The sequence below is a fragment of the Pseudomonas rhizoryzae genome (genome assembly GCF_005250615.1).
Lineage (GTDB): Bacteria > Pseudomonadota > Gammaproteobacteria > Pseudomonadales > Pseudomonadaceae > Chryseomonas > Chryseomonas rhizoryzae.
Genome location: NZ_SULM01000017.1, coordinates 1 through 55918 on the forward strand (window position 1 = coordinate 1; position 55918 = coordinate 55918).

At 65.0% G+C, this 55918-nt stretch carries 50 protein-coding genes, 2 pseudogenes and 1 riboswitch (1 of these 53 cut by a window edge); of the genes and pseudogenes, 20 read left to right on the forward strand and 32 right to left on the reverse strand.

Annotated elements, in window-relative coordinates; all coding sequences use genetic code 11:
- Positions 1-468: 468 nt before the first annotated feature.
- The 8 genes from FAZ11_RS22085 to FAZ11_RS22120 form a co-directional block, all read right to left on the reverse strand.
- Positions 469-1059: an LON peptidase substrate-binding domain-containing protein gene (locus FAZ11_RS22085; protein WP_058763717.1), complete on the reverse strand. Its 591-nt coding sequence runs from the start codon at positions 1057-1059 to the stop codon at positions 469-471.
- Positions 1060-1143: 84 nt separating this feature from the next.
- Positions 1144-1851 (reverse strand): PqiC family protein, encoded by a 708-nt coding sequence (locus FAZ11_RS22090; RefSeq protein WP_058774439.1) that lies wholly within the window; start codon positions 1849-1851, stop codon positions 1144-1146.
- A gap of 85 nt (positions 1852-1936) precedes the next feature.
- Positions 1937-4189 (reverse strand): DNA topoisomerase IV subunit A, encoded by a 2253-nt coding sequence (gene parC, locus FAZ11_RS22095; RefSeq protein ID WP_058763721.1) that lies wholly within the window; start codon positions 4187-4189, stop codon positions 1937-1939.
- Between the two features lie 129 nt (positions 4190-4318).
- Complete coding sequence (parE, locus tag FAZ11_RS22100; RefSeq protein ID WP_058774438.1) at positions 4319-6217, reverse strand: DNA topoisomerase IV subunit B; 1899 nt, start codon at positions 6215-6217, stop codon at positions 4319-4321.
- Between the two features lie 7 nt (positions 6218-6224).
- Entirely contained in the window at positions 6225-6833 is a 609-nt protein-coding gene (locus tag FAZ11_RS22105) for a YqiA/YcfP family alpha/beta fold hydrolase (RefSeq protein ID WP_058763725.1), read from the reverse strand.
- 85 nt (positions 6834-6918) lie between these two features.
- Positions 6919-7725: a 3',5'-cyclic-AMP phosphodiesterase gene (gene cpdA / locus FAZ11_RS22110; protein ID WP_058763727.1), complete on the reverse strand. Its 807-nt coding sequence runs from the start codon at positions 7723-7725 to the stop codon at positions 6919-6921.
- Positions 7726-7864: 139 nt separating this feature from the next.
- Complete coding sequence (locus FAZ11_RS22115) at positions 7865-8320, reverse strand: DUF1249 domain-containing protein (protein ID WP_058763730.1); 456 nt, start codon at positions 8318-8320, stop codon at positions 7865-7867.
- Positions 8311-8931, reverse strand: a complete 621-nt coding sequence (locus FAZ11_RS22120; RefSeq protein ID WP_058766394.1) for an NUDIX domain-containing protein — start codon at positions 8929-8931, stop codon at positions 8311-8313. The genes FAZ11_RS22115 and FAZ11_RS22120 overlap by 10 nt, the downstream gene beginning before the upstream one ends.
- 213 nt (positions 8932-9144) lie before the next feature.
- On the opposite strand from FAZ11_RS22120, the gene FAZ11_RS22125 reads away from it, so the two are divergent.
- Positions 9145-9894, forward strand: coding sequence for an RsiV family protein (locus FAZ11_RS22125; RefSeq protein ID WP_058774437.1), 750 nt, complete (start codon positions 9145-9147; stop codon positions 9892-9894).
- 152 nt (positions 9895-10046) lie between these two features.
- Here the strand turns inward: FAZ11_RS22125 and cytX are convergent, their stop codons facing one another.
- Both cytX and thiC read right to left on the reverse strand, forming a co-directional pair.
- A complete protein-coding gene (gene cytX, locus FAZ11_RS22130; protein ID WP_058774436.1) occupies positions 10047-11309 on the reverse strand; it encodes a putative hydroxymethylpyrimidine transporter CytX in 1263 nt (420 codons plus the stop codon).
- 383 nt (positions 11310-11692) lie between these two features.
- Positions 11693-13570: a phosphomethylpyrimidine synthase ThiC gene (gene thiC / locus FAZ11_RS22135; protein ID WP_058774435.1), complete on the reverse strand. Its 1878-nt coding sequence runs from the start codon at positions 13568-13570 to the stop codon at positions 11693-11695.
- A gap of 102 nt (positions 13571-13672) precedes the next feature.
- Positions 13673-13799, reverse strand: a riboswitch (TPP riboswitch).
- Between the two features lie 109 nt (positions 13800-13908).
- On the opposite strand from thiC, the gene FAZ11_RS22140 reads away from it, so the two are divergent.
- Positions 13909-15405 carry a TolC family outer membrane protein gene (locus FAZ11_RS22140; protein WP_058774434.1) on the forward strand — a complete coding sequence of 499 codons (1497 nt, stop codon included), beginning with the start codon at positions 13909-13911 and terminating at the stop codon, positions 15403-15405.
- On the opposite strand, the gene waaA is transcribed toward FAZ11_RS22140, so the two are convergent.
- The 4 genes from waaA to FAZ11_RS22160 form a co-directional block, all read right to left on the reverse strand.
- On the reverse strand, positions 15351-16616 hold the full coding sequence (waaA, locus tag FAZ11_RS22145) for a lipid IV(A) 3-deoxy-D-manno-octulosonic acid transferase (RefSeq protein WP_058766399.1): 1266 nt from the start codon (positions 16614-16616) through the stop codon (positions 15351-15353). The genes FAZ11_RS22140 and waaA overlap by 55 nt on opposite strands.
- A gap of 86 nt (positions 16617-16702) precedes the next feature.
- The gene (locus FAZ11_RS22150; RefSeq protein ID WP_137279595.1) at positions 16703-17167 is read right to left on the reverse strand and encodes a hypothetical protein; all 465 of its coding nucleotides are present in this window, start codon (positions 17165-17167) and stop codon (positions 16703-16705) included.
- 264 nt (positions 17168-17431) lie between these two features.
- Positions 17432-19216 carry an IlvD/Edd family dehydratase gene (locus FAZ11_RS22155; protein ID WP_058766401.1) on the reverse strand — a complete coding sequence of 595 codons (1785 nt, stop codon included), beginning with the start codon at positions 19214-19216 and terminating at the stop codon, positions 17432-17434.
- Positions 19217-19248: 32 nt separating this feature from the next.
- Positions 19249-20430 carry a fumarylacetoacetate hydrolase family protein gene (locus FAZ11_RS22160; protein ID WP_058766402.1) on the reverse strand — a complete coding sequence of 394 codons (1182 nt, stop codon included), beginning with the start codon at positions 20428-20430 and terminating at the stop codon, positions 19249-19251.
- 110 nt (positions 20431-20540) lie between these two features.
- Here FAZ11_RS22160 and FAZ11_RS22165 point away from each other — a divergent pair, with 110 nt between their 5' ends.
- The 4 genes from FAZ11_RS22165 (at position 20541) to FAZ11_RS22180 (ending at position 24796) form a co-directional block, all read left to right on the forward strand.
- Positions 20541-21488, forward strand: a complete 948-nt coding sequence (locus FAZ11_RS22165) for a LysR family transcriptional regulator (RefSeq protein ID WP_058766403.1) — start codon at positions 20541-20543, stop codon at positions 21486-21488.
- A gap of 166 nt (positions 21489-21654) precedes the next feature.
- Positions 21655-23025 carry an MFS transporter gene (locus FAZ11_RS22170; protein ID WP_058763749.1) on the forward strand — a complete coding sequence of 457 codons (1371 nt, stop codon included), beginning with the start codon at positions 21655-21657 and terminating at the stop codon, positions 23023-23025.
- A complete protein-coding gene (locus FAZ11_RS22175) occupies positions 23022-23762 on the forward strand; it encodes an SDR family oxidoreductase (protein ID WP_058766404.1) in 741 nt (246 codons plus the stop codon). Before FAZ11_RS22170 ends, FAZ11_RS22175 begins: the two co-directional genes overlap by 4 nt.
- 185 nt (positions 23763-23947) lie before the next feature.
- On the forward strand, positions 23948-24796 hold the full coding sequence (locus tag FAZ11_RS22180; RefSeq protein ID WP_058763753.1) for an ureidoglycolate lyase: 849 nt from the start codon (positions 23948-23950) through the stop codon (positions 24794-24796).
- Here FAZ11_RS22180 and FAZ11_RS22185 read toward each other — a convergent pair.
- The 3 genes from FAZ11_RS22185 to rarD form a co-directional block, all read right to left on the reverse strand.
- Positions 24784-26061 carry an MFS transporter gene (locus FAZ11_RS22185; protein WP_240043645.1) on the reverse strand — a complete coding sequence of 426 codons (1278 nt, stop codon included), beginning with the start codon at positions 26059-26061 and terminating at the stop codon, positions 24784-24786. The genes FAZ11_RS22180 and FAZ11_RS22185 overlap by 13 nt on opposite strands.
- A gap of 212 nt (positions 26062-26273) precedes the next feature.
- Positions 26274-27284 (reverse strand): aspartate-semialdehyde dehydrogenase, encoded by a 1011-nt coding sequence (locus FAZ11_RS22190; RefSeq protein WP_241493591.1) that lies wholly within the window; start codon positions 27282-27284, stop codon positions 26274-26276.
- Positions 27285-27334: 50 nt separating this feature from the next.
- Positions 27335-28264, reverse strand: coding sequence for an EamA family transporter RarD (gene rarD, locus FAZ11_RS22195; RefSeq protein WP_058774431.1), 930 nt, complete (start codon positions 28262-28264; stop codon positions 27335-27337).
- A 323-nt stretch (positions 28265-28587) separates the two neighbouring features.
- Between rarD and ftrA the strand changes: the two genes are divergently transcribed.
- Positions 28588-29586 (forward strand): transcriptional regulator FtrA, encoded by a 999-nt coding sequence (gene ftrA / locus FAZ11_RS22200; protein ID WP_058763760.1) that lies wholly within the window; start codon positions 28588-28590, stop codon positions 29584-29586.
- A 111-nt stretch (positions 29587-29697) separates the two neighbouring features.
- On the opposite strand, the gene FAZ11_RS22205 is transcribed toward ftrA, so the two are convergent.
- Positions 29698-30582 (reverse strand): LysR family transcriptional regulator, encoded by an 885-nt coding sequence (locus FAZ11_RS22205; protein ID WP_058766409.1) that lies wholly within the window; start codon positions 30580-30582, stop codon positions 29698-29700.
- Between the two features lie 84 nt (positions 30583-30666).
- On the opposite strand from FAZ11_RS22205, the gene FAZ11_RS22210 reads away from it, so the two are divergent.
- The 4 genes from FAZ11_RS22210 to FAZ11_RS22225 all read left to right on the forward strand — a co-directional run bounded on the left by FAZ11_RS22210 (position 30667) and on the right by FAZ11_RS22225 (position 34078).
- The gene (locus FAZ11_RS22210; protein ID WP_058774430.1) at positions 30667-30999 is read left to right on the forward strand and encodes a DMT family transporter; all 333 of its coding nucleotides are present in this window, start codon (positions 30667-30669) and stop codon (positions 30997-30999) included.
- Between the two features lie 95 nt (positions 31000-31094).
- Complete coding sequence (locus FAZ11_RS22215) at positions 31095-32270, forward strand: NAD(P)/FAD-dependent oxidoreductase (protein WP_058774429.1); 1176 nt, start codon at positions 31095-31097, stop codon at positions 32268-32270.
- Positions 32267-33082: an aldo/keto reductase gene (locus tag FAZ11_RS22220; protein WP_058774428.1), complete on the forward strand. Its 816-nt coding sequence runs from the start codon at positions 32267-32269 to the stop codon at positions 33080-33082. Before FAZ11_RS22215 ends, FAZ11_RS22220 begins: the two co-directional genes overlap by 4 nt.
- Before the next feature lie 99 nt (positions 33083-33181).
- Positions 33182-34078: a hypothetical protein gene (locus tag FAZ11_RS22225; RefSeq protein ID WP_058774427.1), complete on the forward strand. Its 897-nt coding sequence runs from the start codon at positions 33182-33184 to the stop codon at positions 34076-34078.
- Here the strand turns inward: FAZ11_RS22225 and FAZ11_RS22230 are convergent.
- The 4 genes and pseudogenes from FAZ11_RS22230 to FAZ11_RS22245 all read right to left on the reverse strand — a co-directional run bounded on the left by FAZ11_RS22230 (position 34075) and on the right by FAZ11_RS22245 (position 36155).
- Entirely contained in the window at positions 34075-34818 is a 744-nt protein-coding gene (locus FAZ11_RS22230; RefSeq protein WP_058774426.1) for a TIGR00266 family protein, read from the reverse strand. The genes FAZ11_RS22225 and FAZ11_RS22230 overlap by 4 nt on opposite strands.
- Positions 34819-35022: 204 nt before the next feature.
- Positions 35023-35280: pseudogene (locus tag FAZ11_RS22235) on the reverse strand (HepT-like ribonuclease domain-containing protein); the annotation flags it as partial.
- Between the two features lie 89 nt (positions 35281-35369).
- Positions 35370-35531, reverse strand: a pseudogene (locus FAZ11_RS25740) (nucleotidyltransferase family protein); the annotation flags it as partial.
- A gap of 219 nt (positions 35532-35750) precedes the next feature.
- A complete protein-coding gene (locus FAZ11_RS22245) occupies positions 35751-36155 on the reverse strand; it encodes a response regulator (RefSeq protein ID WP_237141890.1) in 405 nt (134 codons plus the stop codon).
- Between the two features lie 245 nt (positions 36156-36400).
- On the opposite strand from FAZ11_RS22245, the gene betT reads away from it, so the two are divergent.
- Together betT and FAZ11_RS22255 are read left to right on the forward strand one after the other, a co-directional pair.
- Complete coding sequence (gene betT, locus FAZ11_RS22250) at positions 36401-38365, forward strand: choline BCCT transporter BetT (protein ID WP_137279601.1); 1965 nt, start codon at positions 36401-36403, stop codon at positions 38363-38365.
- Between the two features lie 128 nt (positions 38366-38493).
- Positions 38494-39561, forward strand: coding sequence for an AbrB family transcriptional regulator (locus tag FAZ11_RS22255; protein ID WP_058774424.1), 1068 nt, complete (start codon positions 38494-38496; stop codon positions 39559-39561).
- An 18-nt stretch (positions 39562-39579) separates the two neighbouring features.
- On the opposite strand, the gene FAZ11_RS22260 is transcribed toward FAZ11_RS22255, so the two are convergent.
- Positions 39580-39840, reverse strand: coding sequence for a hypothetical protein (locus FAZ11_RS22260; protein ID WP_058774423.1), 261 nt, complete (start codon positions 39838-39840; stop codon positions 39580-39582).
- 200 nt (positions 39841-40040) lie between these two features.
- Between FAZ11_RS22260 and FAZ11_RS22265 the strand changes: the two genes are divergently transcribed.
- Complete coding sequence (locus tag FAZ11_RS22265) at positions 40041-41591, forward strand: sensor domain-containing diguanylate cyclase (protein ID WP_058766417.1); 1551 nt, start codon at positions 40041-40043, stop codon at positions 41589-41591.
- Here the strand turns inward: FAZ11_RS22265 and FAZ11_RS22270 are convergent.
- The gene (locus FAZ11_RS22270; protein WP_058774422.1) at positions 41588-42607 is read right to left on the reverse strand and encodes a diguanylate cyclase domain-containing protein; all 1020 of its coding nucleotides are present in this window, start codon (positions 42605-42607) and stop codon (positions 41588-41590) included. The genes FAZ11_RS22265 and FAZ11_RS22270 overlap by 4 nt on opposite strands.
- 339 nt (positions 42608-42946) lie before the next feature.
- On the opposite strand from FAZ11_RS22270, the gene FAZ11_RS22275 reads away from it, so the two are divergent.
- Together FAZ11_RS22275 and FAZ11_RS22280 are read left to right on the forward strand one after the other, a co-directional pair.
- Positions 42947-43762, forward strand: a complete 816-nt coding sequence (locus tag FAZ11_RS22275; RefSeq protein WP_058766419.1) for an HDOD domain-containing protein — start codon at positions 42947-42949, stop codon at positions 43760-43762.
- A 124-nt stretch (positions 43763-43886) separates the two neighbouring features.
- Entirely contained in the window at positions 43887-44162 is a 276-nt protein-coding gene (locus tag FAZ11_RS22280) for a hypothetical protein (protein ID WP_058765091.1), read from the forward strand.
- A gap of 54 nt (positions 44163-44216) precedes the next feature.
- Here the strand turns inward: FAZ11_RS22280 and FAZ11_RS22285 are convergent, their stop codons facing one another.
- Positions 44217-44486, reverse strand: a complete 270-nt coding sequence (locus FAZ11_RS22285) for a hypothetical protein (RefSeq protein ID WP_058765089.1) — start codon at positions 44484-44486, stop codon at positions 44217-44219.
- Positions 44487-44642: 156 nt separating this feature from the next.
- Here FAZ11_RS22285 and FAZ11_RS22290 point away from each other — a divergent pair, with 156 nt between their 5' ends.
- Positions 44643-45410 carry a hypothetical protein gene (locus FAZ11_RS22290; protein WP_058765087.1) on the forward strand — a complete coding sequence of 256 codons (768 nt, stop codon included), beginning with the start codon at positions 44643-44645 and terminating at the stop codon, positions 45408-45410.
- Between the two features lie 7 nt (positions 45411-45417).
- Here FAZ11_RS22290 and FAZ11_RS22295 read toward each other — a convergent pair whose 3' ends face one another.
- Positions 45418-46191 carry an SIR2 family NAD-dependent protein deacylase gene (locus FAZ11_RS22295; RefSeq protein WP_058765085.1) on the reverse strand — a complete coding sequence of 258 codons (774 nt, stop codon included), beginning with the start codon at positions 46189-46191 and terminating at the stop codon, positions 45418-45420.
- Between the two features lie 197 nt (positions 46192-46388).
- Between FAZ11_RS22295 and FAZ11_RS22300 the strand changes: the two genes are divergently transcribed.
- Entirely contained in the window at positions 46389-48302 is a 1914-nt protein-coding gene (locus tag FAZ11_RS22300) for an AAA family ATPase (protein ID WP_058765082.1), read from the forward strand.
- Positions 48303-48369: 67 nt separating this feature from the next.
- Here the strand turns inward: FAZ11_RS22300 and FAZ11_RS22305 are convergent, their stop codons facing one another.
- Positions 48370-49668, reverse strand: a complete 1299-nt coding sequence (locus FAZ11_RS22305) for a flavohemoglobin expression-modulating QEGLA motif protein (RefSeq protein WP_058765080.1) — start codon at positions 49666-49668, stop codon at positions 48370-48372.
- 88 nt (positions 49669-49756) lie between these two features.
- On the reverse strand, positions 49757-50182 hold the full coding sequence (locus FAZ11_RS22310) for a VOC family protein (RefSeq protein WP_058765078.1): 426 nt from the start codon (positions 50180-50182) through the stop codon (positions 49757-49759).
- 154 nt (positions 50183-50336) lie between these two features.
- Between FAZ11_RS22310 and FAZ11_RS22315 the strand changes: the two genes are divergently transcribed.
- Positions 50337-51221: a LysR family transcriptional regulator gene (locus FAZ11_RS22315; RefSeq protein ID WP_058774421.1), complete on the forward strand. Its 885-nt coding sequence runs from the start codon at positions 50337-50339 to the stop codon at positions 51219-51221.
- Here the strand turns inward: FAZ11_RS22315 and FAZ11_RS22320 are convergent.
- Positions 51189-52799: an inorganic phosphate transporter gene (locus tag FAZ11_RS22320; protein WP_058787324.1), complete on the reverse strand. Its 1611-nt coding sequence runs from the start codon at positions 52797-52799 to the stop codon at positions 51189-51191. The genes FAZ11_RS22315 and FAZ11_RS22320 overlap by 33 nt on opposite strands.
- 151 nt (positions 52800-52950) lie before the next feature.
- Here FAZ11_RS22320 and FAZ11_RS22325 point away from each other — a divergent pair, with 151 nt between their 5' ends.
- On the forward strand, positions 52951-53589 hold the full coding sequence (locus FAZ11_RS22325) for a hypothetical protein (protein ID WP_058787323.1): 639 nt from the start codon (positions 52951-52953) through the stop codon (positions 53587-53589).
- 185 nt (positions 53590-53774) lie between these two features.
- Here FAZ11_RS22325 and zapE read toward each other — a convergent pair whose 3' ends face one another.
- The 3 genes from zapE to FAZ11_RS22340 form a co-directional block, all read right to left on the reverse strand.
- Positions 53775-54824: a cell division protein ZapE gene (gene zapE / locus FAZ11_RS22330; RefSeq protein WP_058773882.1), complete on the reverse strand. Its 1050-nt coding sequence runs from the start codon at positions 54822-54824 to the stop codon at positions 53775-53777.
- A gap of 81 nt (positions 54825-54905) precedes the next feature.
- Entirely contained in the window at positions 54906-55292 is a 387-nt protein-coding gene (locus FAZ11_RS22335) for an MAPEG family protein (RefSeq protein WP_058765499.1), read from the reverse strand.
- 69 nt (positions 55293-55361) lie between these two features.
- Positions 55362-55918, reverse strand: partial view of a multidrug effflux MFS transporter gene (locus tag FAZ11_RS22340; protein WP_058765501.1) — the 3' end only. The gene runs 616 nt beyond the window's last position; only the last 557 of its 1173 coding nucleotides appear in the window; its start codon lies beyond the right edge, outside the window; the stop codon is at positions 55362-55364.

The window sequence follows — 55918 nt, forward strand, 5'->3', positions numbered from 1 at the left end:
TCGATCAGGCATTATCTCGATACCCATAACGCCAATCCTCGCCCTTTTCGCTGGTACAAAAAGGCTGAAGACATCCTGGCAAGCGTAGCCCGGGCAGCTCAGGCCATGACCCGCAACTTATGATCGATATTTCTGAAACACCACACTAGTAGCCGTAGGGCGTCGCCCTGTCATCCGAGCGATTTTCCAATCGTCGCTACGCATCCATCCTGGTTGGCCGCCCTTTCAGGTCCTTGCGCCAGTGGCAGCTCTATTGCCCAAGGGCAGGCAGTTCAGCAGGAAGCTCTTGGCTCGGCCAGGCAGCGACTGGGGCGCTATGAATCGGGCGATGGATAGTTATCTCAGGAAGAATGGCACTTTGATCTCATAAGACTGAACTTGTGGCAAAGTGCCAAGGTCTTATCGAGTGCCCCCAAAGCACTTTTAGCCCGCCCTGCCCGGCGGGCTTTCTTTTGCCCGGTGTTTGGCTCAGGCCTGGAAATCGCCTTGTAGATCGACCAGGTGGCGTTCGATATCGACCAGACGCTGGCCCTGGTCGTCCAGCCCCAGCCAGTCCAGCTTGAGTGCGACCTCGAACGGCAGCAGATAGGCCAATTGATAGCCCAGCGCTTGTCTATCGGCGACCTCGCCACCCATGCCCAGGCTGGCGACCATGGGGTGTTGCGCCAGGGCGATGAGCAAGGCCACCAGATCGGCGTCGGTATCGCGCAACGACTGGGGCGCGGTCTCGGCCAGCCACTCCACCTCACCCACCACCAGATGATCGGGTTGCTCTTCCTGGCTCAGCAGGCGAAAACGACGCCCCCCTTCGATGCGGATCCCCAGCAGGCCATTGCTCTGCTGCTGCCAGTCGCGGATCAGCGCCTCGCAGCCGTAGGCCCCTAGCCGATTGGGCGCCGCGCCGGTCTCCCGGCCTTCGAGGATGGTGACCACGCCAAAGCTACTGCCCTGCTTGAGGCAACGACCGAGCATATCGAGGTAACGGGCTTCGAACAGCTGCAGATCGAGGCGGCAGCCAGGAAACAGGGTGGTGTTCAGCGGAAACAGGGGTAGCGTCATGAGACCTCCGAGACCTTAGGGTCCTGCGATGGATCACCGAGCGCCACGAACATTCCCCGCGCGGCGACGCGCGGGGCCGCCAGGTCAAAAGCGGTAGACCTCGGCACCGGTGCGGATGGGGACCACCGCCGGCAGGGTCGGCCGGGCCTGGGCCTCTTCCACGAGTTGCTTGGGCTCCTTGCGGGCCACGTCGTTGGAACGCCGACTGCGCTGGGCCACCTTGGTCAGATCCGTGGCGAGACGCCCGGCCAACTGTTGCAGCAACTCACTCTGCGCCCTGACCTGAGCAGCACGATCACCGGCATGGCGAGCCTGCAAGTGGATGACCTGATTATCCAGTAGCTTGCCCTGGGCATCGCGCAGCTGCCAGCTGGCATCCAGGGTAGCAGGTGTGCGGTCACCGGCGTCCAGGCGGGTCACGTTGAGTTCGAGGCGATACTGCGGCGCGAAGCCCTCCGGCTGTTCACCGACCACTACCCGGCCGCTGTTCAGGCGGCTGGCGAGCTGGCGTTGCAGCAGCTGGCGGATGTTGGCATTGAGCGGACCCGCCCAATGATCGCCGGTGGTGGCAAGGCTACCGTCCGGCTGCCGCTCAAGCAGCACGTCGCGCTGCAGGTAGTCGGCCAGTTGCAGACTTTCGAGCCAGACCGCGAGACCGCGATCCGCACTGGCCGGTGCCTTGGCATTGCCGCCATCGAGCTGATAGTAGTGGGTGGGGCCGAGGCTGGCACAACCACCCAGGCCGGCCAGCCCAGCCACGAGCGCCAGCCTGGCGAGACACATCCGTTTCATCGAGGCTCTCTCTCGACGGGCACCGAGGCCCGGCGAGTCCTGGTCGAAAAAATCGGGCCTATGCTAGCGGCTGGCCGCAGGCGGCTCAAGTTTCCACCTGCAGCGAGTCCACCCGCTGGAAGCCACGCGGCAACTTGTTGCCCCGCCGGCCGCGCTCGGCGCGGTAGTGCTCCAGGTCACTGCCCTTGAGGGTATAGGGCCGCTTGCCGGCCTGCAGGGTCAAGGAGGCACCTGCCGGGACCACGGCCAAGTCGACCACGTATTCCTCGCGCTTGGCGACCCGCTCGCCGGGAATGGAAATCAGCTTGTTGCCCTTGCCCTTGGCCAACTGCGGCAGCTCGCCGATGGCGAACACCAGCAGGCGACCCTCGTTGGTGACCACCGCGATGGAGGTGTCTTCCAGGGAGGCTACCGGCTTGGGCGGCAGCACCTTGGCGCCGTTGGGCAGGCTGATCAGCGCCTTGCCGGCCTTGTTCTTGGCCTGCAGGTCCTCGCCCTTGACCACGAAGCCATAGCCGGCGTCCGAGGCCAGCACATAGAGGCCGTTGTCGTCCGGCAGGAGCAGGCATTCGAAGCTGGCGCCCGGCGGCGGCGTCAGGCGGCCGGTGAGCGGCTCGCCCTGCCCCCGCGCCGACGGCAGCGAATGGGCGGCCACCGAATAGCTGCGCCCGGTGGAGTCGATGAACACCGCGAACTGGTTGGAACGGCCCAGGGCCGCCGCCTTGAAGCCGTCACCGGCCTTGTAGGACAGCCCCGTCGCATCGACGTCGTGGCCCTTGGCCTGGCGCACCCAGCCCTTCTCGGAGAGCACCACGGTCACCGGTTCGGTGGGCATCAGTTCGGTTTCGGACAGGGCCTTGGCTTCGGCACGCTCGACGATGGGCGAGCGACGCTCGTCGCCATAGGTCTCGGCGTCCTTGATCAGCTCGTCGCGGACCAGGTTGCGCAGCTTCTTGTCGCTGCCCAGCAGGGTCTGCAGGCGCTTCTGCTCCTTGAGCAGCTCGGCCTGTTCGCCGCGGATCTTCATCTCTTCCAGCCGCGCCAGCTGGCGCAGGCGGGTTTCCAGGATGTAGTCGGCCTGTTCCTCGGAGAGTTCGAAGCGGGCCATCAGCGCCTGCTTGGGATGCTCCTCGGTACGGATGATGTGGATCACCTCGTCCAGGTTGAGGAAGGCGATCAGCAGGCCATCCAGCAGGTGCAGGCGGCGCTCGACCTTGTCCAGGCGGAATTGCAGGCGGCGGCGCACGGTGCCGATGCGATAGATCAGCCACTCCTGGAGGATCTGCCGCAGGTCCTTGACCTGGGGCTTGCCGTCCAGGCCGATGACGTTGAGGTTGACCCGGTAACTGGATTCGAGATCGGTGGTGGCGAACAGGTGCTGCATCAGCTCGTCGGCATCGATGCGGTTGGAGCGCGGCACGATGACGATCCGGGTCGGGTTCTCGTGGTCCGACTCGTCGCGCAGGTCGGCCACCATGGGCAGCTTCTTGGCCTGCATCTGGGCGGCGATCTGCTCCAGCACCTTGGAACCGGAGACCTGGTGCGGCAGCGCGGTGATGACCACGTCGCCGTCCTCGCGGCGGTAGACGGCGCGCATGCGCACCGAGCCGCGGCCGGTCTCGTAGATCTTGCGCAGGTCGGCCCGCGGCGTGACGATCTCGGCCTCGGTGGGAAAGTCCGGTCCGGGCACGTGTTCGAGCAGCTCGGGAATGCCGGCGATGGGATCGTCCAGCAGACGCACGCAGGCGGCGGCCACTTCGCGCAGGTTGTGCGGCGGGATATCGGTGGCCATGCCTACGGCGATGCCGGTGGTGCCGTTGAGCAGCAGGTTGGGCAGCCGTGCCGGCAGCACCGCCGGCTCGTTCAGGGTGCCGTCGAAGTTGGGCACCCAATCCACAGTGCCCTGCCCCAGTTCGCTGAGCAGCACCTCGGAATAGCGCGACAGCCGCGCCTCGGTATAACGCATGGCGGCGAAGGACTTGGGATCGTCCGGCGCGCCCCAGTTGCCCTGGCCATCCACCAGCGGATAGCGGTAGGAGAACGGCTGGGCCATGAGCACCATGGCTTCGTAGCAGGCCGAGTCGCCGTGGGGGTGGTACTTACCGAGGACATCACCGACGGTCCGCGCGGACTTCTTGTGCTTGGCGTCGGCGTCCAGGCCCAGTTCGCTCATGGCGTAGACGATACGGCGCTGGACCGGCTTGAGGCCGTCGCCGATATGCGGCAGGGCGCGGTCCATGATCACGTACATGGAGTAGTTCAGGTACGCCTGCTCGGTGAAGTCGGCCAGCGAGCGGCGTTCGACGCCGTCCAGGCTCAGGTCGAGGGGTGCACTCATGGGAATCCTTTGGTGTTACGTCTTTGATCGGGGGCCCTATCCATCGCGGTCATGGACCGCTCCTACAGGGGCGATGGAGACCGTAGGAGCGGCCCATGGCCGCGATAGACACGACCTATAAGTCAGGCGCTAGATCAGTACCTCAGCGCGGTCGCCCTTGGATTCCAGCCAGCTCTTGCGGTCGCCGGATCTCTTCTTGGCCAGCAGCATGTCCATCATCTCGAGGGTGCCGGGCACGTCCTCCAGGGTCAGCTGTACCAGGCGCCGGGTGTTGGGATCCATGGTGGTCTCGCGCAACTGCAGCGGATTCATCTCGCCGAGGCCCTTGAAGCGGGTGACCTGGGGCTTGCCGCGCTTCTTCTCCGCCGCCAGGCGATCGAGGATGCCATCGCGCTCGGCTTCGTCGAGGGCGTAGTGGACCTCCTTGCCGAGGTCGATGCGGTACAGCGGCGGCATGGCCACATAGACGTGGCCGGCATCCACCAGCGGGCGGAAGTGCTGCACGAACAGGGCGCACAGCAGGGTGGCGATGTGTAGGCCGTCGGAGTCGGCGTCGGCGAGGATGCAGATCTTGCCGTATCTCAGGCCGCTGAGGTCGGCGCTGCCCGGATCGATGCCGATGGCCACGGCGATGTCGTGCACCTCCTGGCTGCCCAGCACCTCGCTGCCGTCCACTTCCCAGGTATTCAGGATCTTGCCACGTAGCGGCATGATGGCCTGGAATTCCTTGCTGCGCGCCTGCTTGGCGCTGCCGCCGGCGGAGTCACCCTCCACCAGGAACAGCTCGGATCTCATCGGGTCCTGGCCGGCGCAATCGGCCAGCTTGCCGGGCAGCGCCGGGCCCTGGGTGATCTTCTTGCGCTCGACCTTCTTGCCCGCCTTGAGGCGGCGGCCGGCGTTGTTGATGGCCAGCTCGGCGATCTGCTGACCCAGCTCCGGATGGGCATTGAGCCAGAGGCTGAAGGCGTCCTTGACCACCCCGGCGACGAAGGCGGCCGCCTCGCGGGAGGACAGCCGCTCCTTGGTCTGGCCGGAGAATTGCGGTTCCTGCATCTTCATCGAGAGAACGAAGGCGATGCGCTCCCAGACGTCTTCCGGGGCCAGCTTGAGGCCGCGCGGCAAGAGGTTGCGGAATTCGCAGAATTCGCGGATGGCATCCAGCAGGCCTTGGCGCAGGCCGTTCACATGGGTGCCGCCCTGGGCGGTGGGAATCAGGTTGACGTAGCTTTCCTGCACCGACTCGCCGCCCTCGGGCAGCCAGAACAGCGCCCAGTCCACGGCTTCCCGGGCAGACGCCAGGCTGCCGTGGAAGGGGGCTTCGGGCAGCCGTAGGGCGTCGCCCACGGTGTCCACCAGGTAGGATCTCAGGCCGTCTTCGTAATGCCATTCGATGCGCTCGCCGCTGGCTTCGTCGTGGAAGCTCACGGCGAGGCCCGGGCAGAGTACCGCCTTGGCCTTGAGCACGTGCTTCAGGCGGCTGACGGAAAACTTGGGCGAATCGAAATACTTGGAGTCCGGCCAGAAATGCACGCTGGTGCCGGTGTTTCTCTTGCCGACGCTGCCGACCACGGCCAGCTCGCTGGCCTTGAAGCCGTCGGCGAAAGCCATGGCGTATTCGTTGCCGTCGCGCTTGACGCGCACCTCGACCCGGGTCGACAGGGCATTCACCACCGAGATGCCCACGCCGTGCAGGCCACCGGAGAACTGGTAGTTCTTGCCCGAGAACTTGCCGCCAGCGTGCAGCTTGGTGAGGATCAGCTCGACGCCGGAGACACCCTCTTCCGGGTGGATATCCACCGGCATGCCGCGGCCATCGTCGATCACTTCGAGGGAGTTGTCGGCGTGCAGGATCACCTGCACCGCGCGGGCATGGCCGGCCAGAGCCTCGTCCACGCTGTTGTCGATGACTTCCTGGGCCAGGTGGTTGGGCCGCGAGGTGTCGGTGTACATGCCGGGGCGCTTGCGCACCGGGTCGAGTCCGGAGAGGACTTCGATGGCGTCGGCGTTGTAGGCGTTTTGCGTGGCCATGGGGTCTCTATTCGAAGGTATTGAAATCCAGCTCGCGCCAGAGCGCCGGGTCGAAGCCGGCCAGCTCCAGCAGCAACGGCAGCTGGCGATGGAAGCCCTGGAAGCCATGGTCGCCGCCCTGCTCGATGCGCAGGGTACAGGCACCGTAGTAGCGTTCGGCATCCCGGTAGTCGAGGGTCTCGTCGCCGGTCTGCAGCCAGACGTGGAAGCGCTCGGGGTCCGCTGGCGCGGCGACTTCCAGTGCCCGCAGGGCCTCGACGTGGGCCTCGGTCAGGGTCCAGGTCTCGCCGCTGTAGTGATTGCGCTGGGGGCCCAGGTAGTGCTCCATGAAGCGCCAGGGACGGACCGCCGGGTTGATCAGCACGGCCTTGAGCCCATGGCGCTCGGCGAGGACGGTGGCATAGTAGCCGCCCAGGGAGCTGCCGACCAGCAAGGGCGCGTCCAGCGCGGCCAGCTCACCCTCCAGCAGCGCGCAGGCAGCGCCGGCATCGTTGGGCAGCGCCGGCGCGCGCAGCCGGTCCGCCAGGCCGAGGTGGTTCATGCAGGCCGTGAGCTGGCGCGCCTTGAAGGAAGCGGGAGAACTGTTGAAGCCATGGATGTAGAGGATCGACGGCATCGGGCCGCTCCTACTGGATAAAAAAACAGGTACAGGGTAACCCGTTTCGACCCTCGTCACCAAGGTCGCCGACCGGCGTGCAGCTTCAGTAGCCTGCCGCCTCGTGGTCCACGGTGAACTCATGCTGTTGCAGTCGCGAGACACCGGTTTCCAGTTCACCGTCGGGCAGCAGCCGCAGCCAGCGATAGCCAGGCGCCTGGTCGCCGGCCTTGAAGTCCTGGCTGCCCGGCTCGAATTGCAAGCCCGTGGAAGGCGACGCCAGCAGGCGCACGCCGTTGCGCACCTGATCGAATTCCTGGTGGATATGCCCCCAGAGCACCACCTTGACCTGGGGATGGCGATCCAGCACGGCGAACAGCTCGTCCGGACGATGCAGACCCAGGGGCTCCATCCAGCCACAGCCCACCGGCACCGGATGATGGTGCAGGCAGATCAGCGCTGGCCGTTCGGGCGCGGCGCTCAGGGCCTGGTCGAGGGCCTCGAGCTGGGTCTGCTCCAATTCGCCGAACACGCAGCCGCGCACGGTGCTGTCGAGCAGGATCAGGCGCCAGGCCCCCAGGTCGGTGACCATCTCGAGGAAATCGCGATTGCCGCAGGCCTTGGCCATGGGCGCGTTCTCGTCATGGTTGCCCGCCAGCCAGCGCATGGGGGCCGCGAGGGGGCCGGTCAGTTCGCAGAATCTTTGGTAGGAGGCGACCGAGCCATCCTGGGAGAGGTCACCGCTGGCCAGCAACAGATCGACGCGAGGTTGCTCCGCCACCACCTGAGCCACGACCTGCCGCAGACTGGCGGCGGTATCGATACCCAACAACTTGCCATCGGCACGGGCGAACAGATGACTGTCGGTCAACTGGACGACGAGGGGAGCGTTGACACTATCCGGCAGACTCACCGAAGCCTCCTAGGCATAAGGGAACAACGAGCGCAGGCAGGGTGCAGAAAAGTTCCCGGGAACTTGCGTGCACAGCTCACATTTTCGCAGCTTGGTTATTGCGATGGAAGATGCGCCTGTCAGCGTTGCGCTGTGGTGCTCACCGTTGCAGGATCGGCTCGGCCTCGTGGCCGCAGGCGAGGCAATGGCTCAGCCACTCGCCAAGGAACAAATTGAGCTGACTTTTTTCGTCCGGCTGATGCATCGCCTGGTTCGGATAGGGATAGCGTCCGAGCAGTTGCCGGGAGTTGCCCGCCGAGACCACTTCCGCCATGCGCGCGTCGTGGTACACCCGGACTTCGAGCTCCGGTACCGGCAGCCAGGGCAGCCCCAGTTCTTGGCGGACCCGCAGCGCCGTCGTGTAGGGACAGGCTTCGGTGACTTCGAGCGCGAGCACCCCCAGCGGGCGCTCGCCTTGTGACAGCATGACGCGACGCGAAACCTTGGCTTCGCGCATCTTGGGCAGAAGCCGCATCAGCCGCACGTAGTTGGCCTCGCACGCGGCCTGCAGGCCCGGCAGGTCAACTCGATAGCGATCTCGCAGTTTCAGCCCCATAACCCTCTTACCTCGGCGCGATTGAGCGCCAGCCATTGCAGGGCGATGATCGCCGCTGCGTTGTTGATTCGACCGTCGCGGAGCCCGGCCAGTGCCTCATCCAGCGACCAGACATGCACACGAATGTCTTCGCCCTCCTCTTCCAGGCCATGGACGCCGCCGGCGTCCGCCGTGCTGCAGCGACCCAGGTAAAGATAGACCTGTTCGTTGCTGCCGCCGGGCGAGGGGAAGTAGGTGGAGATAGGCCAGAGCGATTGCAAGGTCAGCCCGGCTTCTTCTTCGGCTTCCCGATGAGCGACCGTCTCGACCGCCTCGCCCTGCTTGTCCACCAAGCCCGCCACCGGCTCAAGCAGCCAGGGATGAGCGGTCTTTTCCATGACGCCGACGCGAAACTGCTCGATCAGCACCACCTCGTCGCGCACGGCGTCATAGGGCAGCACGCAGACGGCGTCGGGACGCACGAAGACTTCACGTTCCAGCTCGGGGCCGAGGTCGCCGGAGAATTGCCGATGGCGCAGCCGGAAACGGGCCATCCGGTAGAAGCCCTGGAAGCAGATCTCGCGACTCAGGATCTCGACGGCGGGCGCCTGGGACTCGTTGGCTTGGTTCATGGGCGCTCCAGCGCTGGTAAAGGTAATCAGATCATCCTAGCGCGCCGCTTGCACTCGTGCAGCCCCCGGCGGGACAAGTCGCGAAACGGGCAACAAGCCAGGAATCCTTTGCCCAGCCCTGGCAAACTTATGGGGCCAGACGGGTTCGAAAGCCGTCGCCCCCTGTTTCGACCTCAAGGTTTCAACGACCAGGTTTCAACGACAAGGAATCTCATGCGTATCCGCCCGCTCCTCTTACTGGCCGCCCTGATGCTCGGTGGCTGCCAAAGCGTCTTCGGCCCCAATCTCGACAAACCCCTCACGCCTCGCCACCTGGCCTGGGAGCACAAGCCCGCCGGCTGCCAGGGCGAGGACTGCCCCCTGGTCAACATCGATTACATAGAATTCGGCGAACCGACGCTGGACGCCCTGGTGCAACGCCACCTGCTGGGCCTCGCACGAGCCGAGCCGGGGGCGCCCATTCCCGCCTCCCTGACCAGCTACGAGCATGATTTCCTGGCCAAGGCCCAGCCACGCTGGAGCAGCTATCTGCAGGCCAAGGTGCGCGAGCAGCATGACGGCCTGGTGATCATCGAGTTTTCCAGCTACCTGGCCAACGGCGGCGCCCACGGCCTGGCCGGCCGCGACTTCGTCACCTGGGATCGCCACCTCAATCGCGAGATCACCCTGGCCGACGTGCTGGTTCCTGGCCAGGAAGGCGCCTTCTGGCAGCTGGCCCAGCTATCGCGGGAGGCCTGGATGATCAGCAACGGGGTGGACAACGCCGAATTCCGCCAGCAATGGCCATTCCTCAAGACCGACAACGTCTCCCTGGACTTCGGCGCCCTGACGCTCAAGTACGGCACCGGCAGTATCGCGCCCTACGCCATGGGTCATCCGGAGCTGAAGATTCCCTATCCTAAGCTCAATGGCATTCTCAAGCCCGAGTACTTCCCCGGTCGCGGCAAGAGCCGCCAGCCGTAGGGTCTGGCTATACCCAATGGGTGGAAAACGCTGCGCGGTTTTCCACCCTACCTGGCCTGGTGCAGTCGTAGGGTGGATGACGGCGCAGCCTCATCCACCGAGGCCCAGCCACTCCGCGCGGAAAACGCTGCGCGATTTTCCGCCCTACCGAGTTACGTCCGCTTCAACCCCAACACCGCCTGGGCCGTGCCCGCCACCACGATGGCCGGCAGGGTCGCGCCCCAGGCCGGCAGCAGCAGCGGCAACAGGTGGTAGACGGCCACGCCCAGCGCCCAGGCGATCAGAGATTCCAGACGCAGCGCCCTCACCCGCTCCGGCGCCCGGCGGCGGCGCAGCAGGAAGTGATCCACCAGCACCACGCCGAACAGCGGGGCGAATACCGAGCCAATCAGCAGCAGGAAGTGCTCGTATTGCGCCAGGGGCACCAAGAGCGCCAATAGGGTGCAGAGGATGCCGATGGCCAGGGTCAATTGCCAGATCTTCACCTGGGCGAGAAAGCCGGTGGCGACCGCGGCCGAGTGATAGGCGGCGAAGGCGTTTTCCGATTCGTCCAGCAGGATCAGCAGCAGCGGCAGCCCCAGGCCGGCCACGGCCAGGGCGCGCAGCAGGGCGTCGGCTTCACCGCCGCTGGCGAAGGCCAGGGTATAGGCGAAGCCCAGGCCCATCAGCCAGAAGTTGCCGCAGAAATAGCCCAGCATGACGCCGCGGCCGGCGCTGCGGCCGGTGCGGGCGAAGCGGGTGTAGTCGGCGATCACCGGCAGCCAGGACAGCGGCATGGCCACCACCAGGTCGAAGCCCAGCGCCTGGGTCAGGGAGCCGTCACCCGGGCGCTGCCAGAGCGCGGCCAGATCGGCGCGCAGAAAGAGGTCCAGGGTCAGCCAGGTGCAGGCGCCGAGCAGCAGCCAGATGCCCCAGCGGCTGAGGAAGCGCCGCACGAAGGTCAGGGGGCCGGCCACCGCCAGCGCCGTGGCCAGGGTGCCGAACAGCAGCGTCCAGAGCATCGGCGAGGCCCAGGCCTGCAGGCCCCAGCTGCCCAGCAGCACGCTGGCCGCCTCGCGCATCACCACCAGTTCGAAGGCGCCCCAGCCGATCAGCTGGGTGATGTTGAGCACCGCCGGCAACAGGGCGCCGCGCTGGCCGAGGCTCTGGCCCAGGGCGGTCATGCCGGCCAGGCCGGTGTCGCTGCCCACCAGGCCGGCGGCCGCCAGCAGCAGCACCCCGACGAGGGTGCCGAGCACCAATACCAGCAGGCCATCGGCCAGGCCCAGCCCGGGCGCCAGCAAGGCACCCGCCTGGGCCACCATGAGGCCGAGGCCGAGGGAGAACCAGAGGGTGAAGAGATCGCGTCCGCCGAGTACGCGGCGATCCGCCGGAACGGGAATGGTGGGGGTATAGAGGCCGGGTGCCTGGGCCATGTTGGGTCTCGTGCGAAAAGGTTTGGAGTAAGGCGTAGGTTAGGCTGAGACAGCTTTATCGTCGAAGCCCAACAGCGCGGGGCCGATCTGGGCATTGTTGGGCTTCGCTGCGCTCAGCGCCAACCTACGGAAACAGCGTGTCGGCTTGGCCTGGGCAGCCGTAGGTTGGGTTGAGACGGCCTTATCGTCGAAGCCCAACGCTGTGGGGTCGACCTCGGCTTGTTGGGCTTCGCTGCGCTCAGCGCCAACCTACGGAAACAGCGTGTCGGCTTGGCCTGGGCAGCCGTAGGTTGGGTTGAGACGGCTCTACCGTCGAAGCCCAACAGTGCGGGATCGATCTGGGCATTGTTGGGCTTCGCTGCGCTCAGCCCAACCTACGGTTGTCAGACTTGTTTGTAGATCACCCCGCCTTCATCCTTGAAGCGTGCGGCCTGTTCCTGGAAGCCGGCCTCGATGGCCTTCTGCTCGTCGGTCAGGCCATTTTCCTTGGCGTAGTCGCGGACTTCCTGGGTGATCTTCATGGAGCAGAACTTGGGACCGCACATGGAGCAGAAGTGCGCCACCTTGGCCGAGTCCTTGGGCAGGGTCTCGTCGTGGAAGGCGCGCGCCGTGTCCGGGTCCAGGCCCAGGTTGAACTGGTCTTCCCAGCGGAATTCGAAGCGCGCCTTGCTTAGCGCATTGTCGCGGATCTGGGCGCCCGGATGCCCCTTGGCCAGGTCGGCGGCGTGGGCGGCGATCTTGTAGGTGATGATGCCGGTCTTGACGTCGTCCTTGTTGGGCAGGCCCAGGTGCTCCTTGGGCGTCACGTAGCAGAGCATGGCGCAACCGAACCAGCCGATCATGGCGGCGCCGATGCCGCTGGTGATGTGGTCGTAGCCGGGGGCGATGTCGGTGGTCAGTGGGCCGAGGGTGTAGAACGGCGCCTCGTCGCAGCATTCGAGCTGCTTGTCCATGTTCTCCTTGATCAGCTGCATGGGCACGTGGCCGGGGCCTTCGATCATGGTCTGGACGTCGTGTTTCCAGGCGATCTTGGTCAGTTCGCCGAGGGTTTCCAGCTCGCCGAACTGGGCGGCGTCGTTGGCGTCGGCGATGGAGCCAGGTCGCAAGCCATCACCCAGGGAGAAGCTCACATCGTAGGCCTGCATGATTTCGCAGATGTCTTCGAAGTGGGTGTAGAGGAAGTTTTCCTTGTGATGCGCCAGGCACCACTTGGCCATGATGGAGCCGCCGCGGGAGACGATGCCGGTGACGCGCTTGGCGGTCAGGGGCACGTAGTGCAGGCGCACCCCGGCGTGGATGGTGAAGTAGTCCACGCCCTGCTCCGCCTGCTCGATGAGGGTGTCGCGGAACAGTTCCCAGGTCAGTTCCTCGGCGACGCCGCCGACCTTTTCCAGGGCCTGGTAGATGGGCACGGTGCCAATGGGGACCGGCGAGTTGCGGATGATCCATTCGCGGGTCTCGTGGATGTGCTTGCCGGTGGACAGGTCCATCACGGTGTCGGCGCCCCAGCGGATGCCCCAGGTCAGCTTCTCCACCTCTTCCTCGATAGAGGAGCCCAGGGCGCTGTTGCCGATGTTGCCGTTGATCTTCACCAGGAAGTTGCGGCCGATGATCATCGGCTCCAGCTCCAGGTGGTTGATGTTGGCCGGGATGATGGCGCGGCCACGGGCCACCTCGTCGCGGACGAATTCGGGGGTGATCTCCTGGGGGATGCTGGCGCCAAAGCTCTGGCCACGGTGCTGCTGGCCGAGCAGGCCGGCGGCGCGGGCCTCCTGCAGCTTCATGTTCTCGCGAAGGGCGATGTATTCCATCTCCGGGGTGATGATGCCCTGGCGGGCATAGTGCATCTGGGAGACATTGCGCCCGGCCTTGGCCCGACGTGGCTGGCGTGCCAGGTCGAATCTGAGGGCGGCCAGGCTCGGATCGGCGAGGCGCGCCTGGCCGAACTCCGAGGACAGGCCGGCGAGCAGCTCGGTGTCGCCGCGCTCTTCGATCCAGCGCGAACGCACGTCCGGCAGGCCCTTGCGCAGGTCGATGCGCACCGCCGGATCGGTGTAGGGACCAGAGGTGTCATAGACGAACACCGGGGCGTTCGCTTCGCCGCCGAAGGCGGTGGGGGTATCGGCGAGGGAGATTTCCCGCACCGGCACGCGGATGTCGGGTCGCGAGCCGGTCAGGTAGACCTTGCGCGAGTTGGGCAACGGCTGGGTGGACTGGCGGTCGACGCGGGTGAAGTCGGTAACGTTGTTCTGCTTATTCATCGAGGCTCTCCTGGTGGGCGCGTTGCCGAGGGAAGAACCTGGACGAAGGGTGGGTGCACGGAGAAGACGCAAGCCCGGACGGATGGCGGCCATGGAGATAGGAGCGGACGCCCTCTTGTTCCCTACGCAGGTTGACGCACCGCCATGCGGCGCGCCTAGCCTGATCAGGTTCAACGGGACCCGGGACTACCCGATCTCAGCGCCTCGTAGCGCACCCCGACAAGAACGCGGCCAGTGTAACCCCAGGCCGGCGGAAACTTCGACCGCTATTTCTTCTCCTATGGCGGATTCGGACGAAGCCCCTACACTGGGGCGGTCCCTCAAGGAAGGCTCCAATAATGCGACTATTCCTGCTGCTCGCGGCGCTCTGCAGCGGCGCCAGCCTGGCCCAGGCCCAGGTGGCCGGCAGCGGCCTGCTCGACGTCTACCGCGAGGCGCTGGACAACAACGCCGACCTCGCCGCCGAGCGCGCCGGCCTCGGCGCCCAGCGCGAGGCGGTGCCCCAGGCCCGCGCCGGCCTGCTGCCGCAACTCGGCCTCGGCGCCCAATTCAACGACACCCACACCAGCCTCCAGCTCAAGGACAACCCGGCGCTGGGCGTCCAGGGGGGCCGGTACGATAGCGATCGCAGCAGCCAGCTGATCCAGGCGACCCTCAGCCAGCCACTGTTCCGCGCCGATCGCTGGTTCCAGCTCAAGGCCGCCCAGGCCGCCACCGAACAGGCCGAGCTGCAATTCTCCGCCGCGCAACAGCAACTCATCCTGCAGACCGCCGAGGGCTATTTCAGCGCCCTGCGCGCCCAGGACGCCCTGGCCACCGCCCGCGCCGAGGAAAAGGCGCTGTACCGCCAGCTGGACCAGTCCCGCGAGCGCTACAAGGTCGGCCTGACCGACGACACCGACGTGCTCCAGGCCCAGGCCAGCTTCGACAATGCCCAGGCCAACCGCTCCCAGAGCGAGCAGCAGGTGGCCGACGCCTTCCAGGCCCTGACCCGACTGACCGATCGTGACTACGGCAGCATCGCCGGCATCCGCCACGACCTGCCGATCCTGCCGCCACAGCCCAACGATGCGCGGCTGTGGGTGGACACCGCCATGCGCCAGAATCTGCAGCTGCTGGCGGCCGGCCAGGGCGTCACCGCCGCCCAGGAAACCCTGCGCCAACGCCGCGCCGGGCACCTGCCGACGGTGGATGCGGTGGCGCGCTACAGCCACAGCGACAACGATGCGGTGAATCTGCCCAACGCCGAGCAACTGGCGCTGTTCGGCAGCCCGGTCAACAGCCGCAGCATCGGTATCCAGGTCGAATTGCCGCTGTACAGCGGCGGTGCCACCAGCTCCCAGGCGCGCCAGGCCTACCGGCAGCTGGACCAGAGCGAACAGCGCCAGGAGAGCCTGCGCCGCCAGGTGGTGCAGAACACCCGCAACTACCACCGCGCGGTCAACACCGACATCGAGCAGATCCGCGCCCGCCGGCTGTCCATCGCGTCCAGCCAGCGCGCCGTGCGCGCCACGGAAATCGCCTATCAGGTGGGCAGCCGCACCATCGTCGACGTGCTCGACGCCCAACGGCTGCTGTACAACGCCGTGCGCCAGTACAACGACGCCCGCTACAGCTACATCCTGGATACGCTCAGACTCAAGCAGGCGGCCGGCACCCTGGCGCCCAACGACCTGCTGGCGCTGTCCGGCTATCTCGATCCCCACTACGATCCGGATCGCGACTTCCTGCCGCCGGATCTGGCCAAGACCCGCGCCGAGGTACTGCCGGCGCGCTCGGCTCAGGGGGTGAGCAATTTATCCAGTCCGGAAAGCAGACGCTCCAGCGCGCCCTGATTGGCGGCCAGCACGGCCAGTCCCGCCTGACGCCGACGCTCGGCCTCGGCCGGCTCGGCCCAGAGCCGGGCCACGGCGGTGGCAATGGCCGGGGCTTCCGCTACCGTCTCCAGAGCACCCGCCTCGCGCAGCTGGGCGACGATGTCGAGGAAATTGAACACATGGGGCCCGCTGAGCACCGGCAGGCCCAGGGCGGCCGGCTCCAGTGGATTGTGGCCGCCGCGCTCGATCAGGCTACCGCCAACGAAGGCCACGTCGGCCAGGGCGTAGAGAAACAGCAACTCGCCCATGGTGTCGCCCAGCAGCACCTGGGTCTGCGGCTGCACCGCCTCCCCCGTCGACCGCTGGACCACGGCGAAGCCCTCGCGGCGCACCTCAGCCAGTACCTCGGGAAAGCGCTCGGGATGGCGTGGCACCAAGATCAGCAAGGCGTCCGGTCGCGCGGCCAGGAGCTGGCGATGGGCCTGGAGCAGGATCTCGTCTTCGCCGGCATGGGTGCTGGCGGCGATCCACACCGGGCGACGGCCCCAGCCTTGGCGCAGCGCAGCCGCACGGGCCGGCAGCTCGGGGTCGATGCGCAGGTCGAACTTGATGGAACCGGTCACCGTGACCCGCTCGCTGCGGGCGCCCAGGGCGCGAAAGCGCTCGGCTTCCACCGGCGTCTGCACCGCCAGCCAGGCCAGTTCCGCCAGCATCGGGCCGGTCACTCCACCCAGTTTTCCGTAGCCCCGGGCGGAGCGTTCGGACAGCCGGCCATTGGCCAGAGCGATGGGAATGTCGCGGCGCGCCGCCTGGTGGATGAGGTTGGGCCAGAGCTCGGTCTCCATCACCACCCCCAGGCTGGGCCTGAGCCGGTCGAGGAAACGCCCGGCCAGCCAGGGCAGGTCGTAGGGCAGATAGCAATGCTGGACGTCATCACCGAACAGGGCGCGGATGCGCTCCGAGCCGGTGGGCGTCATGCAGGTCACGGTGATCGGCAGGTCGGGATGACGCTGGCGCAGGGCGCGGATCACCGGCGCGGCGGCGATGCTCTCCCCCACCGAGACCGCATGCACCCAGATGCCGCCGGGCGGCACCTCAGGCAAGCCCAGCGCCAGGCGCTCGCCGATGCGGTGTCTATAGGCAGGAGCCTTGCGCCCCCGCCAGAGCAGGCGCAAGAGGATGAAGGGCAAGGCCAGGGTGAAGATCAAGGTATAAAGGGTACGGTTCATGGGGGCGGAGCTTAATGGAGGTGGGCAGCGAGAGCGAGAAATGAGCGAAGCTCTGCCGCATGGCAGCATCCTCTGCCCAGGCTCGGTTACCGCCTCATCTGCCCTAAGACGAGGTAGTTCCTACCTCTAAAGCTTACCTTCGTTAACAACGCGTCTTGCGAAGAGACACAATCCAGCGGCTCATACTCCGGACGCGCATCCAGCACTTTGCTAGAGAGCGCAGCGCCTGCCGACAGGATGTCCGATTGCGCAGAACGCTTGATTCGCAGGAGCCGTATATCGTCCCTATCAACGATGACGAGCCCCCACTCATCCTCCAAGATCAAAACATCGTTCTTTTTAAGGTAAGCGTTGATTAGCTGTCCTTGAATACCAGATAGCGAAACCGCCGAAGCATAAGGCGGCAAGATACATAACTGGCCGTCAAAAGCTCCAAGCAGCTCATCAACGCGCACCGTCTTATTTGCATCCAGTTTCTGTAGACGCTCTCCTCGCAGCTTTTGGGTAGCAGCAGAATCGCCGCCAAACGCGAACACTAGCCCGGTGCTCAAACATAAGAGCGCGCTCCACAACCGAGGCGAAAGGTGACGCCCTCGCAGTTTCCAACCTTCCATGTCATCGATGCCTTTCGTAACGTCGAAGCCCCCAATTTTTCAGAACGTTATTACTTCTGCTCCGTGGTCGCGAGGCGAAAGCCAAAAGCGCTTGGCCCAGCAAGCATTAATCGTCCAAGAAGAAGAGCATTCTCATATTAAGCAGGCCCGCAGCTGAGCATGGCAGCCACAGCTAGGCCGCCATCAGGGTTCGCTCTAAGATTAATGCGAATGCCGCGGCATCCCCCCTTCACGGGCGATCACCTTGAGGTGCAGGGTGGCCGGTTCCAGGCAGCCGCCGGTGGAGAGCTGGCCCACCAGTTGCCGATAGAGCTCCTGCCAGGGCGTCTGGGACGGTGGCAGGTTGGGCGTCCATTCGGCACGGCGGCGCTCCAGTTCGGCGGGGTCGAGCAGTACGTCGACGCGGCGGGTGTTGAGATCTACACGCAGCCGGTCGTTGGTCTTGAGCAGGGCCAGACCGCCGCCCACCGCGGCCTCAGGCGACATGTTGAGGATCGAGGGGCTGGCCGAGGTGCCGCTCTGGCGACCGTCGCCCAGGCACGGCAGGGAGTCGATGCCCTTCTTGATCAGGGCCGCCGGCGGCGCCATGTTGACCACCTCGGCGCTGCCCGGATAGCCAACCGTACCGGCACCGCGGATCACCAGGATGCAGCGCTCATCGATCTCCAGCGCCGGATCATCGATACGCGCGTGGTAGTCCTCCGGGCCCTCGAAGACGATGGCCCGTGCCTCGAAGCTGTTTTCCTTGCCCGGCTCGGCCAGGTAGGTCTGGCGGAAGGCCTCGCCGACCACCGACATCTTCATGATGGCGCTGTCGAAGAAGTTGCCGCTGAGCACGATGAAACCGGCGCGGTGCTTGAGCGGTGCCTCGTAGGGCTGGATCACCGCCGGGTCGGCGCTGGCGGCGCCCTCGGCGATGGCGCCGATGGTCTTGCCGGAGACGGTCAGGCAGTCGCCGTGCAGGCGACCGGCCTTGAGCAGTTCGTGGAGCACCGCCGGCACCCCGCCGGCGCGATGGAAGCCCTCGCCCAGGTATTTGCCGGCCGGCATGCAGTTGGCCAGCAGCGGGATGTCTTCGCCGAGGCGCTGCCAGTCGTCCAGCGAGAGCTCGATACCCATGTGCCGGGCGATGGCGATCAGGTGCGGTGGGCAATTGCTGGAGGCGCCCAGCGCCGAGGCCAGCACAATGGCGTTCTCGAAGGCCTCGCGGGTCATGATCTGCGAGGGGCGGACGTCGTCCAGCACCAGCTGGCAGATGCGCTTACCGGTAGCATAGGCCATCTGGCCGCGCTCGCGATAGGGCGCTGGAATGCTGGCGCAGCCGGGCAGCGACATGCCCAGGGTCTCCGCCAGGGCATTCATCGACAGGGCCGTACCCATGGTGTTGCAGTGGCCCACCGAGGGTGAGGCGGCGGTGGTCAGGGCCATGAAGCCCTCGTAGTCGATCTCGCCGGCCGCCAGCAGGTTGCGCGCGTGCCAGAGCACGGTGCCGGAGCCAATCAGCTCGCCCTTGAAGTGCCCGTCCAGCATGGGCCCGCCGGACAGCACGATGGCCGGCAGGTCGGTAGTGGCCGCGGCCATCAAGCAGGCCGGGGTGGTCTTGTCGCAGCCAGTGGTGAGCACCACGCCGTCCAGAGGGTAGCCGTGCAGGATCTCCACCAGGCCGAGGTAGGCCAGGTTGCGATCCAGCGCCGCGGTGGGGCGGCGACTCTGCTCGGCGATGGGATGCACCGGGAATTCCATGGGAATGCCGCCGGCGTCGCGGATGCCGGCCTTGACCCGCTGAGCCAGCTCCAGGTGATGACGATTGCAGGGAGTGAGGTCGCTGCCGGTCTGGGCGATGCCGATGATGGGGCGGCCGGACTGGAGTTCATCGCGGGTCAGACCGTAGTTCATGTAGCGCTCGACGTAGAGCGCGGTCATGTCGGCGTGGGCAGGGTCGTCGAACCATTGCTGGCTGCGCAGCGGGCGTTTGGCGGAAGTCATGGTTATCTCTTTTGTTATTAGGGAGGAAACGGTTAGCGGCCCAGCAAGCCGCGGGCGGCCAGGTTGTGCATCAGGGCGCCGAGACCGAAGCGCCAAGCCGGTGCCTGGTCGCTGGTGGTCACCTGGTTGCGCAGGGTCCCCAGCAGCGGGCTGGCGATACTGACCACATCGCCCACCTTGTGGGTGAAACCACCGCCGGGGGCGTCGCGGTCCTGGGTCGGGGCGAACAGGGTACCGAGGAACAGCAGGAAGCCGTCGGGATACTGGTGGTTGGCATTGAGGGTCTGGGCGGCGAGATCGGTGGGATCGCGACTGATCTGCGCCATGGAGCTGCTGCCCTGAAGGTGGAAACCGTCTTCGCCCTGCACCTCCAGGGTCACCACGCACTGGCGGACCCGATCCAGATCGAAGGTCTCGTCGAACAGCCGGATGAAGGGCCCAAGGGCGCAAGAGGCGTTGTTGTCCTTGGCCTTGCTCAGCAGCAGGGCGCTGCGGCCCTCGATGTCACGCAGGTTGACGTCGTTGCCCAGGGTGGCGCCATGGATACGACCGCGGCTATCCACCACCAGCACCACTTCGGGCTCGGGATTGTTCCACTGGGAGACGGGATGGATGCCGATGAGGCTGCCACTGCCGACCGCGGCCAGCACCGGCGCCTTGGTGAAGATCTCGGCATCAGGGCCGATGCCCACTTCCAGGTACTGCGACCACAGTCCCTGCTCGATCAACAGTGCCTTGAGGGCTTGGGCGCGCGGACTGCCCGGCTCCAGACCCTGCAGATCCGTGCCGATCACGCCCTGTACCTGCTCGCGGATGGCCGCGGCGCGTCCGGCATCGCCGCCGGCCTGCTCCTCGATCACCCGCTCCAGCATGCTGGCGGCGAAGGTCACCCCGGCGGCTTTGATCACCTGCAGATCGGCGGGCGGCAGCAGGTGCAGGCGGGCCGGATCGGCCAGCTCGCCGCTGTTGGCCAGCAACTCTTCCAGGCTACCCAGGTAGATACCGGACGTGTCGCGTAGAGCTTGTAGCGGCTCGGCTTCTTCGAACAGGGCACTTAGAGTAGCGAAACGCTGAGACACATCGAAGACGCCATCCTCGCGCAGCACCACGGGCGAAGGACCGGCCAGAGAGCCCGGCACCCAGGCGCGGCCAACCAGGGTGCCGGCCAGGCCATCGGTGGGCAGGGTGTTGGCAGGCGTAAGACGAAGGGACATGGACAGGACTCCAGGGATGGATGAGTCCACGCTAGGCAGGCAGACTGATAAACTCAAATGGGCTTATCTCATCATTCGATAACCAACGTTCATCAGCAGAGGGGGCGCGCATGTCCGAGCCATCGTTCAGCCAGATCTGCCACTGGCTCAAGTTCCGCCACTTGCTGCTGATCGATACCCTGGGGCGCACCCGCAACATGCACCTGGCCGCGCAGCAGATGAATCTCAGCCAACCGGCCATCAGCAAGATGCTCAAGGAGATCGAGCATCTGCTGGGTTTTGCGCTGTTCGAACGCCAGCCGCGCGCCATGCCGCCCACCGTCCTCGGCGAGCATGTGCTGCGCTACGCCCGGATGGCGCTCAACGATGCCCGCGACTTCGCCGAACAGATCGACAGCCTGAGACGCGGCGGTCATGGCCTGCTCAGGGTTGGCAGCATCTTCGCCGCCACCGCCGTGGCCCTGCCCCAGGCCATCGTCGAGATCAAGCGGCGTTGGCCGCTGCTGGCCATCGAGGTGGTGGAACAGACCAGCGACCACCTGATGGAGATGCTCGACGACAAGCTGCTGCACCTGGCGGTGGCGCGCTTCACCGACAAGGCCCAGGCCCAGCGCTTCGACTTCCGCCCGCTGGCGCCCGAGCCTTTCCTTTTCGTGGTCAACGAGCAGCACCCGCTGGCGGGCAGCGGTCCCGTGGCCCTCGACCAGGTGCTGGCCTGGCCCTGGATCCTCTATCCCAAGGGCACCCCCATCCGCGGACGCATGGAAGAAGCCTTCGCCGCCGTCGGCCTGCCGGTACCGAGCAACACCATCGACACCATCTCCATGCAGACCTTTCTCCAGGTCCTGCGCGCCGGACCCATGATCGGCATGCTGCCCGAGGCCATGGTCGAGCCCTATCTCGCCAGCGGCGCCCTGAGCGTGCTGGAACTGCCGCTATACCTACCCGCGCAGGACTACGGCATCCTTACCCGCAAGGACGAACCCGCGACTGAGGCCGCGCGGGAATTCGCCGCCATCCTGCTCACCCATGCCGGTCGTGACCAGACCTTAAGCTAGAGGATTCGATAACGCACCGTTATCGAATGATCTGCAAATGCCATTGGGAAAGAATCGCTCGCGCTCCTAGAGTGGCTGGGCGACTCAGACGGCCGCCCGGCTTCGGCGGTCGCCTTCGACCTCTTCAATAACAACAACGGGCCCCAAGGCCCCGAAGGTCATTCCCATGTTAGAAACCACCGCTCCCCAGGGCGCCGCTGGCGACGCCTTCGAAGAACGCACCTACCGCAAGGTGGTGCTGCGTATCCTGCCGATCCTGCTGCTGTGTTACATCGCCGCCTACCTGGATCGGGTCAACGTCGGCTTCGCCAAACTGGAGATGCTTAGCGATCTCGGCTTCAGCAACACCGTCTACGCCCTCGGCGCCAGCATATTTTTCTGGGGCTACTTTATCTTCGAGGTTCCCAGCAACCTCTTGCTGCACCGCTACGGCGCGCGCTTCTGGATCGCCCGCATCATGCTCAGTTGGGCGATCATCTCCATGGCGGTGGCCTTCACCCAGCCGCTGGCGCAGTTCTTCGGCATGCAATCGAGCACCCTGTTCTATGTGCTGCGCTTCCTGTTGGGCGTCTGCGAGGCGGGGTTCTTTCCCGGCGTGATTCTCTATCTCAACTACTGGTTCCCCACCCGCCGGCAGAGCCGGGTGATGTCGGGTTTCCTGATCGCCCTGCCCTTCAGCCTGAGCTTCGGTAGCGTGCTCTCCGGCTGGCTGATGAGCAGCCTGCACAACTGGCACGGCCTGGCCGGCTGGCAGTGGATGCTGCTGGTGGAAGGCGTGCCCTCGATCGTCATGGCGGTGGTGGTGTTCTGCTGCCTGAGCGACAACATCGACAAGGCGCCCTGGCTGGATGCCCGGGAAAAGGCCCTGCTCAAGCGCAACCTGGACCAGCACACCACCGGCAAGGCCTCGCGCCTGGGCGAGGTGTTCTTCAATCCGCGGGTCTGGCTGCTGGTGTTCATCCTGCTCACCTTCAACACCGGCTTCTACGGCCTGGCCTTCTGGATGCCCTCGATCATCAAGCACGCCGGGGTCAGCGGCAGCCTGCAGATCGGCCTGCTCACCGCCATCCCCTACAGCGTCGCCCTGGTGGTCATGCTGCTCAACGCCCGCCACTCCGCGCGCACCGGCGAGCAGCGCCTGCATGCCGCAGTGCCGGCCTTCGTCGGCGCCCTGGGCCTGGTGCTGAGCGCCTGGTTCATCCACCACATCGCGCTGTCGATCTTCTTCCTCACCGTGGCAGCCTCCGGGCTGCTGGCGCTGATGCCGATCTTCTGGTCACTGCCCGGCACCCTGCTCTCCGGCGTCGCCGCGGCCGCCGGCATCGGCATGATCAACGCCATCGGTAACCTCTCCGGCTTCACCGGCTCCATGATCACCGCGACCATGGAAACCCTCACCGGAGACATCAACAACGGCACCTATGTGCTCGGTGCCTGCCTGTTCGTCAGCGGCCTGCTGATCCTGGCGATCCCGCGCTCGATGCTGCAGGGACACCGGCAGCAAACCACCCTACCCCTGACCCCGGAGGCCGCATGAGACTCGACGGCAAACGCGCCCTGATCACCGCCGCTGGCCAAGGCATAGGCTTGGCCAGCGCCCGGCTGTTCGCCGAGGCGGGCGCTGAAGTCATCGCCACCGATATCCGGCTAGACGCCCTGTACGATCTCCCCGGCATCGAGGCGCGCGTACTGGACGTCACCTCGCCCACAGCCATCGAAGCCCTACAGGCATCGCTGGGTAGCGTCGATATCCTGTTCAACTGTGCCGGCTACGTGCATAGCGGCACCATCCTCGACTGCGATGAGAGCGCCTGGCAGCGGTCGTTCGATCTCAACGTCACCGCCATGTACCGCCTCATCCGGGCCTTCCTGCCAGCGATGATCGAACGCGGCGGTGGCTCCATCATCAACATGGCGTCCGTGGCCTCCAGCGTGAAAGCCGTCCCCGAACGCCTGGCCTACACGGCCAGCAAGGCCGCGGTGATCGGCCTGACCAAGGCCATCGCCATCGATCACGTTCGCCAGGGCATCCGCTGCAATGCCATCTGCCCCGGCACGGTCGACTCGCCGTCGCTGCAACAGCGTATCGTTGCGGCAGCCCAGGCAGAAAATCTGCCGCTGGAGGATGTCCGGGCGCGCTTCATCGCCCGGCAACCCATGGGGCGCTTCGGCCAGGCCGAGGAAATCGCCCGGCTCGCCCTCTATCTGGCAAGCGATGCCTCTCTTTACACCACCGGTACCGTTCAGGTAATCGATGGTGGCATGAGCCTCTAACAGCCTGTTCAAAATCTGCTGCGCGTCGGCCAAACCGCGTTGAAAATGACTTCGGAATGCTCATTTACCACTCGTAAACTCGAGCGCGAGTCCGATCCGCTTCCTCAGCCATTTTCGCCTTGTTTGGCTCTAGCTCGCGAGATTTTGAACAGGCTCTAAACCTTTATCCCCGACAGGAGAACCCCATGAAATTGTTGCGCTATGGCGAAAAGGGCCAGGAAAAACCCGGACTGCTCGACCAGCAAGGCATCCTGCGTGATCTGTCCGCCCATGTCCCCGACATCACCGGCTCCACCCTGGGCGCCGACACCTTGGCCCGCCTCGCCAGCCTCGATCCGGCCAGCCTGCCGCGCGTCGAGGGCGAGCCGCGCATCGGCCCCTGCGTCGGTGGCGTCGGCAAATTCATTTGCATCGGCCTCAACTACGCCGACCACGCCGCTGAAGCCGGCATGGCGATTCCTTCTGAACCGATCATCTTCAACAAGTGGACCAGCGCGATCTGCGGGCCCAACGATGCGGTGGAGATCCCCCGTGGCTCCCAGAAGACCGACTGGGAAGTCGAACTGGGCGTCGTCATTGGCAAGGGCGGCCGCTACATCGACGAGGCGAATGCCCTGGACCACGTGGCGGGCTACTGCGTGATCAACGACGTATCGGAACGCGAGTGGCAACTCGAACGCGGCGGCACCTGGGACAAGGGCAAGGGCTTCGACACCTTCGGCCCGCTCGGCCCCTGGCTGGTGACCCGCGATGAGGTGGCCGACCCGCACGCCCTGGACCTCTGGCTGGAGGTCGATGGCCAGCGTTATCAGGACGGCAACACCCGCACCCTGATCTTCAAGATCCCGCACCTGATCGCCTACCTCAGCCGCTGCATGAGCCTGCAACCCGGCGACGTCATCTCCACCGGCACGCCGCCCGGTGTCGGCATGGGCATCAAGCCGACGCCGGTCTTCCTCAAGCCCGGCCAGACCATGCGCCTGGGCATCACTGGGCTGGGCGAGCAGAGCCAGATCACCGTTCAGGCGGACTGAGCGACGCCCACCCCCTGGGCCGGCCGGCGTCCTATCCCCAAGGCCATCAGCGCCGCCAGGATGCCGGTCAGCCCAGCCAGTACCAGGGCCTCCTGGTAGGAGCCGAAGTGCTCGCGCAGGGCGCCGGCCAGGAAGGCGGCACAAGCAGCGCCGAGCATATGGCCGCAGAACACCCAGCCGAATACCACCGGCGCGGTCTTCTCGCCGAAGCTCTGGTTGGTCAGCTTGACCGTGGGCGGTACGGTGGCGATCCAGTCCAGGCCATAGAAGATGCCGAACAGCAGCAACTGCTCGGGCGCGAAGCTGGAGAACGGCAGGTAGATCAGCGAGAGCCCACGCAGGCTGTAGTAGACGAACAGCAGCCGGCGTGGATCGTATCTGTCGGTCAGCCAGCCGGAGGCTGTGGTACCCACTAGGTCGAAGACGCCCATCAGCGCGAGGATGCTGGCGGCCTGGACCTGGGAGAGTCCGTGGTCGTGGCCCATGGCGATGAAGTGGGTGCCGATCAGGCCGTTGGTGGTGAAGCCGCAGACGAAGAAGGTCAGGAACAGCAACCAGAAGTCGCGCCGGCGACTGGCCATCATCAGGGTGCCGAGAGTGATGCGTAGCAGATTGCCCGGTGCGGTGGCGGCCGGCGCCTGGAAATCCGCCGGGGCGCCATGGGGCCGCAGACCGACGTCCGTCGGCCGCTCCGGCAGCAGCCAGGCCACCAGCGGGATCAGGGCGGCACTGGCCACGGCCACGGTCAGCACCACGGTCTGCCAGCCTTCGTGGCTGGCGAGATGGGCAAGCAGCGGCAGAAACACCAGATTGCCGGTGGCGGTACTGGCTGCCAGCAGGCCCATCATCAGCCCACGCCGGGCGACGAACCAGCGATTGACGATGGCAGCGCCCAGCACCATGGCCACGCAACCGGTGCCCAGACCGCTGAGCACGCCCCAGGTGGCGACCAGATGCCAGGGCTCGCGCATCAGGGTGCTCAGGGCGGTGGCCAGGCTGATCAGGGCCAGGCCACCGAGCAGGGTGCGGCGAATGCCCAGGGTCTGCATCAGCGCAGCGGCGAAGGGCCCTACCAGGCCATAGAGAAAGATACCCACGGCGGCGGCGAAAGAGACGCTCTCGCGGCTCCAGCCAAAGGTCTCCTGCAGCGGCAGGAGCAGCACGCCGGGGGTGGACCTCACTCCCGCTGAAACCAGCAGAGCGAGAAAGATCAGCGCCAGGACGACGAAGACGTAGCGCTGGCCAAGGGCGGGAGGTGTGGTCATGGCGATCATCCCAGATCGAGAAGGAATGACCTGAGTATCGCAGCGGTTACCGCCTGGCGCTGGTCAAGCTGCCCCACGGATCTGGCCAGAATTTTTCAAGGCATCAGTCTGCTATCACAGCTTGTCTTTCAGCGGGCCTGGAAGACTGGCGGCTCCTGCACGTCTCCCCAGCTTGAAAGCCACTCATACCTCTCCGTTTTCAGGGCTTTAGACTAACTCACCGTCTCCATTCGCCCATTTACTAACTGCATGATTTCGAATGCATTGAGAGCCGCGCCGCGCAGTAGCTGATCTCCGCTGATGAAAAGATCGAGTCCGTGTTGCCCGTAGATCAGATTGAAGCGGATACGTCCAACCTCAACCGCGTGCTTGTAGGTTGAAGTCATAGGCATAGGATAAATACCTTCTAGTGGATCATCCCTTACCTCTACTCCCGGTGCGGCGGACAGCAATTGGCGCACATCGTCTAGTGACCGAATGGGTCTATTGAATTTTAGAGTAAGGCTTTCAGCGTGGGATCTCAGCGTCGGGACGCGTACCGCCGTGGCACTAATAGGCAAATCCGGAACGCCGAGCACCTTGCGCAGCTCCCAAACCACTTTCATCTCTTCGCGCGTATAAAGATTTTCTTCGAAGCGATCAACCTGAGGAATAACGTTGAAGGCCAAATCATGGGCGAAATTTTCGCTGCGATTATACTGACCATAGTCGTTGAAAGATTTGGCTCGCTCGCGTAACTCCAGCATCGCCGGCTGCCCTGCGCCACTAGCGGCTTGATAGGTGGAAATGATCACGCTTTCAAGGCCGAACGCTTCGTGCAACGGCCCTAATATCATCAGAGCAATGGCTGACGAGCAATTAGGATTGGCGATCAGGCACTCGCCTCTATAACTTTTTCCGTTGATGGGCGGCACCAGCAATGGCACGTCGGAGTGGTAGCGAAAGGCAGAGGAATTGTCGATTACCACTGAGGACTGGGCCAGCAGCTCACCATACTTCAAGGAAAACTCGCCAGAAACACACAGGAATACTATGTCGCAAGTCGCGCATGCCTCGACTGAAAATGACTCTGCAATATAGGTGCGCTCATAGATCTGAAGCGCCTTACCCACTGAATGCGGCGAAGCCATGCACAAAACTTCAAGATTTGTTGATGCGAGTAGCTCCAACATGGTCAGACCAACGGCTCCTGTACAGCCAACCACTGCAACTCTTTTCATCATGCCCCCTTTATCCAAATAATAAGGCGTCGCTAGCGACGCCTTATAAATCCCTATGCAGGACGTAGTCTCGCCCCACCTTGACTATGAGTCGCTAGCCGCTGGGCACGAATCGAATTCCAGGTGAAAACCCCCAGAGCTGCCCAAATGAACAGGAACGCCATCAATTTCAGCAGCGAGAAATGCTCACCATACATGAATGTAGCGAGTAGAAAGTTGCAAACCGGCGGTACGAATTGTAGGAAACTCAAAGCGACCATCGATAGTTGCTTAGCAGCCAAGCTGTACCACCAAAGCGGTAGTACAGTGATCAGCCCGGTGGCGACTAGCAAAAAGTCAGTGCCTAGCGTTTGACCGAAGTGATGTCCTAGCCCTCTAACGCTGGCGTAGGTCAGGAATACCAGAGCGAATGGCAACAATGCCATGATCTCCAAAGTTTGAATCACCACGGGGTCACCAGGGACCTTCTTTTTGAAAATGCCGTAGAATGAATAGCATGCGCCGATAACTATTGCGATCCACGGAAAAGAGCGCAAACTCAATAGTTCGAAGGCCATCAGCGTTACACCGATCATCGCTAAGCTGATAGCGAGCATCTGCAGCCCGCTCAGGCGCTCCTTGAACAGCAATCGCGACACAGCCATGCTCATGACCGGACTCAGGAAATAGCCAAATGCTACCTCCAACACCCGCCCGGTCATGATCCCGTAGATGTACATCAGCCACCACAGGCCCAGCACAATGGCAACGGTGAGCACTTGCTTCACCCTAATCGCTGGCAAGGTTGTCCTAAGTTTTCCCAAACGCCCAGTAATCACTAGCAAGGCGACCAGAAAGAGTTCAGCAAAGACAATTCTCCATGACAGCAGATGGTACGCATCCAGCTGGCCGAGTGGTTTATACCAAAGCGGGTATGAGCCCCATAGCAAGGTCGCTCCAAGGCCATAAGCGATACCTGTGCGTGTGGCTTGGTTTACCGTCATGCTGGCGTCCTCATGTCGAAGACGGTGCCGATAACGCCCACACTGTTTGTGATCATCCACAGCAAAATCCAACGTAACAGCGCCATTCCCTGCTCCTTGCAAATTCCCTTGTGCACGCCATCGAACCGCGACTTCCCAATTGCCTCAACTCGCCAGCCGACCTGATCCACACGACAGGGCGGAAAAGCATAGATCGATGAAAACCAGATCATGGGCGGTGGTGAAAAACGGCATACTCAAAGGCTTCAATCAGGGGAAATTGTAGGAAGGCAAGTCCATTCGCTACAGTGCAGTTGCCGTCAAAAATCGGGAAATTTCCGCCAATGAGCGAATTGCCAGGCATGGTTGCCACCTTGGCTTATGAAGGCCTCTGTACCTTTGAATTTGGGATCGCCATTGAGATTTTTGGGCTGCAACGTCCAGAGCTCCAGATTCCCTGGTATCAACATCAGGTAATCGCCGTCGACGCGATGCCATTAAAGGCTGCTGGTGGGGTTCGTATCATGGCGGACTCAGGTCTGGAGGGCTTGGCAATGGCCCATACCATTATCATTCCTGGTTGGCGCAGCCTGATCGATGAACCGCCCGCCCCTCTATTGGAAGCACTTTGCAATGCCCACGCGCGAGGTACACGGCTGCTCTCCATCTGCTCAGGGGTATTCGTCCTGGCAGCAACGGGCTTGCTGGATGGCAAAAGGGCCACCACGCACTGGCGGTTCGCCCACGAGTTGGCCTCGCGCTTCCCTAGGATAGAGGTCGACCCCAATGTCCTTTACGTAGATGCAGGACAGTTGATCACCTCTGCCGGAAGCGCAGCGGGAATCGACGCTTGCTTGCACTTGGTCGCCCGAGACCATGGCACCCACGTAGCAAATACAGTCGCTCGGCGTCTGGTGATGGCACCACAGCGCTCAGGGGGCCAGTCTCAATTTATTCCCTCACCCATAAGCAGAGCGCCACGCAACGAATTAAGCCATTTGCTGCAGTGGATACGGGAGCGCCTAGACCAGCCCTTTAGCATTCAGGAGATGGCCGCCAAGGTGGCGATGAGCGAACGTACCTTTCTACGTCGCTTCAAGGAAACCACCGGCTTGGCGCCGAAGGTCTGGTTGCAGCAGGAACGCATAGGTCGCGCGCGCGATTTGCTTGAAAGCACGGCAGATAGCACCAGCAAGGTTGCCGAGACGTGTGGATTCAACTCCGTGGAAAGTTTTCGGGTAGCTTTTAGAACTACGGTTGGCATTGCGCCGTCGGCCTATCGAAAACAATTCGGCGATAGAAGGATTGCTGCATCCTCTACTAAGAGATGCAGTGCCAAATAAGCGTACGCCCATACAGGGGGTCCGTTAAATCTCCCCTGCTATCAGCGGGCAAAACCACTGGAGTATGAGTATCGAGGCCGGTCACGATCAGCGAGACTCGACACGGAGCCCCTAGCCGATCGCCCGCAACTCCTCCGCCAGCCGCTGCGCCAGCCAGCGCGCCGCCGGGCCTGGCGCGGCGTCGCGGCGCCAGGCCAGCTCTACCACCAGGGCCGGCGGTACCCAGTCGCAGTCCAACTCGGCCAGCAGGCCCTGGTAGGAGGGATAGCGGGCCACGTGGCGGGGTAGCCAGCCCCAGCCCAGGCCGCGCATCAGCAATTCGGCGAGCAGGTAGAAGCTGTCGGCGCGCCAGACTTGGGGGGCGATCTGTTCGCCGCCGGGATAGGCATTCTCCAGCGGCGCGATGAGCAGTTGCCGATGGCGCGCCAGTTCGCGGCGCCCTACTCCGCGTTGGCGGGCCAGGGGATGGCTGGCGCTGCAGGCGGTGACCTGGGCGATGTCGCCCAGGGCCTGGCGCTCCAGCGCCTGGGGCATGCGCTCGTGGCGAAACAGCAGGCCCAGGTCGGCCTGATCGGTCAGCAGCTTGCGCGCCACGTCGCCCTGGGCGCCGCTGGTGAGCTGGACCTCCAGATGGGGAAAGGCCGTGGCCAGGGCATCCAGGGCATCTAGCACCGGTTGATAGGGCATGGCCTCGTCCAGGGCCAGGCGCAGCAGGGGCTCCTGCCCGGCGCAGAGGGCCTGGGCCCGGCTATCCAGCCGCTGGCACTGGCGCAAGACCTCACGAGCCTCTTCCAACAGGGCGAGTCCGGCCGCCGTGATGACCGGGGTGCGGCCATTGCTACGCTCGAACAACGCGACACCGAGATCAGTCTCCAGCAGGGCGATGGCCGAGCTGACCGCCGACTGGGCCCGCCCCAGGCGCCGGCCCATGGCGGAAAAACTCGCGCCCTCGGCGATCCCGACGAAGATTTCCAGTTGCTCCAGATTCCACTGCACGACCCATCTCCCCACAAGATAGGTATTAACTTTCACCTATCGCAGCCTGAGAGACAATGGGGGCATTCGAAAGGAGGACTCACCATGAGCGGATACGTCTACCTGGCCATCGCCATCGCTGCTGAAGTCGTCGCCACCACCTCCATGAAGGCCGTGAGCGGCTTCAGCAAGCCGCTGCCGCTGATCCTGGTCATCGGTGGCTATGCCCTGGCCTTCTCGATGCTGACCCTGGTGGTGCGCAGCATCCCCGTCGGCATCGCCTATGCCATCTGGGCTGGCCTGGGCATCGTGCTGGTCAGCATCGCCGCGGCCTTCCTCTACAACCAGAAGCTGGACCTGCCCGCCATGCTGGGCATGGGGCTGATCGTTACCGGGGTGGTGGTGATCCAGCTGTTTTCGGGTAGCACCGGGCATTAAGACCAGCGGTTACAAGGAGCGTGTAAAATCACGATCTGTGGTTTTTTCTCAATAAAATCCGCATTTCGTGGTTTCTCAACGCAAGCAGGCCGTTCATGTCCCAACCCTGGTCCACCGATCTCCTCATCGTCGGCGGCGGCGTCGCCGGCCTCTGGCTCAACGCCCGCCTCAGGCGAGCCGGCTATGCCACCGTGCTGGTGGAAACCGGCGCCCTGGGTGGCGGCCAGAGCGGCAAGTCCCAGGGCATCATCCATGGCGGCACCAAGTACGCCCTGACCGGGATGCTCACCGGCGCCTCCGAGGCCATCGCCGACATGCCGCGGCGCTGGCGCGAGAGCCTGGCCGGCACGGGCGAGCTGGATCTGTCCGGCGTGCGCCTGCTCTCCGAAGCCCACTACCTCTGGTCGCCCGGCAGCCTGGCCGGCAACCTCACCAGCTTCTTCGCCAGCAAGGCGGTGCGGGGCCGGGTGGATGCGGTCAAGGGCGATGAACTACCCCCGGCCCTGCGCGACCGTGCCTTCAAGGGCAAGGTCTATCGCCTGGCCGAATTGGTGCTGGACGTACCCAGCCTGGTCGCCCGCCTGGCCGAACTGGCTGACGACAGCCTGCTGGCCGGGCGGGATCTCCAACCGCTACGGGAAGACGGCGAGCTGACCGGCCTGGTGGTGGACGGCCAAGCCATCCGCGCCCGCCGTATCGTGCTCACCGCCGGTGCCGGCATGGCTGATCTGCTCAGGGGCCTAGGTCTCGAACAACCGGCCATGCAACGCCGGCCGCTGCACATGGTGGTGGTCAAGGGTCCCATGCTCAAACCCCTCTATGCCCACTGCCTGGGCGGCGGCCCCAAGCCGCGGGTGACCATCACCAGCCATCCCACCGCCGACGGCCAGTGGCTGTGGTACCTGGGCGGCGACCTGGCCGAAGCCGAAGGCGTGGCCCGCGAACCCGCCGAGCAGATCGCCACGGCACGTGAGGAACTGCAGCGCCTGCTGCCCTGGATCGATTTCGGCGGCGCCCAGTGGGCAACGCTGAGAGTAGATCGCGCCGAGCCGGCGCAATCCGGTCTGGTACGACCGGACAACGCCTTTCTCGCCGAGGAAGGCCGCCTGTTGGTGGGCTGGCCGACCAAGCTGGCCCTCTCGCCGGACCTGGCCGACCGTGTCCTGGTCCATCTCGACCGCGACGGCATCGCCCCCGGAGAACACCCCGCCCTGCCTGCCCATCCGCAGCCGCCGATCGCGGCACCCTTCTGGGAGGAGCTGCTGCCATGAGCTTGCGCGATCTGCATGGCCTGCAGCGCCCCCTGGGCAGCACCGGCCTTGAGGTGTCCCCCCTGGGCCTGGGTACGGTCAAGTTCGGCCGTGACCAAGGCGTGAAATACCCCAACGGCTTCACCATCCCCGATGACCGTGCTGCCACCGATCTGCTGAGTCTGGCCCGCGAGCTGGGCATCAATCTGCTGGATACCGCCCCGGCCTATGGCCGCAGCGAGGAACGTCTGGGGCCGCTGTTGCGCGGCCAGCGCCAGCACTGGGTGATCGCCAGCAAGGTCGGCGAGGAATTCGAGAATGCCCTCTCCCGCTTCGATTTCAGCCCGGCACACACCCGCCGCTCGGTGGAGCGCAGTCTGCGCCGGTTGGAGACCGACTGGCTGGACCTGGTGCTGGTGCATTCCGACGGCAACGACCTGGCCATCCTCCAGGACAGCGGCTGCTACGAGACCCTGGCCGAGCTCAAGCGCGAGGGACTGATCCGCGCCTTCGGCTTTTCCGGCAAGACCGTGGCCGGTGGCCTCAAGGCCCTGGAGAGCGGCGATTGCGCCATGGTCACCTTCAACCTCAACGAAGCCGCCGAAATCCCGGTGATCCAGGCCGCAGCGGCGGCGGGCAAGGGCATCCTGATCAAGAAGGCGCTGGCCAGCGGTCATGCCGTGCTGGGCGCGGGGCAGGACCCGGTACGGGCGAGCTTCGCCCGGGTATTCGGCGAGCCGGGGGTGAGCAGTGCGATAGTCGGCACTATCGATCCCCTACACCTGTCACATAATGTCAGTACCCTGGCCGAGGTGATCACCGCTCGGCCTTGATCCAGAGCGTTTCGCTAAGCCTTCGAATTCGTCCGCTGGACGACCTCTCCCGGCCGTCCGGGAGGGTGCGTCCGCGGCACACTACAACAGGAGTCGGCCATGCCCCAGCTCATCGCCCGCCATAATCCCAAGGCGTTCAAGACCCTGCCCCTCACCGTGGAGGCCAATCGCGACGGCCTCACCTACCAGGCCCTCGGCCAACCCCTGAATTTCAGCGAGATGCTGGAGCGGCGCAAGCCGATCGAGATCGACGATACCCAGCAGTTCAGCGTCAAACTCGCTAACCTGGGCGTCTCGGTGCGCCTGACCTTGAATTGGCAAGGCCAGGATCACTGGCTGCTGGTCCGTCAGCGCCGGCCCGACCGCGGCGATGTGGTGCTCAAGCTGATCTCCGGCTATATCCCGACCCACGAGCTGGCCCTGCCACTGCTCACCGCTGTGCAGGAAGTGGCCGAGGAATGCTTGATCGAAACGCCGCGCGGCTGGCTGGGCGGGCGCTTCGCCGATACCTGGCTGCCGACACCCTACGCCCCCGCCCTGCCCTACCGCGAAGACGTGGCCTTTCGCCTCACCCCGCGCTCGGGCGCCGCGCGACCGGTGCGTTGCGGCAGCCTGGCGCTGCTGGAGCGCCCGCGTGCCTATGTGCACACACCGACGGCCTCGCTGCAGTTGGTCTACGACCTGCTGCTGGAATTGCCCAAGGAGTGCAAGGCGCCGAGCCTGTTCCACGTCGACGAGAAGATCGAGAACGGTCAGTTACTGGCGCGTCTTGCCCGGCAGCGGCCCGACCTCTATCTGGTCGGCCTCAACGAGGGTAGGCCGACCGGCGAACTCTTTACTCTCTCCGCCGGACAACGGATTCCGGTCTCGACCCGCGGCCTCTGGCTGTCGGAAAGCTTCGCCCGCCAGGATGGCTGGCTGGTCCACGACAGCCGGGTGCGTTGGCGTGACTGGCTGGAGCGCATGGCGCCCCAGAATGCCTTGCAGCGAGCCTAGTCGCCGCCGGCGCGGCGCTCGCCGGTGACGCCGCCGGCCGCGGCCTGGACCCGGCCGGCTAGCCGGGAAAAGGGCAGCGTCTGGATCCACACGGTGCCATGGCCACTCAAGGTGGCCAGTACCAGACCCTCCCCACCGAACAGCATGCTGCGCAGGCCACCGGCCAGCTTGATGTTGTAGTCGATGCCGCTGGTGAAGCCCACCAGGCAACCGGTGTCCAGGCGCAGGGTCTCGCCCTTGAGCTCCTTGCGGATCACCGTGCCGCCGGCATGCACGAAGGCCATGCCGTCACCTTCCAGCCGTTGCAGGATGAAGCCCTCCCCGCCGAAGAAACCGGCGCCCAGGCGGCGGGTGAAGGCCACGCCGAGGCGAGTGCCCTTCGCGGCGCAGAGAAAGGAGTCGCGCTGGCAGAACAGGGTGCCGCCCAGGGCCGCGAGATCCACCGGAATCACCTGTCCCGGATAGGGCGCCGAGAAAACGACATGGCGCTTGCCCTGGCCCTCGTTAGTGAAATGGGTCATGAACAGCGACTCGCCGCCGAGCATCCGCTTCCCAGCGCCCCACAGCTTCCCGAGCAGTCCGGCGGTGCCATCGCCCATGCGCGCGGTGAAGTCGATGTCGGCTTCCATGTAGGTCATGGCACCGGCTTCGGCGATCACCGTCTCGCCGGGATCGAGCCCGATCTCCACCGCCTGCAGGGATTCGCCGAGAATGCGATGGTCGAGGATATGGCTGGGCATGGGGGGTTCCTGTACGGCTGTAGGGGCGTTCAGCCTAGCAGTGATGGAGGGGGTGGGCGTGTTAGGGCAAGCGGATGCGGTGTCTTGGGTGGCGTGGAAAAAGCCTAGCTTTTCTAATGGGATTGGTGGCCGCAGCATCCCGCACGACGAGGGATCTGGCGTTGGCCGCATGAATCCATGCCGGATGATTGTCAGGCCAAACGCTTAGGTTTCCGTCTTCCTCTGTAACGACTGCAACTGCTCAAACAGTTCGGGCAAGGCTGTGACGACGGTTTGCCAAACAACCTCTAGGTTGATGTCGAAATAGCCATGGGCAATACGATTGCGCATGCCCTTCATGCTCCGCCACGGGATATGCAGGTGCTCGCGGATAAAGACCTCATCCGCTGCCATGATCTCGGTCGCAGCTTCACCAATGATGATCAGACTCATGACTACGGCCTGTTGTGTCCAGCGGTCTTCGAGAAAGTCTTCTCAGGCCATTTCCTCAATAAAGCTTAGGGCTTCGATGGCGGCCCGCTGCTCATGAGCGAGGTAATCCGCTACTCGATTCATACCGGCTGCGCCGTCAGCAAAACCTGCGCACGAAAGCTCTTGGGCAAATCAGTAGGCGTTACCAGATCAACAGTTACACCCAGCAACTCTTCCAACTCATCCTGTAAGCCTCCCAGGTCGAACAGCGTTGCTCCAGGTAATGCATCTACCAGCAGATCAGGATCACTACCGTCTTAGTCGGTACCCGCCAGCACGGACCCGAATACTTGAGGGTTAGCGACCCGGAAACGTTCTGAGGCAGCCCGCGCGGCAGCACGTTTGAGATCGAAGGCGAACGATGGTCGCATGACCATATTTCAAGGAGAGGAACGCTGGGATAGTCAAACATCGACTCCCGCTTTTCAACAACTCAGCTTGCGCCGGCTCGCGTTCAGAACTCAAGCCACCCGGCTCTGCCCCAGCACCTCATTGACGCAGTTGGCCATGTCGTCGATGTGCCAGGGCTTGGGCATGAAGCGGGTGCGGCCGGCGCCACGGGGGACCGCCAGCCGGTCGCCGGAGGTGAGGATGACCGGGATGTGCGGCCAGCGTTGGGCGACCAGTTGGGCCAGCGCTTCGCCGTCCAGTCGACCGGGCATGCGCACATCGGTAAAGAGCACATCGATTCGCGCGCCGTTCTGCTCCAGGTAGTTCAGCGCGGCATCGGCAGTGGAAACGGCGATCACCTGCAGGTCCACCAGGGCCTCGAGGGCTTCCGTGGCCAATTCCCGCAGCAACGGCTCATCCTCTACCAGCAAGAGCAGAGGACGATAGGAGCCGAGTGGGGAAGATGCCTGATTCATACCCAACAGACTTTGCCGGAGCGGCGCGGTTCGGACCGTTCGCGCCGTCTGCGGCTAAAGTCGACAATCGGCAGCAACAGCCCCTCTAGACGGCAACTTCCCCGGCTGGGCTGACTCGAAGCGTTCACCTAGGAGGCCTCCTGTGGTATTCTTTTTTGATCGAACGGTCAATTAAAAAAGAATTCTCCTCTCTCAGCTCGCAAGGAGTCCTCATGAGTGCAACGCCCTCATCCGGCACCGTACGGCTGAATCCCCCCGCGTTCTACTGCGCGGCCGCGGTGATCCTGCTGTTTTCCCTGGTCGTCATCGGCCGTCCCGACCAGGCCGGCGCCTGGCTACTCCAGGCCCAGACCTGGGCTGCCAATACCGTCGGCTGGTACTACCTGCTGGCCATGACGCTCTATCTGGTGTTCGTGGTGGTCACCGCCCTCTCCGGCTACGGCAAGATCAAGCTCGGTGCCGACCACGACCAACCCGAATTCAGCTACCTCTCCTGGGCTGGCATGCTGTTCGCCGCTGGCATCAGCATCACCCTGTTCTTCTTTTGCGTGTCCGAGCCCCTGACCCATTTCGCCCAACCGCCGGCGGGTGAAGGGGGCGATTCGGCAGCCGCGCGGCAGGCCATGCAGATCATCTTCCTGCACTGGGGGCTGCACGGCTGGGGCGTGTTCGCCCTGGTGGCCATGGCGCTGGCCTACTTCGCCTATCGCCACAATCTGCCGCTGGCCCTGCGTTCGGCGCTCTATCCGCTGATCGGCAAGCGCATCAACGGCCCCATCGGCCACGCCGTGGACGCCTTCGGCATCATCGCCACCATCTTCGGCTTGGGCGCCGACCTGGGCTTCGGCGTGCTGCACCTCAACGCCGGCCTGGACTACCTGTTCGGCATCAGCCACAGCCACTGGGTGCAACTGATCCTCATCGTGCTGATGATGGGCGCGGCCATCGCCGTGGCCGTGTCCGGCGTCGACAAGGGCGTGCGCATCATGTCCGACATCAACATGGTGCTGGCCGTCGCCCTGCTGCTGTTCGTGCTGTTCGCCGGGCCCACCCAGCACCTGCTCAACACCCTGATCCAGAACATCGGCGACTACCTCTCGGCGCTGCCGGGCAAGAGCTTCGACCTCTACGCCTACGACGAGCCCTCCGACTGGCTGGGCGGCTGGACGGTGTTCTACTGGGCCTGGTGGATCGCCTGGGCGCCCTTCGTCGGGCTGTTCATCGCCCGTATCTCCCGTGGCCGCACCATCCGCGAATTCGTCTTCGGCGTGCTGTTCATTCCGCTGGGCTTCACCCTGGCCTGGCTGTCGATCTTCGGCAACAGCGCCCTGGAGCTGGTCCTCGGCCAGGGCATGACCGGTCTGGCGCAGACGGCCCTCACCGATCCGGCGATGGCCTTCTACCAGGTGCTGGAAACCTATCCGGCCAGCCGCGTGGTGATCAGCGTGGCCGTGCTGGTGAGCTTCGTCTTCTTCGTCACCTCGGCCGATTCGGGCACCGTGGTGCTGTCCACCCTGTCGTCCACTGGCGGCGAAGCGGACGAGGACGGTCCCAAGTGGCTGCGGGTGTTCTGGGGCGCCGCCGTGGCGGTGGTCACCGGCGGCCTGCTGTTCGCCGGCAGCATGGATGCCTTGAAGTCGGCGGTGGTGCTGACCTCGCTGCCCTTCTCGGTGGTGGTGCTGCTGATGATGTGGGGCCTGCACAAGGCGCTGCACCTGGAAACCCAGCGCCAGCGGGCGCGGCTGCATTCCCTCGCTCCGGTGGCGACCAATGGCAAGGCGCGCCATGGCGGCTGGCGCCAGCGCCTGGCCCAGGCGGTGTACTTCCCCTCGCGGGACGAGGTATATCGCTTCATGGACAGCACCGTGCGTCCGGCCATGGAAGAGATGGTCGAGGTGTTCCGCGAGAAGGGCCTGGTGGTGGACACCCAGTTCGACGCCACCAATGCCAACCTGCAACTGATCATCGGCCATGGCGAAGAGCACCCCTTCGTCTACCAGGTGATCATGCAGGGCTATTTCACGCCCTCCTTCGCCCGCGCCGGCATGGGCGGCCTGCACCTGAAGAACCGCCGCTACTACCGCGCCGAGGTGCACCTGACCGAGGGTAGCCAGGACTATGACCTGGTGGGCTACAACCGCGAGCAGATCCTCAACGACATGCTCGACCAGTACGAGCGCCACCTGCAATTCCTGCATCTGGTGCGCTAGTAGATGGTTTTTTCACCTACCGAAAGGCCATCGAAAGTTACGAGCGTCGTATAATCGCCCCTAGGGCCGGCCCATGCCGGCCTCGGGGTCGGTACGCCTCACCGGTCCCTCGTCGTTCGGAGACCGTCTTGTCCGCCCCCGCTACCCCTGCGTCCCACTCCCCGCTGCTGCAATGGCTCGCCCTGATTCTCTGCTCCGCCCTCGTGGGCGGCGCCCTCAGCTGGCTCCAGGTCCCGGCCGCCCTCTTTCTCGGCCCCATGCTCACGGCCATCGCCTTCGGGGTGGGCGGCGCCACCATTCGGATCCCGAAGCGGCTGTTCCAATCCGGCCAGGGCATCGTCGGTTGCCTGATCGCCCATGCCATGACCGCCGCGGTGTTACTCACCGTCGCCGAGCACTGGCCGGTGATGCTGCTGGCGACGGCGCTGACGGTGCTGCTCAGCCTGCTGACCGGCGCGCTGCTGGTCCGCTTCGGCGGCCTGCCCGGCAGCACCGCCGCCTGGGGCACCACGCCGGGCGCCGCGGCCGCCATGGTCGCCATGGCCGAGGAATACGGAGCGGACCCACGCATCGTCGCCACCATGCAATACGTGCGGGTGGTCTGCGTGGTGGTCATCAGTGCCCTGGTCGGGCGCCTGTTGGGCGCCGAGGGCAGCGGTACCGGTCACCAGGCGACGACGATCAGCCTGGACAGCCACTTCGCCTTCAATCTGCTGCTGACGCTGGTGGTGGCACTGGTTGGCAGTTGGCTGGGTGGGCGCCTGTTTCCCGCCGGCGCCCTGCTCGTGCCCATCGCCTTGGGCACCCTGCTGCAACTCAACGGCTGGCTGGACATCACCCTGCCCCACGTTCTGCTCGCCGTGGCCTATGGCGCCATGGGTTGCTACGTGGGCTTGCGTTTCGATCGCGCCACGGTCAGCTATGTCTGGCGGGCGCTACCGAAGATGATCTTCGCCTCGCTGTTGCTGATTGCGCTCTGTGCGCTGTCCGCCCTGTTGATGGCTCGGCTGATGCACGTCGACTTTCTCACCGCCTATCTGGCCACCAGTCCCGGCGGGCTGGACTCCATGGCCATCATCGCGGTGGATGCCCATGCCGACGTCGGCCTGGTACTGGCCATGCAGGCGTTGCGCCTGATCGGCGTGGTCTTGACCGGGCCACTGCTGGCCCGGCAGTTGGTCAAGCTCGCCCGCTAACGGGGATGCGTCCGGCACTCAGGCAGTGCGACGGTGGTCTACCTGGGCGGTGATGTTGTAACCGTCGGCGGCGTGGCCACGAACCACGACCCGGGCGTCGGGGTAGAAGCCCTTGAGCCGCTGCTCGAAGAGAAAGTAGATCTCGGCACCGACGCGGATCTCCGCGGGGTCGGTCAAGGTCAGGGAAAAATTGCGCACAGGATCGGCGGCGTGCTGTTGTTCGTTCGCCTCGATACGCTGCATGGCGTCTTCGACAATCTGTTCGGCGATCTGCGACATCTTTGACCTCCTGGTCGGGTCTAACGTACGGTCGTCGCCCCTGAGGGCGACTGTTCGACTACAGACCGCAGCCGCTGTGCGAGGATTCATCGCCACGCCAAGATTCCGATGAAAGCGTCGACTCGCTCGAGGTATCGACGTGCCCATCGGGCACTTGCGGTGGTGTTCCATCCCCGCGATGACAAGGAATCCTTCTCACCATGGCCGAGGGCCCAGGCACCCCTGCCCCCACGCATAACCTGGCGACCCGCCGGCGGGCGTTGGCGCTGCTGGTCTGCGCCGTCGCGGTCGTGTTCGCGCTGGAGGCCTGGCAGGTCTGGCGCAATTACGAGAACGCCTTCGCCAACGCCCGCAGCGACGTCAGCAACATCGCCCTGGCCGCCGCCCAACACGCCAACGATGCCTTCCGAGAGGCGGACCTGCTGCTGGTGAGCGTCCGTGACATCGTCGAAAGCCAACCGCTCGATCAGCTCAGCCGCCCGCGGATACAGCGTCTACTCGAGCGGCAGGTCGCTCTGCTGCCGCAGCTCTATGGTCTGTTCATCTACGACCGCAGCGGCAACTGGCTGGTGACCGACAAGACCAGTACGCCCCCTCCAACCGACAGTACCGACCGCGACTACTTCCGGTTTCACCAACAGCATATGGAAGACGTCATGCACGTCGGGCCCGTCATCAAGAGCCACGGCAGCGGTGAATGGGTCATTCCCGTGTCGCGCCGCCTGGATGACGCCGAAGGCCGCTTTGCCGGGGTCATCCTCGCCACCATCAGACTGCAGTACTTCGTCGACTACTACGCCCGCTTCCAGCTGGACAACCGCGGCGCCATCGCCCTGGTCACGAACAGCGGCACGCTGATGGTACGACGGCCCTTCGAACACGTCGGCCTGAGTCTCACCGCCGGAGAGCTGTACCGCGAGCATATCGCCAAGACCGCCAGCGGTACGGCCATGACACCTAGTCTGATCGACGGCCAGAAACGGCTCTACGCCTTCCAGCACCTGGATAGCGCTCCCCTGATCGCACTGGCCGGCATCTCCGAAAGCACCATCCTGGTGGGCTGGCGCCAGGGTATGCTGCGCTCCATCGTGGTGGTCGGCATCCTCATCGTCGGCATGCTGATCTTCGGCCTCAGCCTGCTGCGGGAGATCCGCACGAGCCTCCGCCACGAGGCGGAATTACGCCGTGCCCATGATGATCTGCAGGTGCTGACACTCAAGGACAGCCTGACCGGACTGGCCAATCGTCGCCATTTCGATACCCTGCTGCCGGCCGAATTGGCCCGGGCGCAACGTACGGGCCAGCCACTCAGCCTGTTGATGCTCGACATCGATCACTTCAAGGCCTACAACGACCACTACGGTCACCCCGCCGGTGACCGCTGCCTGCAAGCGGTCGCGGGAGTGGTGGCCGCGGCGGCGCGGCGACCCGGCGACCTCGCGGTGCGCTACGGCGGCGAGGAAATGGCGTTGCTGCTCCCCAACTGCGACGAGGCCGGCGCCTTTGCCGTCGCCAGTGGGATACAGGAGCACCTGGGCATTCTGGAGCTGCCCCATCCCACCAGTAGCTGGGGCCGTATCACTCTGAGTCTCGGTTTCGCGGTCCATGTGCCTGGCCAGAGGCAGCCCCTCGCCGCCAGCCTACTGGCCAGCGCCGACGAAGCCCTCTATACCGCCAAGCATCTCGGTCGCAATCGAATCCATCCGCAGCTCTGCGCCCTAAGCGAGCCTGAAGGCTTGCAACGCGACTAGCCGCAAATCATGCCGCCGCGGTAATGCACCCGGTCCTTGCCTGCGCGCTTGGCCTGATAGAGCTCCCCATCAGCCTGTTTGAGCAGGTCCGCGGGCTGGTAGCCGGGGATGAAATGCGCGACACCGGCACTGAAGGAAAAACAGGTACCGGCCTGAGTATTGCCACGGATGTCGTCGAGCAGTGCCTGCAGCCGTTGGATCAGCTCCTGCTCATCATCGGTCTTGAGCAATACCCCGAATTCCTCACCGCCCAGGCGACCGAAGCGCCCCTCGGGAAAGTGCCTGGCTAGCGTGCCAGCCGCTTCCTGCAGCACCTGATCACCCACGTCATGGCCGAAGCGATCGTTGATACGCTTGAAGTCATCGATGTCGAGCATGACGAAATGCCAGGACGACGAGCCGTCTCGACACACCTGCTCCAGATCCAGCATCAGCGCACGACGGTTGCTGATCCCGGTCAGGGAGTCGGTTTCCGCCTGCAGCCGATAGCCCTCCTTGAGTTCCAGGGTGCTGGCGACGATGCGCACGAAAGTCGCGTTGAGCAACAGACCGAGCACCATGCCGCACACCATCATCACCACCAGCAAGGGCAATGTCGCCGTGCCTATGGTCTCCAGTTGGCCATGGAACAGGATCAGCCAGACCGCTCCAGCGGCGATGCCATAGTCGAGTACATGGGAAAACAGGATGGTCGAACCCAGGGTGATGACGACGGCCAAGGGAATCATCCAATCATGGCCCGCCGCCCCCATGCCCAGAATCTGGAAGCGAAAGGCCAGGGCCTCGAACAACACGAACACCAGCGCGAACAGCCGCCAGACTGTGAAGCGTCTGGCCGTGGTCATTGCCAGGCAGGAGACCACCATGCAGGAGAACGCTAGCCAGCCAGCCTCTTCCACGCCCTCGGTGAGGAACGGATTGATCAGCACACTGCTCAACCAGCCAAGAATTCCGGTGCATTGCGCCAGGACGTTCGGCAACTGCAACATCTGGCGAATATGCGTCTGATAGACCATGGAAAGCTCGACCGCCAATTCAGTGGCAAAATGACATCTTAAGTGAACACCTGTTCGCTGCCGCTCATCAACGGGCCCGCGGATCATTCTGGCCGGCACCCTGATCCGGCTGCGCCCTTTTCCACCTCCTGATAGGACAACGTTTACCGAGTCCTGCACCGGACGAACGGCGGCAAAATGGCGCCTTCGGTCAGTTCGTTTGGCGACGGTAGGGATGGCGCCCGGTAAGCTTGTTCCCTGAGGATTCGACTAGGCTTGGCAGTGTACGGGCTGCGCGCTCGCCGCCTTGAGCCCTGTTCAAGCGTTCCTCTACCGGTATAGAACAAACCAGGCGCTACCATGGAAATCGATGCTCTGTTCGATCACCTGCATACCCTTCCCAGCATTCCCAAGGTAGCGCAGGAGCTCATCCAGCAATTCGACGACCCCGACAGCACCATCGAAGGCGTCGCGCGTAATCTATCCCTCGACCCGGTGCTCTCCGCCAAGGTGCTGCGGCTGGCCAACTCGGTACGCTTTCGTGGGGTACGGCCATCGACCAGTATCGAGGGCGCTGCCATTCGCCTGGGTTTCGACGCCTTGCGCACCCTGGTGCTGGCCTCGGCGGTCACCGCGGCCTTTCGCAGCAATCCAGCGTTCGATCCACGGGATTTCTGGCAGCACAGCTTCGATGTCGCCAGCATCTGCCGGGTCATCGCCCGGCAGACCGGCGCCGATGCGGAAACCGCCTTTACCTGCGGTATGTTGCACAGCATCGGCGAACTGCTGATCAAGACGGCGGCGCCCGACATCGCCGCGCGGATCGACGCCGAACAGCGTATCCCGCGCCTGGCTGAGCAGCAGGACGCCATAGGCTTCGGCTACCCGCAGGTAGGCGCGGAGCTGGCGCGGCGCTGGCAGTTGCCCCTACTGATCCAGCATGCCATCGCCTACCAGTTGCACCCACAGGACACGCCTGGCGATGCCACCATGGCCCGGCTGGTTGCCCAGGCCCGGCTGGTGTCCTTCGTCCTGCGCCGCCATGGCGGCATCAACGAGCAAGCCAAGGCAGCGCTGTTAAACCCCCTGCTCAACGATGTGGATCTGGATAGCTTGTTCGGGGAGCTGCCGGAAATCATCGAGGCCGACAAGGCTTTTGGCATGCTGATCAACTGACCGGTTGTCCAAGCGCTGGGAAAGGTCACCGTTTGCATCACAAATCTGCCAGCCGGTTCTGGCCAAAAACGAACGCCTGCCACAAGAATCGGTCGAAGCTGTATAGCTGACAGGAGTGAGTGCGATGGCCGAGCCACTAAAGTTCACGGATGCGAACACCATCATCAAGGGCGCCTTCCAACCGATGCTGTGCGCCATGACCGCCCAGGATCCCGCGACCTTCAACGTCGAGGTCTATGCCCCTAACGGCACGGCGCTCTTGCAACGTCGCATCGCCCGCGTCGATCTGCTGGACAACTCGTTGTTGGAAGCCTTCATCTGCGACAGCCGCGCGCGTATCGAACGTGCCACCCACGAACGGCTCGATTGGCAGGTACGCTATACCCGCGCAGTCTCCTGAGCCCCTCTGCTGTTGACCGAAAAGGCGCCCCGTGAGGCGCCTTTTTCGTGGCCATCAATCGTTGAGCACGCGCTTCTGCTTTTCGCCCTGAGCCTTACCCGTGGGTGCCTTGGTGGCAGAAGACTTGCTGCCGGTCTTGTTCTGGGTCGAGGGCGCGGCAGTGGACGTATCGTCGGCGCTGTCGCGCTTGCTGGTATCGGAACTGCCGGGTGCGCCTATGCCGTTACCGCTGACCCCGGCGTCGTTGCCGCTGGCAGCGAGGCTCGGGCCGGCCACGACCGCCAGGGCGGCGGCGAGGGCGAGGAGCAGGGAAGTCTTGCGCATCTTGGTGTCCTCCTGCCGCGAATAAGGAAGGGGGTGTCGCGGGCTGCACCCTGGCTGATTAGGCCAAAGGCCGGGCCAAGCGTTCCCGCCTTCCTATAGACTAACGGCCATCCCGCCGCGCCTCGCCAGGTGCGGCCGCCCTGTTCAGGAGTTGCCGTGAAACACCGTTACCTCATCGTCGACCGCACCGCGCTCGACACCCCCGCCCTGTTCGACTACCTGGCCGAGGCGCCTCAGCATCGCGTCATCGTCTCCGGCGGCACGGCCGAGCAGCTGTTCGCGGCGGATCTCTGGCCCCGGCTGCGCGAGCGCCTGGCGCCCCATGCCGAGCGTTTCTTCTTCGCCGACTCCAGCGGTCCCTTGCTGCAAGCCGAACTGGAAGGCCGCAAGCCCGGCCTGCTGGATCGCGAGCTGACCCTGGCCTTCAAGGAAGCGGTGACCGCGGACGCCGAAGACGACCGGGTGCTCACGCGCATTCGCAGCGAACTGCTCGACACCGACCACGACTACCAGGCCAACCGCCGCATCTTCCTCAACAGCCTGCTCGGCCAGATGCGCCGTGCGCTACCGGCCGGCGCGGTGACTGCCGGCAACTGGCAGGACGCCATCCGCCAGGCCATCGCCGCGGCCCAACAGGGGCTCGCCAAGGGCTTCGCGCCGGGCCTGGCCGATGCGCCCTTCAAGGTCTTTCTCAAGGCCTACCCGCTGGCGGCGCGCTATGTCGCCCAGCTCGCCGTGCTGCTGATCACCGCCGGTCGCCAGGACAACGATGTGCTCATCGACCGCTTCGTGGCCCAGGATCCGGCGCTGGTCGCCACCCTGTTCGACGGCCTGCTCAGCGAAGACGACGAGCAGCGCCAAGCCTACACGGCGCTCAAGCGCACCCTGGATGCCCTGGGGACCGGCGGCCAGGCGCTGCACTGAGCCGACCCTAGAGCCGCTCCAGCAGCGCTGGCAGGACCGCCCCGGCCGCGCCCAGCAGTTGCCAGTCACCGCCGAAATCGGCTGCCGGCTGCGGATCGATGCGTATCACCGTGGCGCCGTGCTGGCGCGCCACCACCGGTAGGCTGGCCGCCGGCTGCACCAGTCCGGAAGTGCCTATCACCAGGCACAGGTCACAGCGCTCGGCCAGCGCCCAGGCGCTGGTCAGGGCATCTTGTGGTAGGGATTCACCGAACCAGACCACGCCGGGTCGGGCCAGGCCACCGCAGTCGGGACAGTGCGGCGGTGTCGTCAGCTGCTCCTCGGCGTCTAGCGGTGGCGATGCCTCCAGCGGCCGCGCGCACTCGAAGCAGCGCGGCGCGTGCAGGCTGCCGTGCAGATGGATGACCTCGTTGCTGCCGGCCCGCTCGTGCAGGTCGTCGACATTCTGGGTGACCACCCGCAACCGTCCGTGCCGCCGTGCCCAGGCCGCCAGCGCCCGATGAGCCGGGTTGGGCTGGGCCGCGAGCACCTGGGCGCGGCGCCATTGGTACCAGCCCCAGACCCGCGCCGGGTCCTCCATAAAAGCCTCGGCTGTCGCCAGTTGCGCCGGATCGAAACGCGCCCACAGCCCACTCAGCGCCTCGCGAAAGGTCGCAATGCCGCTTTCCGCCGAAACCCCGGCACCGGTCAGTACCAGCACTTCGTCGGCCGCTCTCAGGCGTTCGAGCAGGGTCGTCGGTAGGGGCGGCAGCCCCGTTCGGCAATCCAGAGGTGCGGGCATGGTGCGAGCTACTCCTTGAAATCTGGCGCAAAACAACAGGGTCTTGCGGACCGCGGAAAAGGCCGAAAGTGTGACGATACTCGACGGATGGTGAGTCCACTCATCGTTTTCCGCCGAACCGAGGTTCACCCCCGTCGCCACAGGCCGATAATCCGGGAGTCCGCGTCCGATGTCGCTCCGACCCTAACGGTATGTGAATGAAGAAGTCCGTCTTTGCCAAGTATCCGCGCCGGTTCATCGCCGGTGCTCTCGCCCTCGTCACCGTCACCAGCCTGGCCGGCTGGCTCTGGCTCAAGCCCACCGAGCCGGCCCCCACCGCCACCGCCATGCTCGCCAGCGTGCAACAGGCCCCCGAACACTGGACCCAGCAGCCACGTGATCTCTCCGTGCTGTTGGGCGATCTGCGCGCCAAGGCCATCAGCGGCGCCGTGATCGGCAACCACACCCTCTACATCGACACCACCCGCGGCGAGCACTATGCCGTGGCCGACAATGGCGGTCGCATCGCCAATCTGCTGCTGACCGACTACGCCGCCCAGGGCGAGCCGCCGTTTCCGGTGGCCAGCTGGAACGAGGCCGGTCAGCGCCATGCCTGGCTGGATACCCTGCTGATCAACCTGCCGGGCTACCTGCTCCTGCTGCTGCTCGCCGTGCCCCTGGCCATGCGCTTCGCCAGCCCCTTCAAGCTGCATCGCAAGGGCACCGGCATTTCCTTCAAGGACGTGGTCGGCGCGGCCGAGGCCAAGCGTGCCCTGGAAGACGTCACCACCTGCCTGCGCAATCCCAAGGCCTTCGCCGCCCTCGGCGCCCGCCCGCCCAAGGGCGTGCTGCTCACCGGCGAGCCCGGCACCGGCAAGACTCAGTTGGCCAAGGCCCTGGCCACCGAGTGCAACGCCCACTTCATCCAGGTGACCGGTAGCGATTTCTCCTCGATGTTCTTCGGTGTCGGCATCCAGAAGGTCAAATCGCTGTTCCGCACCGCGCGCAAGAAGGCGCCCTGCATCATCTTCATCGACGAGATCGACGGCATCGGCCGCCGCGCCGAGCAGTCGCGCTCCAGCGACGCCGAGGCCAACCGCATCATCAACCAGTTCCTCACCGAGCTGGACGGCTTCGACGGCACCAGCGGCGTGCTGGTACTGGGCGCCACCAACTTCGCCGATTCCCTGGACCCGGCGCTGCGCCGCGAAGGCCGCTTCGACCGCACCATCGCCGTGCCGCTGCCGAGCCTGGAAGACCGCCGGGCGCTGTTCGAACTCTATGCCGGCAAGCTGCCCTGCCAGGGCGAGCTGGACCTGGCCGCCCTCTCCCGTGGCACCGTGGGCCTGACCCCGGCGGCCATCGCCTATATCAGCAACCATGCCGCCTTGCTGGCCGCTCGCGAGAACGCCAGTGCCTTGACCATGGCCCACTTCGTCGAAGCCATCGAGACCTGCCGCATCGGCGAGCAACCGGTCGGCGTCACCCCACTGGGCTCGGCCGAGCGCACCCGCATCGCCGTGCACGAAGCTGGTCATGCCCTGGTCGCCGCGGTACTCAACGTCGGCCGGGTGGAAAAGGTCACCCTGCTGCCCCGCGGCCAGGCCCTGGGCGTCACCCTCATCACCCCCACCGAAGACAAGCGCCTGCACCTGAAGTCGGAACTCGAAGGCCGCATCCAGATGCTGCTGGCCGGGCGCTGCGCCGAGCAGCTGTACTTCAACGAGGTCTCCTCGGGCGCCGCCCAGGATCTGCAGGAAGCCTCCAAGCTGGCGCTGTCCATGGTCGCCTCCCTGGGCATGGGCCCGAGCGGTTCGCTGCTCAGCCTGCAGGCCCTGCGCGATGCCGGCATCGACTTCGACGCCGGCCCCAGCATCGCCGCCGCCGACCAGCTACTGCACAGCCTGGATCATCGCTGCCTGGCGCTGATCACCGAGCTCAAGCCGGCCCTGGACGACATCACCGACCAGCTGCTGCGCGACGAGACCATCCCCGGCAGCGCCGTGGCCGAGGCCATCGCCCGCGCCAGCGGCCTGGAAGCCTGCGGCGCCCTCAATCGCGCCCTGGCTCGCGTACCGGAAGTCGCTGGCGACAGCGAACCCAGCATCGCCGCCGCCTTCAAGGGCGAGTGATCCAGGCGCAGAAGTAAAGAAGCCCCGGTTCACCGGGGCTTTTTCATGTCAGAGCCAGGATGGATTTTCAGAGGATGTTGGCGTAATCCGCCTCGATCCGATCCAGGCTCAGGTGGTTGAGGAAGTTGGAGAAGCACATCCAGGCCGCCAGGGCATTGAGGTCCTGGAATTGCGCGGGCAGGTACTTGGGCGGCACCACCACGCCTTCGTCGACCAGCTGACGCAGGATGCGCATGTCTTCCAGGGTGGTCTTGCCACAGAACAGCAGTGGGATCTGTTCCAGCTTGCCCTTGCGCACCGCCAACTGGATGTAGTTGTAGATCAGGATGAAGCCCTTGAGATAGGACAGGTCTTTGGTGAAGGGCAGCCCGGTGGGCGTCGAGCCGCGGAACACCCGGCTGGCATTCTGGTAGCCGGATTCCAGGTCGTAACCCTGCTCCTGGAAGAAGCGGAACACGTCGAGGAAATCGGCGCCGTCCTCGGCCAGGTGGATGGCGCGGGTTCTGTTGGTCAGCTTGCGCAGCCGGGTCGGATAGGAAGCGAAGGCAATCACTTCCATGAGGATCGCCAGGCCTTCCTGGGTCACGGTGGACGACGGCGGACCCTTGGCCAGGAAGGTGCAGATGGGCTGGTTCTGGCCGTTGAGGGTGGTACCGACGTGCACCAGCCCCTCGTGGACCTCCAGGGCGCGCACGTCGCGCTCGTTGAACAGGGCGTCGGCGCGCACCTTGATGTAGTCGGCACCCGCCGCGGCATCGGCGACGATGCCATCGGACTCGAACACCCGGATGGTGCCCTCGTTCTCGCCGAACACCTGGTTCAGCCGCGCCTGCAGGATGGGCACCGCGTCCTTGGCGGTCAGGGTCTTGGGTTCATCTTCCAGGGCGCCGCGGTGGGCGATGTTGTCCAGGTAGCTGGACATCATCATGCCCAGGTCGGCCAGGGTCGGATCGCCGGCATGGAAGGCGTCGGAGGCCGCGCCATAGAGTTCCTGGGAGATCAGCCCAAAGTCCGGGGTGCCGCGCGCCTGCAGCATGCGGATCACCATGCGGTACTCGCGGCACATGCGCCTCATGATCTGGCCGACCGGATTGAACTGGCCGAGCTGACGGGTGATCTCGCGCTCGATGCTCTGGAATTCACCCTTGAGCGCATCGGCATCGAACCCCAGGGGACGCCCCTCGTAGAAGGCACGATCCACTGCCGGCAAGCGCTTGCCCTTGCCGTCCAGGAAGCCCTGGCGCACCCCGTCGTCCCACTTCACCGCATCGAGGATGCGGATCGGCGCCTGGGCCGCGACGATGCGGTCGGACAGTTGGCGAATGGTCTGGTGGTAAGGGTCGAGAAAGGGCTGGCGGGCATTCATGACGGGAACCGGTCGACAGGCGAGTCTGCAAGAATGGCCGCTACGTCGACGTTTGCCTAGATTGCGCGATGAAAGACCGCCCACCGCCCTACTTGGCGAACAGCTGGCTCATGTCCTTGAAGGCCTTGAATTCCAAGGCGTTGCCGCAGGGGTCGAAGAGAAACATGGTGGCCTGCTCGCCCACCTGGCCCTGGAAGCGGATATAGGGCTCGATGACGAACTTCGTCTCGCGCGCCCGCAGACGCTCGGCCAGGGCTTCCCACTCGTCCCAGCCGAGCACGATGCCGAAGTGCGGCACCGGCACGTTGTGGCCGTCCACGGCATTGGTATGAGCGTCTTCCTGGGAGGCGGTCTTGGGGTGCTCGTGGATCACCAGTTGGTGACCATAGAAGTCGAAGTCGACCCAGTGGTCGCTGGAGCGGCCTTCGGCAAGACCGAAGACATCGCCATAGAAGTGTCGGGCGGCGGCCAGGTCGTAGACGGGAATGGCGAGGTGGAAAGGCGACAGGGCCATGGTGCGAAATCCTGGTGGCGAGGGGCGTGACCTATTCTCACCCCAGGTTTTCTTGGGCAGAAAACGTATTTTCTTGCCTTCGAGCAACGAAAATTTTGTCGCTCGGCGCCTGGGCTCGCTACAGTGCCCTACCCTTTCCGCTCGGGCAGCAATCGTGCTTCGCGAACTCAAGACCTTTCTCGCCGTGGCCCGCCATGGCAGTTTCGCCGCGGCGGGCCTGCACGTGGGTCTCACCCCCTCTGCGGTCAGCGCCCAGATCCGCGTGCTGGAACAGCATCTGGGCGTGAGCCTGTTCGACCGCAACGGCCGCAGCTCGCAACTCAACGCTGCCGGTCGCCGCGCCCTGCCGCTGGCCGAGGAGATCCTCGCCACTTATAGCCGCATGGCCGGCGCCGGCGATGAGATCCAGGGCGAGTTGCGCATCGGCGCCATCGCCAGCGTCCAGACCGGCCTGTTGCCCGGTACCCTGGTGCGATTGCGCCAACAGGCGCCACGGCTGGAGCCGCGCCTGGTCCCCGGGGTGTCGCTCAGTCTGCTCAGCCAGGTGGATGCCGGCGAACTGGATCTGGCCATCCTCATCCGCCCGCCTTTCGAACTGCCCAAGGAACTGCACGCCACTACCCTGTTGCAGGAGCCCTTCGTGCTGATCGCCCCGCCCGCTCTGGCAGGGGACGACCCGCTGCAGTTGCTGGAGACCCAGCCCTTCATCCGCTACGACCGCCACTCCTTCGGCGGCCGGCGGGTCAGCGCCTTCCTCCGCGAGCAGCGCCTGACGGTGCGCCAGGTGCTCGAACTCGACGAACTCGACGCCATCGTCAAGATGGTGGAGCGCGGCCTGGGCGTCGCCCTGGTGCCCTGCGCCGGCCTCTGGCTGGAGCACCCGCGGGTACGGCGGCTATCCCTTGGCACCCTCACCTTCCACCGCGAGCTGCAGGTCATCACCCGGCATGCCGGGCGTGACCTGCCAGGCGTGGCGCTGTTTCGCCAGTGCCTGATCGAGGCCGTATCAGAACAGATGAACCAACAACCAATAGAGTGACGCGGACAGCGCCATGGCCACTGGCAGGGTGAGCACCCAGGCCAGCAGCAGGTTGCGCACCGTCCCCCATTGCAGCCCGGAGCCATTGGCCGCCATGGTGCCGGCTACCCCCGAGGAGAGCACATGGGTGGTGGAGACCGGCAGGCCAAAGGCGTCCGCCGCCCCTATGGTACCCATGGCTACCAGCTCGGCCGAGGCGCCCTGGGCATAGGTCAGGTGGGTCTTGCCGATGCGCTCGCCGACGGTGACGACGATCCGCCGCCAGCCGACCAGGGTGCCCAGCCCCAGGGCGATTGCCACCGCGACCTTGACCCACAGCGGGATGAAGCGGGTGGCCTGGTCGATCTGCCGCTTGAACTCCTTGAGATCCTCCTGGGCCTTGGGTGCCAGGCCCGGCAGATGCTCCTTCTCCAGCAGGCGGATGGACTCCGAGGCCAGGTACATGGCGTTGCGCACGTTGGGCATGCTCTGCGCCGGCACGTTGTTGAGGGCGCCGTACTGGCGCACCTCGCGTGCGATGTCGTCGGTGATGGCCGCCAGCGCTGGCAAGACCTCGGGCGTGCTCTGCCGCTTGCGCACGAACTCCAGCAGCACCCCATGGGGATCGGCCGGAGCAGCCTGGGGCGCCGCCTGGCGCAGACCGCTGGCGGTGACTTCCGCCACGGCGGCGAAGGCCGGGGTGGCGGTGGCCGGAACCGCCCGGTTCAGCGCATAGGCGGTCGGCAGGGCGCCGACCAGGATCAGCATGATCAGCCCCATGCCCTTCTGGCCATCGTTGGAGCCGTGGGCGAAGGACACCCCGGTGCAGGTCAGGATCAGCAGGCCGCGAATCCACGGCGGCGGCGGTTCGGCGCTTTTCGGCTCCTGGTAGAGCGTCTGGTCGCGCACGATCCGCTTGAGCAGCACCAGCAGCAGCGCCGCACAGACGAAGCCGATCAACGGCGAGAACAGCAGCGCATAGCCGACCTTGGCCACCTGGCCCCAGTCCACCCCGCTACTGCCATCCATCCCGCCCAGCCAGGCGTGCATCAGGCCGACACCGATGATGGAGCCGATCAGGGTATGGGACGACGACGCCGGCAACCCCAGCCACCAGGTACCCAGGTTCCACAGGATGGCGGCGATCAGCAGGGCGAAGATCATGGCGAAGCCCTTACCGGCGCCCATCTCCACCACCAGGTCCACCGGCAGCAGAGCGATGACGCTGAAGGCCACCGCGCCGCTGGAGAACAGCACCCCGAGGAAGTTGCAGAAGCCGGACCAGAGCACCGCGGCGTTGGGCGGCAGCGAATGCGTGTAGATCACCGTGGCCACAGCGTTGGCCGTGTCGTGGAAGCCGTTGACGAATTCGAAGCCCAGGGCGATCACCAGCGCCAGCGCCAGGCCGGCGAAGGGCAGCCAGGTGGTGGGCGGCGCCTTGGCGTCGCTGACGTCATTGTGGATACCGCCGAGGGTCACCGCCAGGCCAAGCAGCAGCAAGGCGATGAACAATATGATCCGCAACGGACCGGGCTTGCGCGAGGCGCGCAGGGGATGGGACAGCGGCGACAGGGAGGCGGCTGGGCTGGACGAAGGCATGGGCAAACTCCGACACGGGATCGTCCTACCCTGCGCCGGCCGCATGACGTTTTTACGTCAGGGAGTAACCAGACGACGGATGACTATCGCGCCGCTTTTTCCACCCCTGTCTCGGCCTGCTAGGCTGCCGCTTTACCCAAGGAGATCACCCATGATCCCGCGCTGGCTGCTCTGCAGTCCCCTGCTGCTCCTGCCTTTCGCCACCCCAGCCCTGGCCGCTACCGAGCGCAGTTGCGCCCAGGAACTGGGACAGAAACCAGCCCAAGTCCTGGCCACCACCTGCCGCGCCCTCTCCCCCGCCACCCGCCCGCCCTGCAACGCCGCCAACAGCTGCGCCCTGCTGCAGGACGAAATCGCCCGCAGTTGCGCCCTGTTCGGCGATGCCGAAGCGGCCAAGCAGCCCGGCTGTGGCCCGCTGCCCAGCAGCGCCGCGGCCGCGGCGGCGGTGGTCCAGCGCTACTACAGCGCGCTGGCTGCCCGGGACTACGGCACCGCCTGGCAGCTGTGGGGCGCCGACGGCCAGCCCGGCAACTCCTACGAGAGATTCCGCCAGGGCTATGCCAAGACCCGCAGCGTGCGGGTAACGCTCGGCCAGCTCGGCCCGGTGGAAGGGGCGGCGGGCTCGCTGTACGTCAGCGTCCCGGTGACCGTGACGGCCCGGCTCGACGATGGCACCCGCCAGATCTTCACCGGCACCTATCAGGTACGCCGCGTCAACGACGTCGACGGCGCCTCGGCCGAGCAACGTCGCTGGCATCTGGACAGTGCCACGCTGCGCCTGAAACGCTAGGTTCTGTACGAAAAATCGCCGAGCGAAGGTCAGGCGAGGCCTAGGCGGCCCCGCGAAAAAGGCTGAGGAAGCGGATCGGACTCGCGCTCGAGTTTACGAGCGGTAAATGAGCATTCCGACCGGGCTGGCGATCCAGGCCTTTTTCAACGAAGCATCACCGAGCGCAGGTATTTTTCGTACAGAACCTAATCCGGGCCGATCTGCCGTAGCTGTAACAACCGACTGCGCGTGCGTGACATGTCGGCGATATCGCTGTCGGCCAGGGTCTCGTCCAGCGGCGCGGCACTGACCAGGAACAGCGCCAGCCGACGGTCGTAGAGCACGTCCACCAGGTTGATGAAACGCTGTCGGGCGGCGGGACTGGCCTCGCGCAGGGGCGGTACCTCATCGAGCAACCAGCGCGGCCAGGTCTCGCTCAGGGTCAGGTAGTCGAGTACCGCGGTGGGACCTTCACAGAGATCGGCGAAGCTGAACTGCAGCAGGCCGTCCGCGGCGCTAATGGCCGGAAGATGGCGATGGCCCACTGGCACGTCCACTCGCGATTCGGCGCGCGGCGGTAACCCCAGGCGCTCACGCTGGGCGGCGCTGCCCGGCCAGAGATAGGCCCCGACGCCGAAGGGATCGGGCTCGGCGGGGCTGGCGCTGCGATAGTCCTGGGGGCCGGCCACCGAGAGGATGTCCATGCGCGTCTCGATCAGGCGGATCGCCGGCAGGAAGCGCTCGTGGTACAGCGGATTGGGCAGCAGCCCCTCGGGTGGATAGTTGGAGGTAGTGATCAGCACCACACCGCGACTGAACAGCGCCTTGAACAGCCGGGTGATGAGCATGGCATCGCCGATGTCGTGCACATGGAATTCGTCGAAGCACAGCAGCCGGCAACCTTCCAGCAGCTCGTCTAGGCTGGCGGCCAGAGCATCGATGCCGGGCGGTTGGCGGAACATCCGCTCGTGCAGTTCGCGAAAGAAGGCATGGAAATGCACCCGGCGCTTCTCGGCGAATGGCAGGGCGGCGAAGAAGCCGTCCAACAGGAAGCTCTTGCCGCGCCCCACCGGTCCCCAAAGATAGAGGCTACGCGCGGGGTGGCGGCGAAACAGTCGAGGCCGCAGCAGGTCATCGGCCAACTCGGCCAGGCGTTCGATGGCCGCCTGCTGCGCCTCATCGAGAAGGTAGCCGCGGGTCTGGGCGAGTTGAGCGAAGTGCGCCAGCACCTGCTGGGCGGGCGAAGGAGACGTCATGCAGGCGTCCAGCCGAGAAAGGTAGGGCGCTAATGAAGCTACAGTCGTCGCTGCCGGTCAAGACCGGCAGCGACGCTGCACTCAGGCCGCCGCGATGAACAGGCAGAGGCAGCAAAACATGCCAAAGGCCCACACCAGCGAGCGGCGGGTGGCATGGTCGCGAATGTACAGCCAGGTGTAGGCAATGCGGCTGAGCAGGAAGAGCAAGGCCCAGAAGTTGATCGTCCCCTGCTCGGCACCACCGGTGATATGGGCGACGATCACCGCTGCGGCGAACAGCGGATTGATCTCGAAGGCGTTCTGCTGAGCGGCGTTGGCCCGCGCCCGCGCGCCTTCCAGTTTGCCGAGGAAACTGCGGGGGTCACGGTTATCGTCGGGCGTGAAGCCGCTGCCCTTGAACTTGGCATAGTAGGCCGCGCCATAGGGCACGAGGTAGACGAGGAAGATGCACCAGTAGGCGAAGGTCATGTCGGCGTCCCTGGGGATGGAAGGGTTCGCCTATCTGACCTGCCCAGTCTGAAAAAATCCACTCCCGACTCAGGCCGTCGCGTGGCTCTGGGTCCAGCGCGCCAGCAGGGCGCTCGACACGGCGCAGAGGGCTAGCACCGCGCACATGGGCACCACGGTGCCATTGTGCAGGGCGCCCACGCTGCTGGAGGCCAGGGCCGCCAGGATGAATTGCAGGCTGCCCATCAGCGCCGAGGCGCTGCCGGCGTTGGCGCCCTGCCCGGCCAGAGCGCAGGCCGAGGCATTGGGCACGATGCCGCCGAGCAGGGCGATGGCGCAGAACAGCGGCACCATGAGCACCGGCAGTGCCTTGGGCTGGAAGGCACCGACCAGCAGCAGGATCAGCCCCGCGGCGGCATAGGCCAGCACCGCACGGCGCAGCCAGAACGCCGGCCCCTGGCGTACCACCAGGCGGGCATTGACCTGGCCGAGCAGGATGAAGCCGGCGGCATTGAGGCCGAACACCCAGCCATAGTGCTCGGGCGCCACGCCATAGAGTTCGATCAGCACGAAGGGCGAGCCGGAGATGTAGGCGAACATCCCGGCCATGGCGACGCCGCCGGTCAGGGTATGGCCGATGAAGGTGC

Excerpts from the sequence above, each read along its gene's own strand:
- FAZ11_RS22305 (WP_058765080.1), bottom strand. The coding sequence starts at position 49,668 with ATGAATGCCCGCCAGCCCTTTCTCGACCCTTACCACCAGACCATTCGC.
- FAZ11_RS22170 (WP_058763749.1), top strand. The coding sequence starts at position 21,655 with ATGTTAGAAACCACCGCTCCCCAGGGCGCCGCTGGCGACGCCTTCGAA.
- FAZ11_RS22085 (WP_058763717.1), bottom strand. The coding sequence starts at position 1,059 with ATGACGCTACCCCTGTTTCCGCTGAACACCACCCTGTTTCCTGGCTGC.
- FAZ11_RS22155 (WP_058766401.1), bottom strand. The coding sequence starts at position 19,216 with ATGACTTCCGCCAAACGCCCGCTGCGCAGCCAGCAATGGTTCGACGAC.
- FAZ11_RS22265 (WP_058766417.1), top strand. The coding sequence starts at position 40,041 with ATGGCCGAGGGCCCAGGCACCCCTGCCCCCACGCATAACCTGGCGACC.
- FAZ11_RS22320 (WP_058787324.1), bottom strand. The coding sequence starts at position 52,799 with ATGCCTTCGTCCAGCCCAGCCGCCTCCCTGTCGCCGCTGTCCCATCCC.
- cytX (WP_058774436.1), bottom strand. The coding sequence starts at position 11,309 with ATGGCCCAGGCACCCGGCCTCTATACCCCCACCATTCCCGTTCCGGCG.
- FAZ11_RS22285 (WP_058765089.1), bottom strand. The coding sequence starts at position 44,486 with ATGCGCAAGACTTCCCTGCTCCTCGCCCTCGCCGCCGCCCTGGCGGTC.
- FAZ11_RS22220 (WP_058774428.1), top strand. The coding sequence starts at position 32,267 with ATGAGCTTGCGCGATCTGCATGGCCTGCAGCGCCCCCTGGGCAGCACC.
- zapE (WP_058773882.1), bottom strand. The coding sequence starts at position 54,824 with ATGACGTCTCCTTCGCCCGCCCAGCAGGTGCTGGCGCACTTCGCTCAA.
- FAZ11_RS22210 (WP_058774430.1), top strand. The coding sequence starts at position 30,667 with ATGAGCGGATACGTCTACCTGGCCATCGCCATCGCTGCTGAAGTCGTC.
- FAZ11_RS22120 (WP_058766394.1), bottom strand. The coding sequence starts at position 8,931 with ATGAACCAAGCCAACGAGTCCCAGGCGCCCGCCGTCGAGATCCTGAGT.
- FAZ11_RS22310 (WP_058765078.1), bottom strand. The coding sequence starts at position 50,182 with ATGGCCCTGTCGCCTTTCCACCTCGCCATTCCCGTCTACGACCTGGCC.
- FAZ11_RS22335 (WP_058765499.1), bottom strand. The coding sequence starts at position 55,292 with ATGACCTTCGCCTACTGGTGCATCTTCCTCGTCTACCTCGTGCCCTAT.
- FAZ11_RS22175 (WP_058766404.1), top strand. The coding sequence starts at position 23,022 with ATGAGACTCGACGGCAAACGCGCCCTGATCACCGCCGCTGGCCAAGGC.
- FAZ11_RS22280 (WP_058765091.1), top strand. The coding sequence starts at position 43,887 with ATGGCCGAGCCACTAAAGTTCACGGATGCGAACACCATCATCAAGGGC.
- FAZ11_RS22225 (WP_058774427.1), top strand. The coding sequence starts at position 33,182 with ATGCCCCAGCTCATCGCCCGCCATAATCCCAAGGCGTTCAAGACCCTG.
- FAZ11_RS22165 (WP_058766403.1), top strand. The coding sequence starts at position 20,541 with ATGTCCGAGCCATCGTTCAGCCAGATCTGCCACTGGCTCAAGTTCCGC.
- FAZ11_RS22125 (WP_058774437.1), top strand. The coding sequence starts at position 9,145 with ATGCGTATCCGCCCGCTCCTCTTACTGGCCGCCCTGATGCTCGGTGGC.
- FAZ11_RS22105 (WP_058763725.1), bottom strand. The coding sequence starts at position 6,833 with ATGCCGTCGATCCTCTACATCCATGGCTTCAACAGTTCTCCCGCTTCC.
- FAZ11_RS22260 (WP_058774423.1), bottom strand. The coding sequence starts at position 39,840 with ATGTCGCAGATCGCCGAACAGATTGTCGAAGACGCCATGCAGCGTATC.
- FAZ11_RS22270 (WP_058774422.1), bottom strand. The coding sequence starts at position 42,607 with ATGGTCTATCAGACGCATATTCGCCAGATGTTGCAGTTGCCGAACGTC.
- FAZ11_RS22215 (WP_058774429.1), top strand. The coding sequence starts at position 31,095 with ATGTCCCAACCCTGGTCCACCGATCTCCTCATCGTCGGCGGCGGCGTC.
- FAZ11_RS22180 (WP_058763753.1), top strand. The coding sequence starts at position 23,948 with ATGAAATTGTTGCGCTATGGCGAAAAGGGCCAGGAAAAACCCGGACTG.
- rarD (WP_058774431.1), bottom strand. The coding sequence starts at position 28,264 with ATGACGGTAAACCAAGCCACACGCACAGGTATCGCTTATGGCCTTGGA.
- FAZ11_RS22245 (WP_237141890.1), bottom strand. The coding sequence starts at position 36,155 with ATGAATCAGGCATCTTCCCCACTCGGCTCCTATCGTCCTCTGCTCTTG.
- thiC (WP_058774435.1), bottom strand. The coding sequence starts at position 13,570 with ATGAATAAGCAGAACAACGTTACCGACTTCACCCGCGTCGACCGCCAG.
- FAZ11_RS22090 (WP_058774439.1), bottom strand. The coding sequence starts at position 1,851 with ATGAAACGGATGTGTCTCGCCAGGCTGGCGCTCGTGGCTGGGCTGGCC.
- waaA (WP_058766399.1), bottom strand. The coding sequence starts at position 16,616 with ATGAACCGTACCCTTTATACCTTGATCTTCACCCTGGCCTTGCCCTTC.
- FAZ11_RS22300 (WP_058765082.1), top strand. The coding sequence starts at position 46,389 with ATGAAGAAGTCCGTCTTTGCCAAGTATCCGCGCCGGTTCATCGCCGGT.
- FAZ11_RS22185 (WP_240043645.1), bottom strand. The coding sequence starts at position 26,061 with ATGACCACACCTCCCGCCCTTGGCCAGCGCTACGTCTTCGTCGTCCTG.
- FAZ11_RS22115 (WP_058763730.1), bottom strand. The coding sequence starts at position 8,320 with ATGGGGCTGAAACTGCGAGATCGCTATCGAGTTGACCTGCCGGGCCTG.
- FAZ11_RS22295 (WP_058765085.1), bottom strand. The coding sequence starts at position 46,191 with ATGCCCGCACCTCTGGATTGCCGAACGGGGCTGCCGCCCCTACCGACG.
- FAZ11_RS22230 (WP_058774426.1), bottom strand. The coding sequence starts at position 34,818 with ATGCCCAGCCATATCCTCGACCATCGCATTCTCGGCGAATCCCTGCAG.
- FAZ11_RS22140 (WP_058774434.1), top strand. The coding sequence starts at position 13,909 with ATGCGACTATTCCTGCTGCTCGCGGCGCTCTGCAGCGGCGCCAGCCTG.
- parE (WP_058774438.1), bottom strand. The coding sequence starts at position 6,217 with ATGGCCACGCAAAACGCCTACAACGCCGACGCCATCGAAGTCCTCTCC.
- ftrA (WP_058763760.1), top strand. The coding sequence starts at position 28,588 with ATGAGCGAATTGCCAGGCATGGTTGCCACCTTGGCTTATGAAGGCCTC.
- FAZ11_RS22325 (WP_058787323.1), top strand. The coding sequence starts at position 52,951 with ATGATCCCGCGCTGGCTGCTCTGCAGTCCCCTGCTGCTCCTGCCTTTC.
- FAZ11_RS22190 (WP_241493591.1), bottom strand. The coding sequence starts at position 27,284 with ATGATGAAAAGAGTTGCAGTGGTTGGCTGTACAGGAGCCGTTGGTCTG.
- parC (WP_058763721.1), bottom strand. The coding sequence starts at position 4,189 with ATGAGTGCACCCCTCGACCTGAGCCTGGACGGCGTCGAACGCCGCTCG.
- FAZ11_RS22160 (WP_058766402.1), bottom strand. The coding sequence starts at position 20,430 with ATGTCCCTTCGTCTTACGCCTGCCAACACCCTGCCCACCGATGGCCTG.
- FAZ11_RS22275 (WP_058766419.1), top strand. The coding sequence starts at position 42,947 with ATGGAAATCGATGCTCTGTTCGATCACCTGCATACCCTTCCCAGCATT.